At 67.2% G+C, this 55387-nt stretch carries 58 protein-coding genes, 1 tRNA gene and 1 pseudogene; 23 read left to right on the top strand and 37 right to left on the bottom strand.

Annotated elements, in window-relative coordinates; translation table 11 throughout:
- The first annotated feature begins 164 nt into the window (after positions 1 to 164).
- The 14 genes from BU124_RS10475 (at position 165) to BU124_RS10415 (ending at position 12717) form a co-directional block, all read left to right on the top strand.
- On the top strand, positions 165 to 1646 hold the full coding sequence (locus tag BU124_RS10475) for a replicative DNA helicase (protein WP_084863505.1): 1482 nt from the start codon (positions 165 to 167) through the stop codon (positions 1644 to 1646).
- The gene (locus tag BU124_RS10470) at positions 1646 to 2056 is read left to right on the top strand and encodes a VOC family protein (protein WP_084863501.1); all 411 of its coding nucleotides are present in this window, start codon (positions 1646 to 1648) and stop codon (positions 2054 to 2056) included. The genes BU124_RS10475 and BU124_RS10470 overlap by 1 nt, the downstream gene beginning before the upstream one ends.
- A 54-nt stretch (positions 2057 to 2110) precedes the next feature.
- Positions 2111 to 3148 carry an alanine racemase gene (alr, locus tag BU124_RS10465; RefSeq protein WP_084863499.1) on the top strand — a complete coding sequence of 346 codons (1038 nt, stop codon included), beginning with the start codon at positions 2111 to 2113 and terminating at the stop codon, positions 3146 to 3148.
- Entirely contained in the window at positions 3145 to 3921 is a 777-nt protein-coding gene (locus BU124_RS10460) for an MlaE family ABC transporter permease (protein ID WP_084863497.1), read from the top strand. Before alr ends, BU124_RS10460 begins: the two co-directional genes overlap by 4 nt.
- On the top strand, positions 3918 to 4664 hold the full coding sequence (locus BU124_RS10455; protein ID WP_084863495.1) for an ABC transporter ATP-binding protein: 747 nt from the start codon (positions 3918 to 3920) through the stop codon (positions 4662 to 4664). Before BU124_RS10460 ends, BU124_RS10455 begins: the two co-directional genes overlap by 4 nt.
- Positions 4664 to 5206, top strand: coding sequence for a hypothetical protein (locus BU124_RS14585; RefSeq protein ID WP_143529953.1), 543 nt, complete (start codon positions 4664 to 4666; stop codon positions 5204 to 5206). Before BU124_RS10455 ends, BU124_RS14585 begins: the two co-directional genes overlap by 1 nt.
- Positions 5196 to 5654, top strand: a complete 459-nt coding sequence (locus BU124_RS10450; RefSeq protein ID WP_084863493.1) for a paraquat-inducible protein A — start codon at positions 5196 to 5198, stop codon at positions 5652 to 5654. Before BU124_RS14585 ends, BU124_RS10450 begins: the two co-directional genes overlap by 11 nt.
- 46 nt (positions 5655 to 5700) lie before the next feature.
- Positions 5701 to 7065, top strand: coding sequence for a DNA repair protein RadA (radA, locus tag BU124_RS10445; protein WP_084863492.1), 1365 nt, complete (start codon positions 5701 to 5703; stop codon positions 7063 to 7065).
- A 38-nt stretch (positions 7066 to 7103) separates the two neighbouring features.
- On the top strand, positions 7104 to 7661 hold the full coding sequence (locus tag BU124_RS10440; RefSeq protein WP_084863490.1) for a CvpA family protein: 558 nt from the start codon (positions 7104 to 7106) through the stop codon (positions 7659 to 7661).
- Between the two features lie 107 nt (positions 7662 to 7768).
- Entirely contained in the window at positions 7769 to 9259 is a 1491-nt protein-coding gene (purF, locus tag BU124_RS10435; protein WP_245831668.1) for an amidophosphoribosyltransferase, read from the top strand.
- A gap of 66 nt (positions 9260 to 9325) precedes the next feature.
- Positions 9326 to 9967, top strand: a complete 642-nt coding sequence (locus tag BU124_RS10430; RefSeq protein WP_084863489.1) for an SDR family NAD(P)-dependent oxidoreductase — start codon at positions 9326 to 9328, stop codon at positions 9965 to 9967.
- 55 nt (positions 9968 to 10022) lie between these two features.
- A complete protein-coding gene (gene surE, locus BU124_RS10425) occupies positions 10023 to 10811 on the top strand; it encodes a 5'/3'-nucleotidase SurE (RefSeq protein ID WP_084863487.1) in 789 nt (262 codons plus the stop codon).
- A gap of 14 nt (positions 10812 to 10825) precedes the next feature.
- A complete protein-coding gene (locus BU124_RS10420; protein WP_084863485.1) occupies positions 10826 to 11443 on the top strand; it encodes a protein-L-isoaspartate(D-aspartate) O-methyltransferase in 618 nt (205 codons plus the stop codon).
- Positions 11444 to 11520: 77 nt separating this feature from the next.
- The gene (locus BU124_RS10415; protein ID WP_084863536.1) at positions 11521 to 12717 is read left to right on the top strand and encodes a LysM peptidoglycan-binding domain-containing protein; all 1197 of its coding nucleotides are present in this window, start codon (positions 11521 to 11523) and stop codon (positions 12715 to 12717) included.
- 47 nt (positions 12718 to 12764) lie between these two features.
- Here BU124_RS10415 and BU124_RS10410 read toward each other — a convergent pair whose 3' ends face one another.
- The 6 genes from BU124_RS10410 to BU124_RS10385 form a co-directional block, all read right to left on the bottom strand.
- Entirely contained in the window at positions 12765 to 13559 is a 795-nt protein-coding gene (locus BU124_RS10410) for an ATP-binding protein (protein WP_084863534.1), read from the bottom strand.
- A 47-nt stretch (positions 13560 to 13606) separates the two neighbouring features.
- Positions 13607 to 14488, bottom strand: a complete 882-nt coding sequence (gene tatC, locus BU124_RS10405; RefSeq protein ID WP_084863483.1) for a twin-arginine translocase subunit TatC — start codon at positions 14486 to 14488, stop codon at positions 13607 to 13609.
- Complete coding sequence (tatB, locus tag BU124_RS10400) at positions 14485 to 14949, bottom strand: Sec-independent protein translocase protein TatB (protein ID WP_084863481.1); 465 nt, start codon at positions 14947 to 14949, stop codon at positions 14485 to 14487. Before tatB ends, tatC begins: the two co-directional genes overlap by 4 nt.
- Positions 14950 to 14963: 14 nt before the next feature.
- Positions 14964 to 15179: a twin-arginine translocase TatA/TatE family subunit gene (locus tag BU124_RS10395; RefSeq protein ID WP_084863479.1), complete on the bottom strand. Its 216-nt coding sequence runs from the start codon at positions 15177 to 15179 to the stop codon at positions 14964 to 14966.
- Between the two features lie 236 nt (positions 15180 to 15415).
- Positions 15416 to 16495, bottom strand: coding sequence for an ABC transporter ATP-binding protein (locus tag BU124_RS10390; protein WP_084863532.1), 1080 nt, complete (start codon positions 16493 to 16495; stop codon positions 15416 to 15418).
- Positions 16496 to 16573: 78 nt separating this feature from the next.
- Positions 16574 to 17353 (bottom strand): SDR family oxidoreductase, encoded by a 780-nt coding sequence (locus tag BU124_RS10385; RefSeq protein WP_084863477.1) that lies wholly within the window; start codon positions 17351 to 17353, stop codon positions 16574 to 16576.
- Positions 17354 to 17480: 127 nt separating this feature from the next.
- Here BU124_RS10385 and BU124_RS10380 point away from each other — a divergent pair, with 127 nt between their 5' ends.
- From BU124_RS10380 to BU124_RS10370, 3 genes are all read left to right on the top strand, one after another.
- On the top strand, positions 17481 to 18488 hold the full coding sequence (locus BU124_RS10380) for a Hint domain-containing protein (RefSeq protein ID WP_084863475.1): 1008 nt from the start codon (positions 17481 to 17483) through the stop codon (positions 18486 to 18488).
- A gap of 91 nt (positions 18489 to 18579) precedes the next feature.
- On the top strand, positions 18580 to 20187 hold the full coding sequence (locus tag BU124_RS10375; protein WP_084863473.1) for a peptide chain release factor 3: 1608 nt from the start codon (positions 18580 to 18582) through the stop codon (positions 20185 to 20187).
- Between the two features lie 180 nt (positions 20188 to 20367).
- Positions 20368 to 21819: a DEAD/DEAH box helicase gene (locus tag BU124_RS10370; RefSeq protein ID WP_084863471.1), complete on the top strand. Its 1452-nt coding sequence runs from the start codon at positions 20368 to 20370 to the stop codon at positions 21817 to 21819.
- Positions 21820 to 21875: 56 nt separating this feature from the next.
- On the opposite strand, the gene BU124_RS10365 is transcribed toward BU124_RS10370, so the two are convergent.
- The 30 genes from BU124_RS10365 to BU124_RS10220 form a co-directional block, all read right to left on the bottom strand.
- Positions 21876 to 23540 carry a ribonuclease J gene (locus BU124_RS10365; RefSeq protein ID WP_084863469.1) on the bottom strand — a complete coding sequence of 555 codons (1665 nt, stop codon included), beginning with the start codon at positions 23538 to 23540 and terminating at the stop codon, positions 21876 to 21878.
- Between the two features lie 2 nt (positions 23541 to 23542).
- Complete coding sequence (locus tag BU124_RS10360) at positions 23543 to 24316, bottom strand: type III pantothenate kinase (RefSeq protein WP_084863466.1); 774 nt, start codon at positions 24314 to 24316, stop codon at positions 23543 to 23545.
- Between the two features lie 14 nt (positions 24317 to 24330).
- Positions 24331 to 25083, bottom strand: a complete 753-nt coding sequence (locus tag BU124_RS10355) for a biotin--[acetyl-CoA-carboxylase] ligase (protein WP_245831667.1) — start codon at positions 25081 to 25083, stop codon at positions 24331 to 24333.
- The gene (nuoN, locus tag BU124_RS10350; protein WP_084863463.1) at positions 25073 to 26512 is read right to left on the bottom strand and encodes an NADH-quinone oxidoreductase subunit NuoN; all 1440 of its coding nucleotides are present in this window, start codon (positions 26510 to 26512) and stop codon (positions 25073 to 25075) included. Before nuoN ends, BU124_RS10355 begins: the two co-directional genes overlap by 11 nt.
- A 12-nt stretch (positions 26513 to 26524) precedes the next feature.
- Positions 26525 to 28066 carry an NADH-quinone oxidoreductase subunit M gene (locus tag BU124_RS10345; protein WP_084863460.1) on the bottom strand — a complete coding sequence of 514 codons (1542 nt, stop codon included), beginning with the start codon at positions 28064 to 28066 and terminating at the stop codon, positions 26525 to 26527.
- A complete protein-coding gene (gene nuoL, locus BU124_RS10340; RefSeq protein WP_084863458.1) occupies positions 28066 to 30138 on the bottom strand; it encodes an NADH-quinone oxidoreductase subunit L in 2073 nt (690 codons plus the stop codon). Before nuoL ends, BU124_RS10345 begins: the two co-directional genes overlap by 1 nt.
- Positions 30139 to 30144: 6 nt before the next feature.
- Positions 30145 to 30450: an NADH-quinone oxidoreductase subunit NuoK gene (nuoK, locus tag BU124_RS10335; RefSeq protein WP_084863455.1), complete on the bottom strand. Its 306-nt coding sequence runs from the start codon at positions 30448 to 30450 to the stop codon at positions 30145 to 30147.
- Between the two features lie 82 nt (positions 30451 to 30532).
- Positions 30533 to 31141 (bottom strand): NADH-quinone oxidoreductase subunit J, encoded by a 609-nt coding sequence (locus BU124_RS10330; RefSeq protein WP_084863453.1) that lies wholly within the window; start codon positions 31139 to 31141, stop codon positions 30533 to 30535.
- Complete coding sequence (locus BU124_RS10325; RefSeq protein WP_084863451.1) at positions 31138 to 31536, bottom strand: carboxymuconolactone decarboxylase family protein; 399 nt, start codon at positions 31534 to 31536, stop codon at positions 31138 to 31140. The genes BU124_RS10330 and BU124_RS10325 overlap by 4 nt, the downstream gene beginning before the upstream one ends.
- A gap of 82 nt (positions 31537 to 31618) precedes the next feature.
- Positions 31619 to 32113, bottom strand: a complete 495-nt coding sequence (gene nuoI, locus BU124_RS10320) for an NADH-quinone oxidoreductase subunit NuoI (RefSeq protein ID WP_084863448.1) — start codon at positions 32111 to 32113, stop codon at positions 31619 to 31621.
- A 1-nt stretch (position 32114) separates the two neighbouring features.
- Positions 32115 to 33155 (bottom strand): NADH-quinone oxidoreductase subunit NuoH, encoded by a 1041-nt coding sequence (gene nuoH / locus BU124_RS10315; RefSeq protein WP_084863446.1) that lies wholly within the window; start codon positions 33153 to 33155, stop codon positions 32115 to 32117.
- Positions 33156 to 33165: 10 nt separating this feature from the next.
- The gene (locus BU124_RS10310; protein WP_084863444.1) at positions 33166 to 33540 is read right to left on the bottom strand and encodes a hypothetical protein; all 375 of its coding nucleotides are present in this window, start codon (positions 33538 to 33540) and stop codon (positions 33166 to 33168) included.
- Between the two features lie 4 nt (positions 33541 to 33544).
- Positions 33545 to 35563, bottom strand: a complete 2019-nt coding sequence (nuoG, locus tag BU124_RS10305) for an NADH-quinone oxidoreductase subunit NuoG (RefSeq protein ID WP_084863527.1) — start codon at positions 35561 to 35563, stop codon at positions 33545 to 33547.
- A gap of 170 nt (positions 35564 to 35733) precedes the next feature.
- Positions 35734 to 36147 (bottom strand): DUF5333 domain-containing protein, encoded by a 414-nt coding sequence (locus tag BU124_RS10300; RefSeq protein WP_084863442.1) that lies wholly within the window; start codon positions 36145 to 36147, stop codon positions 35734 to 35736.
- Positions 36148 to 36240: 93 nt separating this feature from the next.
- Positions 36241 to 36711, bottom strand: a complete 471-nt coding sequence (locus tag BU124_RS10295) for a DUF3291 domain-containing protein (RefSeq protein WP_084863440.1) — start codon at positions 36709 to 36711, stop codon at positions 36241 to 36243.
- Positions 36712 to 36802: 91 nt separating this feature from the next.
- A complete protein-coding gene (gene nuoF / locus BU124_RS10290) occupies positions 36803 to 38080 on the bottom strand; it encodes an NADH-quinone oxidoreductase subunit NuoF (protein WP_084863438.1) in 1278 nt (425 codons plus the stop codon).
- A 37-nt stretch (positions 38081 to 38117) separates the two neighbouring features.
- Complete coding sequence (locus BU124_RS10285; protein WP_084863436.1) at positions 38118 to 38348, bottom strand: DUF5337 family protein; 231 nt, start codon at positions 38346 to 38348, stop codon at positions 38118 to 38120.
- Positions 38349 to 38355: 7 nt separating this feature from the next.
- Positions 38356 to 39000, bottom strand: coding sequence for a hypothetical protein (locus BU124_RS10280; protein WP_084863434.1), 645 nt, complete (start codon positions 38998 to 39000; stop codon positions 38356 to 38358).
- Between the two features lie 131 nt (positions 39001 to 39131).
- The gene (locus tag BU124_RS15030; protein WP_245831666.1) at positions 39132 to 39833 is read right to left on the bottom strand and encodes an NADH-quinone oxidoreductase subunit E; all 702 of its coding nucleotides are present in this window, start codon (positions 39831 to 39833) and stop codon (positions 39132 to 39134) included.
- A 174-nt stretch (positions 39834 to 40007) separates the two neighbouring features.
- Entirely contained in the window at positions 40008 to 41039 is a 1032-nt protein-coding gene (nuoE, locus tag BU124_RS10270) for an NADH-quinone oxidoreductase subunit NuoE (RefSeq protein WP_084863431.1), read from the bottom strand.
- A 33-nt stretch (positions 41040 to 41072) separates the two neighbouring features.
- Positions 41073 to 41342 carry a hypothetical protein gene (locus BU124_RS10265; protein ID WP_245831665.1) on the bottom strand — a complete coding sequence of 90 codons (270 nt, stop codon included), beginning with the start codon at positions 41340 to 41342 and terminating at the stop codon, positions 41073 to 41075.
- Positions 41339 to 42556, bottom strand: coding sequence for an NADH-quinone oxidoreductase subunit D (locus tag BU124_RS10260; RefSeq protein WP_179141902.1), 1218 nt, complete (start codon positions 42554 to 42556; stop codon positions 41339 to 41341). Before BU124_RS10260 ends, BU124_RS10265 begins: the two co-directional genes overlap by 4 nt.
- Positions 42556 to 43167 carry an NADH-quinone oxidoreductase subunit C gene (locus BU124_RS10255; protein ID WP_084863427.1) on the bottom strand — a complete coding sequence of 204 codons (612 nt, stop codon included), beginning with the start codon at positions 43165 to 43167 and terminating at the stop codon, positions 42556 to 42558. The genes BU124_RS10260 and BU124_RS10255 overlap by 1 nt, the downstream gene beginning before the upstream one ends.
- A gap of 11 nt (positions 43168 to 43178) precedes the next feature.
- Positions 43179 to 43796: a NuoB/complex I 20 kDa subunit family protein gene (locus BU124_RS10250; protein ID WP_084863424.1), complete on the bottom strand. Its 618-nt coding sequence runs from the start codon at positions 43794 to 43796 to the stop codon at positions 43179 to 43181.
- The gene (locus BU124_RS10245) at positions 43787 to 44152 is read right to left on the bottom strand and encodes an NADH-quinone oxidoreductase subunit A (protein ID WP_084863422.1); all 366 of its coding nucleotides are present in this window, start codon (positions 44150 to 44152) and stop codon (positions 43787 to 43789) included. The genes BU124_RS10250 and BU124_RS10245 overlap by 10 nt, the downstream gene beginning before the upstream one ends.
- 293 nt (positions 44153 to 44445) lie before the next feature.
- On the bottom strand, positions 44446 to 44949 hold the full coding sequence (locus tag BU124_RS10240; RefSeq protein WP_084863419.1) for a DUF6653 family protein: 504 nt from the start codon (positions 44947 to 44949) through the stop codon (positions 44446 to 44448).
- 75 nt (positions 44950 to 45024) lie between these two features.
- Complete coding sequence (locus BU124_RS10235; protein ID WP_084863417.1) at positions 45025 to 45705, bottom strand: glutathione S-transferase family protein; 681 nt, start codon at positions 45703 to 45705, stop codon at positions 45025 to 45027.
- A 783-nt stretch (positions 45706 to 46488) separates the two neighbouring features.
- The gene (locus BU124_RS10230) at positions 46489 to 46893 is read right to left on the bottom strand and encodes a hypothetical protein (protein ID WP_084863415.1); all 405 of its coding nucleotides are present in this window, start codon (positions 46891 to 46893) and stop codon (positions 46489 to 46491) included.
- Complete coding sequence (locus BU124_RS10225) at positions 46890 to 48095, bottom strand: DegT/DnrJ/EryC1/StrS family aminotransferase (protein ID WP_084863413.1); 1206 nt, start codon at positions 48093 to 48095, stop codon at positions 46890 to 46892. The genes BU124_RS10230 and BU124_RS10225 overlap by 4 nt, the downstream gene beginning before the upstream one ends.
- A gap of 80 nt (positions 48096 to 48175) precedes the next feature.
- Complete coding sequence (locus BU124_RS10220; RefSeq protein WP_084863411.1) at positions 48176 to 48838, bottom strand: HAD-IA family hydrolase; 663 nt, start codon at positions 48836 to 48838, stop codon at positions 48176 to 48178.
- A gap of 119 nt (positions 48839 to 48957) precedes the next feature.
- Between BU124_RS10220 and glmU the strand changes: the two genes are divergently transcribed.
- The 6 genes and pseudogenes from glmU to BU124_RS15025 all read left to right on the top strand — a co-directional run.
- On the top strand, positions 48958 to 50313 hold the full coding sequence (gene glmU, locus BU124_RS10215) for a bifunctional UDP-N-acetylglucosamine diphosphorylase/glucosamine-1-phosphate N-acetyltransferase GlmU (RefSeq protein ID WP_084863409.1): 1356 nt from the start codon (positions 48958 to 48960) through the stop codon (positions 50311 to 50313).
- Entirely contained in the window at positions 50313 to 52130 is a 1818-nt protein-coding gene (gene glmS / locus BU124_RS10210) for a glutamine--fructose-6-phosphate transaminase (isomerizing) (protein ID WP_084863407.1), read from the top strand. Before glmU ends, glmS begins: the two co-directional genes overlap by 1 nt.
- A gap of 13 nt (positions 52131 to 52143) precedes the next feature.
- Entirely contained in the window at positions 52144 to 52788 is a 645-nt protein-coding gene (locus tag BU124_RS10205; protein WP_425442463.1) for a nucleoside/nucleotide kinase family protein, read from the top strand.
- Between the two features lie 34 nt (positions 52789 to 52822).
- The gene (gene recJ, locus BU124_RS10200; RefSeq protein ID WP_084863403.1) at positions 52823 to 54601 is read left to right on the top strand and encodes a single-stranded-DNA-specific exonuclease RecJ; all 1779 of its coding nucleotides are present in this window, start codon (positions 52823 to 52825) and stop codon (positions 54599 to 54601) included.
- Between the two features lie 65 nt (positions 54602 to 54666).
- Positions 54667 to 54741: transfer RNA gene (locus tag BU124_RS10195), tRNA-Glu, on the top strand.
- An 82-nt stretch (positions 54742 to 54823) separates the two neighbouring features.
- A pseudogene (locus BU124_RS15025) lies at positions 54824 to 55207 on the top strand (phage integrase central domain-containing protein); the annotation flags it as partial.
- Between the two features lie 40 nt (positions 55208 to 55247).
- Here BU124_RS15025 and BU124_RS15190 read toward each other — a convergent pair.
- Positions 55248 to 55387: integrase core domain-containing protein (locus BU124_RS15190; protein WP_143529952.1), on the bottom strand; the 140-nt coding region annotated here is incomplete at its 5' end.

Below are 55387 nucleotides of genomic sequence, written 5' to 3'. Positions count from 1 at the left end.
CACTTGAACAAGCGCCCACCATATGTGCTAATAGCGTCGTCAGCGATGGGGTGAGACGCGTCCTGTCCACAGGCCATCCCCAGCGTTTTGCAGATGGCGCGCGGCCCTTGCGGCCGCTACACCCCGGGGTCTGGGACAGCACAGCGGGAATCGGGGGCGCGCGCATGAACGAGATCAGCACTTTCAACGCCAGCGGCGGCAGCGACGGGGCCAGCCTGCCCCATTCCATCGAGGCCGAGCAGCAACTGCTGGGCGCGATCCTGACCAACAACGACGTCTTCGACCGCGTCGCCGCGATCGTTCGGCCCGAACACTTCTACGACCCGGTCCATGCCCGCATCTTCGAGACCGCCGCCGCGCGCATCCAGAAGAACGCCCTGGCCTCGCCGGTGACGCTCAAGGCCTTCCTCGAGGACGACGAAGGGCTCAGGGAACTGGGCGGGCCGGCCTATCTCGCGCGGCTGGCCGGGGCGGCGATCTCGGCCTTTGCCGCGCGCGACTACGCGCAGATGATCCACGACCTGGCCGTGCGGCGCGAACTGATCCAGGTCGGTCAGGACATCTCGGCCAAGGCGGCGCGGGTGGACGTGGACAGCGAACCGGGCGAACAGATCGTCGAGGCCGAACAAAAGCTATACCAACTGGCCGAACAGGGCCAATCCGAAAGCGGGTTTCAAAGCTTTCTCAAGGCTGTAACCGATGCTGTTAACGTCGCCAACGCGGCTTACCAGCGCGAGGGCGGCCTGGCCGGCGTCGCCACCGGGCTGGCCGACATGGACCACAAGCTGGGCGGGCTGCACGCCTCGGACCTGCTGATCCTCGCCGGGCGGCCCTCGATGGGCAAGACCTCGCTGGCCACCAACATCGCCTTCAACGTCGCCAAGGCCTACAAGCGCGGCAAGCTGTCCGACGGCACCGAGGGCGCGGTCGACGGCGGCGTGGTGGGCTTCTTCAGCCTCGAGATGAGCGCCGAGCAGCTCGCAGGCCGCATCCTGGCCGAGGCCTCGGAAATCTCGTCCCACAAGATCCGCCAGGGCGACATGAACGAGACCGAGTTCCGCCGCTTCGTCGAGGCCGCCAAGGAGCTGGAGGCCTGCCCGCTGTTCATCGACGACACGCCGGCCCTGCCGATTTCCCAGGTCGCTGCCCGCGCGCGGCGGCTGAAACGGACCCACGGGCTGGACTTGCTGATCGTCGACTACCTGCAACTCATGCGCGGCACCGCCGACAACCGGGTCCAGGAGATCGCCGAGATTTCCATGGGCCTCAAGGCCATCGCCAAGGAACTGGACATCCCCGTCATGGCGCTGTCGCAGCTGTCGCGCCAGGTCGAAAGCCGCGACGACAAGCGCCCGCAACTGTCGGACCTGCGCGAATCCGGCTCGATCGAGCAGGACGCCGACGTGGTGATGTTCGTCTTCCGCGAGGAATACTACGTCGAACGCGAGAAACCTTCGGAGGACAAGCTCGAGGACATGGCCGCCTGGCAGGAACGCATGGCGCGGCTGCACGGCAAGGCCGAGGTCATCATCGGCAAGCAACGCCACGGCCCCATCGGCACGGTTGAGCTCGCCTTCGAAAGCCAGTTCACCCGTTTCGGCAACCTGGTCAAGCCGTGGCAACAGGGCGCGGGCGATTTCGGCTGATGGCGATCACCGGGGTCAACCACGTCACCCTGTCCTGCACGGCGCTTGACCGTTCCATTGCCTTCTACCGTGATCGGCTGGGCGCGGTTTTGCGGGCACGGTGGCCGGACGGGGCCTATCTCGAACTTGGGGCCTTGTGGCTCTGCTTGGCCCGGTCACGGGCCGCTGCCCCGGCGGCGGATTACAGCCATATCGCGCTCGATGTCGCTCCGGGCAGCTTCGCCGCGTTGCAAAACCGGCTTGCCGACCTGCCGAAGTGGCAGAAGAACCACAGCGAGGGCGACAGCGTCTATGTCCTCGATCCCGACGGGCACAAGCTGGAGGTGCACGCGGGCGACCTGGCCTCTCGCCTGGCGCATTACCGTGCCCACCCCGAAAAGGGCGTAGAGATCTTCGATCCGCCGGTGTGAAGGGCTTCAAAACCGCGCTTGCCCCCCTGACTGCCACCTGTCAAAACCCGGCCCATGTCGACCGGATTCCTCAATATCGACCTGACCGCGCTGACCCGCAACTGGCAGGCGCTGGACGCGATGACCGGGGCCGAGACGGCCGCGGTGGTCAAGGCCGACGGCTACGGGCTGGGGGTGGAAAAGGTGGCGCGGGCGCTGGCCCGCGCGGGCGCGAAGACCTTTTTCGTCGCCGTCGCCGAAGAGGGCGCGGCCCTGCGCGCGGCGCTGGGGCCGAACCCGACTATCTGCGTGTTTTCGGGCCACATGCGCGGCGACACCGACATGATCGGCGACATGGGCCTGACACCGATGATCAACACCGTGGGCCAGCTGACCCGCCACCTGGAAAGCCTGCCCGACCACCCCTTCGGCATTCAGCTGGACACCGGCATGAACCGGCTGGGCATGGAGATCGAGGACTGGGCCAGCGTGGCCGAGATCGCCCTGGGCCAGAACTGCCAACTGGTGATGAGCCACCTGGCCTGCCAGGACGACCCCGACCACCCGATGAACCGCCAGCAACTGGAGGAATTCCACCTGATGACCGACGGCATCAAGGTGCCGCGCTCGCTGGCGGCGACGGGGGCCATCCAGATGGGGCCGGAGTATCACTTCGACCTGACCCGGCCCGGCGTGGGCCTTTACGGCGGGCTGCCCTTTGCCGATGCCCAGCCGGTGGTGCAGCTTGACCTGCCGGTGATCCAGCTGCGCGACGTGGCCGAGGGCGAGACGGTGGGCTACGGCAACACCTGGACGGCGCAGCGGCCCACAAAGCTGGTCACGGTCAGCGCGGGCTATGCCGACGGCATTCACCGCGTGCTGTCCAACAAGGCGCAGCTGTGGCACGGGTCGCAGCCGGTGCCGGTGGTGGGCCGGGTGTCGATGGACCTGATCACCGCGGATGTGACCGACCTTGACGAGGTGCCTGCCAGCCTGTCGCTTCTGTCGGCCCACCAGACCGTGGATGATATCGCCGACCAGTCGGGCACCATCGGCTACGAGGTGCTGACCGCGCTGGGCGGCCGCTACCAGCGCCGGTATTCGGGCGCATGACGCGGGCGCTGGCCGCAACGGGGGCGGCGACACTTGGCCTGCTGGCCGCCATAGGGCGGCTGGCCATTTTCGTGGGCCAGACGCTGTCGCACCTGGTGCGCCCGCCCTTCTACATGCGCGAGTTCGGCCATGCGCTGGTGCAGATCGGCTATTTCTCGCTGCCGGTGGTGGGGCTGACGGCGCTGTTCACCGGCGGCGCGCTGGCGCTGCAGATCTACGCCGGCGGCTCGCGTTTCGACGCGCAGGCGGTGGTGCCGCAGATCGTGGCCATCGGCATGGTGCGCGAGCTTGGCCCGGTGCTGGTGGGGCTTATGATCGCGGCGCGGGTCACTTCCAGCATCGCCGCCGAGATCGCCACCATGAAGGTGACCGAACAGATCGACGCGCTGGTCACGCTGTCCACCAACCCGATGAAATACCTGACCCTGCCGCGGGTGCTGGCGGCGACGCTGGTCATGCCCGTGCTGGTGGGCATCGGCGACGTCATCGGCATCATGGGCGGCTTTCTGGTGGGCACCGAGCGGCTGGGCTTCAACGCCGCCGCCTACCTGCAGAACACCGCCGATTTCCTGACCCGGCTCGACATCGTCTCGTCGCTGGCCAAGGGCGCGGTCTTCGGCTTCATCGCCGCGCTCATGGGCTGCTATTACGGGATGCAGTCGGACCGCGGCGCCATGGGCGTCGGCCGGGCGACCAAGACCTCCGTCGTGGCCGCCGCGGTGTTGATCCTGGCGGCGAACTTCCTGCTGACAGAGGCGTTCTTTTCCGCATGATCCGGCTGAGTGACCTGCACAAATCCTTCGGCGCCAACGCGGTGCTGCGCGGCGTTGATCTGCACGTGCCCCGCGGCGAAAGCATGGTGGTCATCGGCGGGTCGGGCACCGGCAAGTCGGTGCTGATCAAGTCCATCCTCGGGCTGGTCACGCCCGACAGCGGCACCATCGAGGTCGACGGCCAAAACGTGACCCGCGCCGACCGCGATGCCTTTCTCGCCCGCTTCGGGATGCTGTTCCAGGGCGGGGCGCTGTTCGACAGCCTGCCGGTCTGGCAGAACGTCGCCTTTCGCCTGCTGCGCGGCCGCCTCAAGCGGCCCAAGGCCGAGGCGCGAGAGATCGCCGTGGAAAAACTGCGCCGCGTCGGGCTGTCGGCCGACGTGGCCGACCGCCTGCCGGCCGAACTGTCCGGCGGGATGCAGAAGCGTGTCGGCCTGGCCCGCGCCATCGCCGCCGAGCCCGAGATCATCTTCTTCGACGAACCCACGACGGGGCTGGACCCGATCATGTCGGGCGTCATCAACGACCTGATCCGCGAGATCGTCACCGAGATGGGCGCGACGGCCATCACCATCACCCACGACATGACCAGCGTCCGTGCCATCGCCGACGACGTGGCCATGCTGCACGCGGGCAAGGTGCGCTGGTCGGGGCCGGTGGCCCAGATGGACGACAGCGGCGATCCCTACCTGCACCAGTTCATCACCGGCAGCGCCGAGGGGCCGATCGAGGCGGTGCGCTGATGGACGCTGCGAACTATGACGATTGGGCATCTTTCGCTGACGCATACCTGAGTGCAGCGAAGATTTTGGGAACCGGAGGAAGAAATGCAGATTTTTACTTCGGACTGGGCCCGTTTAGCCAGACATTAGGACTTGCGTCCGAGCTCACCATAAAGGCCATGCTCCTTAAACTTGGCTATGATCCAACAAAAATAAGAGAATTTGGTCACGACTTAGAAAAGTTACACTCTGAAATTAATAAAGACTGTTCGGATAAAATTGAAAGAATTTGCACGGAAGTAGCCGTCTACATTCGCTTCAATGGCGTAAGTGTACCACAAGAATTTTCTGATTTTGCAAAGTCCAACGACCGAAATCCTCTGGAATACTATCTTCTGAGCACGCAGTTAAAAGCACTGAATTATAATTACCATAATGATCGGGACGATGGTGCAAAGTTTCGTACACGATACCCCGATCCAGAAAAACGGTTTCGCTCGTTCAATGCCGACGTGATTTTCTTCAACATGATAGAAATCCGAGCCTTGTCTGATGCGTTATAAAAATGGGTTAGTGTTATTAAAAATTGCGAACCTGGCCTTGCTGGTGCTCTTCCCGGTGGCCTGGTTCGCGCCCTTGCTGCGCGCCGGGCTGTTGCCGCTGTTCGGGCTGAGCGAGATTTCCATCGTCTCGGGGCTGCAGAGCCTGTGGGGCAGCGACGTGTTCCTTGCCGTCGTCGTTACCGCGCTGGCGCTCTTCGCGCCCTACCTCAAGTGCATAGGGCTGGCGCTGGTCCAGCTCCGCCTGCTGGATACCCGCGCGCTGCCCGCACTGGGCTGGTTGGGCAAGCTGGCCATGGCGGATGTGTTCCTGATCGCGCTCTACGTCGTGGTGGTCAAGGACGTCAGCCGAACGCAGGTCGAGGGCGCCTGGGGGCTATACCTCTTTACCGGCTGCGTGCTGGCCTCGATCCTCCTCTCGGGTCTGACGGAGCGGCGGATGCGCGGCTGACGCGCGGGCCATGGACAGGCCACGCGACTTGGGCCAAAAGGGGAACATGGCCAAGGACCTGTCGTTTATCTGTACCGCCTGCAACGCCACCCATTCCAAGTGGTCGGGCCAGTGCGACGCCTGCGGCGCCTGGAACACGATTGAAGAGGCCAAGCCGCTGTCCAGCGGCCCCCGGGCCAAGGGGCTGGGCGTCAAGCGCGGGCGCGCGCTGGCGCTGACCGACCTTGCGACCCAGCAGCCCGAACCGCCGCGCACCCACTCCGGCGTGGCCGAGCTTGACCGCGTGCTGGGCGGCGGGCTGGTCACCGCCAGCGCCCTGCTGGTGGGTGGCGACCCGGGCATCGGCAAGTCCACGCTGTTGCTTCAGGCCGCGGCGCGGTTCGCGCGCACCGGGCTGAAGGTGCTCTACGTCTCGGGCGAGGAGTCGGCCGCCCAGGTGCAGATGCGCGCCCGGCGGCTGGAGCTGACCGAAAGCCCGGTGAAGCTGGCCAGCGAGACCGGCCTGCGCGACATCCTGACCACGATGGAGGCCGAGTCGCCCGACCTTGTCATCATCGATTCCATCCAGACCATGTGGCTGGATACGGTCGAGGCGGCGCCGGGCTCGGTCAGCCAGGTGCGCGCCGCCGCGCACGAGCTGACGAATTTCGCCAAGCGGCGCGGCATCGCGGTGGTCATGGTCGGCCATGTCACCAAGGAAGGCCAGATCGCCGGACCGCGCGTGGTCGAGCACATGGTCGATACCGTCCTCTATTTCGAGGGCGAGCGCGGCCACCAGTTCCGCATCCTGCGCAGCCACAAGAACCGCTTCGGCCCCGCCGACGAGATCGGGGTCTTCGAGATGTCGGGCAAGGGCCTGATCGAGGTGCGCAACCCCTCGGCGCTGTTTCTGTCCGAGCGCGGCGACCCGGCGCCGGGGTCGGTCGTCTTTGCCGGGATCGAAGGATCGCGGCCCATGCTGTGCGAGTTTCAGGCGCTCGTCGCCCCCTCGCCGCATTCCCAGCCGCGCCGGACGGTCGTGGGCTGGGACGGCGGCCGGCTGGCGATGATCCTGGCAGTGCTGGAATCGCGGGCGGGCCTGCCCTTTACCGGGCTCGACGTCTATCTGAACGTGGCCGGCGGGCTGCGCGTGTCGGAACCGGCCGCGGACCTGGCCGTGGCCGCCGCGCTGATCTCGGCCAAGGAGGACGCGGCGCTGGCGGCCGACTGCGTGCTCTTCGGGGAAATCTCGCTGTCGGGCGCGCTGCGCCCCGTGGGCCAGACCGAAAACCGGTTGAAAGAAGCCGCGAAACTTGGTTTTAAAACGGCGATAACCCCGGTGCGGGCAAAACGCGTGGGGTCCGGCGGCGTGGACTTGCGCGAAATGCGCGACCTGCCGGAATTCGTCGAGGGGGTCTTCGGGGCCAGGTAGCCCGGGGCACCGCCAAGAAAGCAAGGGGCCGGGACAGCATGGGCGATTTCACCCTCATCGACGGGATCGTGGCCGTCGTCATCGTGCTCTCGGCGCTGCTGGCCTACAGCCGTGGCCTTGTGCGCGAGGTCATGGCCATCGCCGGCTGGGTCGCCGCCGCCATACTCGCCTTCATCTTTGCCGACCGGGTCACGCCGCTGGTGCGCCAGATTCCCGTGCTGGGCGATTTCATCGGCGACAGCTGCGAATTGTCCGTCATCGCCGCCTTTGCCGCGGTCTTCGCGGTGGTGCTGGTGATCATGTCGCTTTTCACGCCGCTGTTTTCCTCGCTGGTGCAACGCTCGGCGCTGGGTGGCCTCGATCAGGGGCTGGGGTTCCTCTTCGGGGCGCTGCGGGGCATCCTGCTGGTGGCCGTAGCCTTCTTCGTCTACGAAACCATCCTGCAAACGCAGGAGGTTGCCATGGTCGACGACAGCCGCGCGAGCGCCGTCTTCGGCAATTTCACCGAGCGGATGCAGTCGGAGAACCCCGAACAGGCGCTGGGCTGGATCACCACGCAGTACGAACAGCTGGTCGCGGGCTGCACCCCGGCCTGATCCCCGCCGCACGATCGGCGCGGCTTTGTAATCGTTTCGTGACAGTCGCGCCGCACCGCAGTATGTCGGGGCCAAGGTTCAGTCCGTGAGATTCGGAGGGTCCGTTCGTGACCAAGGTGCTGCCGCCCGCCCATCCTTTCGACTATGCCGGCGACGGGTCAGACGACGACAAGCTCAAAGAGGAATGCGGGGTGTTCGGCACCGTCGGGGTCGCCGACGCCGCCTCGATCGTTGCGCTGGGGCTGCACGCGCTGCAGCACCGCGGGCAGGAGGCGGGCGGCATCGTCACCCATGACGCCGAGCAGGGGTTCAACTCGGCCCGCCGCTTCGGGCTGGTGCGCGACAACTTCACCTCGGAAAAATTGCTGGCGACCCTGCCCGGCCCCATCGGCATCGGCCACGTGCGCTATTCCACCACGGGGTCCAAGGGCGGCACCCAGATCCGCGACGTGCAGCCCTTCTTCGGCGAGTTTTCCATGGGCGGCGCGGCGCTGGCCCACAACGGCAACATCACCAACGCGCTGCAACTGCGCCGCGAACTGATCGAGCGCGGCTCGATCTTCCAGTCCTCCAGCGACAGCGAATGCATCATCCACCTGATGGCGCGCTCCATGGGCCGCACCATTCCCGACCGCATGGAAGAAGCCCTGCGCAAGGTCGAGGGCGCCTTTTCCGTGGTGGCCATGACCCGGACCAAGCTGATGGGCTGCCGCGACCCGCTGGGCGTGCGCCCTCTGGTGCTGGGCAGGCTGGGCGACGGCTGGGTGCTTGCCAGCGAGACCTGCGCGCTCGACATCATCGGCGCCGACTTCCTGCGCGAGGTCGAGCCGGGCGAGATGGTCGTCATCTCGGCCGAGCACGGCGTCCAGAGCCACCACCCCTTCCGCCCGGCGCGGTCGCGCTTCTGCATCTTCGAGCATGTCTATTTTTCCCGTCCCGACAGCATCCTCGGCGGCCAGTCGGTCTATTCCACGCGCGAGAACATCGGCCGCGAACTGGCCAAGGAGAGCCCGGTCGCCGCCGACCTCGTCTGCCCGGTGCCCGACAGCGGCACCCCGGCGGCCATCGGTTATGCCCTGCAAAGCGGCATTCCCTACGCCATGGGGATCATCCGCAACCAGTACATGGGCCGGACCTTCATCGAGCCGACCGAGCAGATCCGCAACATGGGCGTGCGGCTGAAACTCAACGTCAACCGCGCGCTGATCCGCGGCAAGCGGGTGATCCTGGTGGATGACAGCGTGGTGCGTGGCACCACCAGCCGCAAGATCAAGGACATGATCCTGGATGCCGGCGCGGCCGAGGTGCATTTCCGCATCGCCAGCCCGCCCACGGCCTGGCCCTGCTTCTACGGTGTCGACACGCCCCAGCGCGAGAAGCTGCTGGCCGCCACCATGTCCGAGGACGAGATGCGCGACCACCTCGGTGTCGACAGCATCAATTTCATCTCGCTCGACGGGCTCTACCGCGCCGTGGGCGAGTCGCAGGGCCGCGACACCGGCTGCCCGCAGTATTGCGACGCCTGCTTTTCAGGCGACTACCCGGTGGAACCCACCGACATGCTGGAACAGGGCTTCCAGATGAAGGCCGCCGAGTAGACAAGCGACCCGCAAGCCCCGCCGACCGGGATTGCCAAGCCCCGCGCGCTGGCATAACAGCAGGCCATGACGTCGATCGCCCTCATCACCGGCGCCGGCCGCGGCCTTGGCGCCGCCCTGGCCCAGGCCCTCGCCCCGACCCATCACATCGTCGCCGTGGCCCGCACCACAGGCGCGCTGGAAGAGCTTGACGACCGCATCCGCGCCGGCGGCGGCGAGGCGACGCTGGCGCCCATGGACATCACCACCGACGCGGCCATGCAGCAGCTGTGCCGCTCGATCCACGACCGCTGGGGCAAGGTCGATCTCTGGGTTCACACGGCGGTTCACGCCGCCCCATTGTCCCCCGCGGCCGCCATGGTGACCAAGGATTTCGACAGTTCCATGAACGTCAACGTCGCCGCCACGCAGCGGCTGATCGGCTATGTTGCCCCCTTGCTGGGCACCGGGGGGCGGGCCGTGTTCTTCGATGATCCACAGGCTGGCCAGCCCTATTACGGGGCCTACGGAGCCTCGAAGGCGGCGCAGATCGCGCTGGCGCGCAGTTGGCAGGCCGAGACCGTCCGGACCGGCCCGGCGGTGCAGGTGCTGACACCGCGGCCGATGCCCACCGGCACCCGCGCCCGCTTTCACCCCGGCGAGGACCGCAGCCCCCTCGCCAAGCCCGAGGACGAGGCCGCGCGGCTTCTGCCCCAGATCGCGCGATAGCACGCCTTGCCGCCCGCCTGCGCCGTGGATAGACAGGCGCGAAAAGGGGGCCGACATGCGCATTCTCATCACCAATGACGACGGGATCAACGCGCCGGGCCTCGCGGTCCTGCACGCCATCGCGACCGAGATCGCCGGCCCCGAGGGCGAGGTCTGGACCGTCGCCCCCGCCTTCGAGCAATCCGGCGTCGGCCACTGCATTTCCTACAGCCATCCGACCATGATCGCGCAGCTTGGTGAGCGCCGCTTCGCCGCCGAGGGCTCGCCTGCCGACTGCGTGCTGGCCGGGCTGCACGACGTCATGGCCGGGGCCCGGCCCGACCTCGTGCTCTCGGGGGTGAACCGGGGCAACAACGCCGCCGAGAACGCGATGTATTCGGGCACCATCGGCGGGGCGATGGAGGCGGCGCTGCAGGGCCTGCCCGCCGTCGCGCTGTCGCAATACTACGGCCCCGATAACGCCGGGGCCGACGACCCCTTCGAGGCGGCCGCCGTGCACGGCGTGGCCACCGTGCACACCCTGCTCGACAGCGCGCCCTGGGACAGCGGAGCCGATTACCGGCTGTTCTACAACGTGAATTTTCCGCCCGTGCCGGCCGCGCAGGTCAAGGGCACGCGGGCCGCGCCGCAGGGCTTTCGCCCCGACACCGGCTTTTCGGTGGAGCCGACGCATTCGCCGGCCGGGCGGCGGTTCCTGTGGATCAAGGGCGGCGCGCAGCACGCACCGACCGCGCCGGGCACCGATGCCGCCGTCAACCTGGAGGGGCACATCTCGGTCACGCCCATGCGCGCCGACCTGACCGCCCACGACCGGTTGACCGCCCTGCAGGAGGCCCTGTCGTGACACCGGAACAGCAGATGCGCTTTGTCTACGCGCTGCGTTCCAAGGGGGTGACGGATGCGCGCACGCTGGTCGCGATGGAACGCACCGACCGGTCGCGCTTCGTCAAGGGCCATTTCGCCGACCGCGCCTACGAGGACATGCCACTGCCCATCGCCTGCGGCCAGACGATCTCGCAGCCCTCGGTGGTGGGGCTGATGACCCAGGCCCTGAAGGTGCAGCCGCGCGACAAGGTGCTGGAGGTGGGCACCGGGTCGGGCTATCAGGCGGTGATCCTCAGCCGCCTGGCGCGGCGGGTCTACACGGTGGACCGCCACAAGCGGCTGGTGCAGGCGGCCCGCACCCTGTTCGAGGACATGGACCTGACCAATATCACCGCCATGACCGCGGACGGCAGCCACGGCTTGCCCGAACAGGCCCCCTTCGACCGCATCGTCGTGACCGCCGCCGCCGAGGACCCGCCGGGCCCGCTGCTGGGCCAGCTCAAGCCCGGTGGGGTCATGGTGCTGCCGGTGGGCCAGTCCGACACCGTGCAATCGCTGATCCGCGTGACCCGCGGCGACGACGGCTTCGACTACGAGGAACTGCGCCCGGTGCGCTTCGTTCCGCTGGTCGGGGGCTTGGGCGCCGACTGATTTTCCCCTATACTTTTCAAAAAAGGCGGCGCAGAGCCCGGAATGATCGCCCAGCCCCGAGGACCGAGTAGATGTTCATGCCCCAGTTGACCCGTTTTTCCGTCCGGCCCGGCCGTCTGGTGCTGGCCGGAACCGCGCTGATCGCGCTGGCCGCCTGCGACGCCGACGGCAACCTCGCCGATCTTGACCTGCGCGACCTGGGCGGCGGGTTCGACACCTCGCAATCGGTCGCGGACCTGCCCGATCGCCCGCGGCCCGACGACCGCGGCGTGATCTCCTACCCCGGCTACCAGGTCGTGGTCGCCCGCCAGGGCGAGACCGTGCGCCAGATCGCCGGCCGACTGGAGCTGAACGCGCAGGAACTGGCCCGCTACAATGCCATCGAGCCCGATACGCCGCTGCGCCGGGACGAGATCGTCGCCCTTCCCGGCCGCGTCGCCGAACCTTCGCCCGCCACCGGCGCCGAGCGCACCGGCCCGATCCGCCCTCCGTCGGAGGTGGACGTGACCACGCTCGCCGCGGACGCGATCGACCGCGCCGAGCCGCAACAACAGACGCCCGCCGCTGCCGAAGAGCCCCAGACAAGCGCGCCCGCAGGCGCGGAACCCCTGCGCCACCGGGTCGAGCGTGGCGAGACAGCCTATTCCATCGCCCGGCTGTACGGCGTGCCGGTGCGTGGGCTGGCCGAGTGGAACGGTCTGGGCGCGGACATGACGATCCGCGAGGGCCAGCAACTGCTGATCCCCGCCACGGGAACCGCGCCGACCCCACCCGACGAAGAGGTGACCGAACCGGGCCGCGGGACGCAGGCCCCCACCCCGCCCAGCGCCGCCGAGCCTTTGCCGGCCGACAGCCCCGAGACCGGGGCCGCGGAAACGCCGCCGCCCAGCCCCGATATCGGCGACCAAAGCGCCGCGGCCACCGACGCGCCACTGGTCTACCCGGTCTCGGGCAGCATCATCCGCGAGTACGATCCGCCGCAGAGCAGGGGCATCGTCTTCTCGACCGACCCGGGCGAGGCGGTACGCGCCGCGGCCGATGGAACAGTCAGGCTGATCAGCGAAGAGGTCAACGGCACCAAGTTCATCCTGGTCAACCACGGCAACAATATCTCGACCGTCTATATCGGCGTGGCCGACATATCGGTCAGCAAGGGCGACTCCGTCTCGCAGGGAGAGACCCTCGGGCTTACGGCGACGGGCGACAGCAGCACCTTCCAGTTGCAGGTGGCCGACGGCACCGACCGGGTCAATCCGGCCGACTACCTGCCGTGATCAAAATTCCAGAATTTTGATCGGCGACCGAATTTCTGGAAATGCGGTCATATCCGCACGCCCTGACGCCCGGCCAGGTCGGTAAAGAACTGCCAGGCCACACGGCCCGAGCGCGCGCCGCGGGTGGCCTGCCATTCGAGCGCCTCGGCACGCAGGCTTTCGGGATCGACGGCAACGCCGTAGGCCGCGCAATAGCCTTCGATCATGGCAAGAAACTCCTCCTGATCGCAGGGGTGGAAGCCCAGCCAGAGCCCGAAGCGATCCGACAGCGAGACCTTTTCCTCGACCGAGTCCGCCGGATTGATGGCGGTGGAGCGTTCGTTCTCGATCATGTCGCGCGGCATCAGGTGGCGCCGGTTCGACGTCGCGTAGAGCACCACGTTCTCGGGGCGCCCCTCGACACCGCCGTCCAGCACGGCCTTGAGCGCCTTGTAGTGCTGATCGTCGTTGGCAAAGGACAGGTCGTCGCAGAACAGGATGAAACGCTCCGCGCGCCCGCGCAGCATCGCCAGGCAGCGGCCGATGCTTGGCAGGTCCTCGCGCTGGATCTCGACAATCTTGAGCTGCGGATGCGCGGCGGCCACCGCCCCGTGCACCGCCTTGACGAGCGAGGATTTCCCCATCCCCCGCGCGCCCCAGAGCAGCGCATTGTTGGCCGGCATGCCGCGGGCGAACTGTTCGGTGTTGCGGCGCAGGGTGTCGCGGGACCGGTCGATGCCCAGAAGCAGGTCGATCTCGACGCGGTTGATCCGGTCAACGGCCACCAGCCGGTCGGGATCGGGGTGCCAGACGAAGGCCTGCGCCGCACGAAAATCGGGGGCCGGAACGGGCGCCGGAGCCATGCGCTCCAGCGCCCCAGCGATGCGGAGCAGAGCCTCCTCCTCCCGGCTCACCTGTCCGCGTCCTCCCCGGCGTCGTCGTCCGCGTCGTCCTCGAACCACAGGCCCTCGGCCCGCAGGCGTTCCTCGCGCTTGCGTTCGACCCGCGCGACCAGCTGGATCGAGACTTCGTAGAGACCATAAACCACTACGAAGAGGATCACCTGCGTGATGACATCCGGCGGCGTCACCAGCGCCGCCAGCGCCAGGATACCGACCACCGCGTATTTGCGCACCTGCCGCAGCCCCGGCGCGCTGACCAGCCCGGCCTTGCCCATCAGCGTCAGCAGCACGGGCAGTTGAAAGCACAGCCCGAAGGCGAGGATGAATTTGATCGTGAGGTTCAGGTATTCCTGCGCCGAGCCCTGGAAGACCACCGAAAGCCCCTGCGAGACCTGTTCGTCGACGACCGCCTCGCCCGCCTGTCCGAATTGCTGGAAGCCGAGGAAGAAATCATAGGCCAGCGGCGTGACCACGTAGAAGGCGAAGGCCGCGCCGAGAAAGAACATGAAGGGCGAGGCCACGAGGAACGGCAGGAACGCCCCCTGTTCCGAGCGGTAAAGCCCCGGGGCCACGAAGCGCCACATCTGGTGGGCGATCGCCGGAAAGGCCAGGGCGAATCCGCCCAGCAGCGAGACCTTGACCGCCACGAAGAAGCCCTCCTGCGGCGAGATGAAGATCAGGTCGCAATCCTGCCCGCGCTCGGCCAGGACCTGGCACAGCGGGTCGGTCAGGAAGTTGAAGATCGGCGTGGCGACGGTAAAGCAGATCACCATGCCCACCAGAAAGGCGATGACCGACCGGATCAGCCGCGTTCGCAGCTCGGTCAGGTGCTCGATCAGCGGTGCGGCGCTGTCCTCGATCTCGTCGCCGGTGCTGTCGCCAGTGCTCATGCGCTGTCCTTCGTGGGGCCGGGCGCGGTCTCGCCGGTATCCTCATCAGGCGCGTCCGCGCCGCTCTCGCCGGCGGTGTCGGCCGCGGCGGCCTCGCGGGCCATGCGGTCCTCGGCGACGCGGGCGGCGTTCTGGCGGATCTTCTCGGCGGCCTCCTTGCGCTCCTGCGAGAGGCGCTCGGTCTCGCCGCCGGGTTTCATCGCGGATTTCGCGGAACTCCGGACGGCGTCCGCCGCGCTCTTGGCCGGGTTGGACGCGGCGCGGATGGTCTTGTCGATGTCCTTCACGCCCGAGTCGTCGGCCGCGGCGTTCATGGCCGAGGAAAACTCGCGCGCCATGCGGCGCATCTTGCCGGTGAAGCGTCCGAAGGCGCGGAACAGGCCGGGCAGGTCTTTGGGGCCGACCACGATCAGCGCCACGATTCCGATTACCAGCAGCTCGGTCCAGCCAAGATCAGGCATGTTGCGTCAGCCGATCAGGTTTTGGTGTCTTCGTCTTCCGGGGTGACGTTCTTGGCCACCTCGTCGGACTCGGCGTCAAGCTCCTTGGTGCCGTCATCCACGCCCTTCTTGAAGGCGGTGATGCCCTTGCCGACCTCGCCCATCAGGGACGAGATCTTGCCGCGCCCGAAAAGCACCAGCACGACGATGGCGATCAGAAGAAGCCCCGGAAGGCCTATGTTGTTGAGCATGTCATTTCTCCGCTCTGTGGGCCATGCGGCCCGCATGTGGTCGTCAGCCCCGAGGATTAGGGGCATATGGCCGCCGATGAAAGGCACAATTGCCCCGCCCAATTGATTAAAGCGGGCCGGGGGCGGTTTTCAAGCGGGCCGTTCCCCGGCCGCCCAACGGATATTACTGCATCATTACCGCGATTCGCGCCCGCCGTGGCGGATGTGACGCAACCGCGCAGGCGCGATTGTGCCGCTCAGGGCGCATGGGCAAAGACAAAGCACCGGTCGCGCCGGATCATCAGCCAGAGCGCCGTGCCCGGCTTGGGCAGAAAGACCGAGGGCACCGCGGCCCGCAGCAGCGAGCCGTCGTAGTCCATGCGAAACTCCACCAGGCTTTCGGACCCCATGAACCGCGCGCGCTCCACCACGCCGCGGGCCGGGGTGCCGTCCTCAGGGGTGGGGTTGGGGCCGCGCCCGTCGCGGTCGAAATCGATCTTCAGGTGCTGGGGCCGGATCACGATGTCCAGTTCGGTGCCGTCGGGCGTGCCGGGGGCCAGGAACTGGCCGAAGGCGGTCTCGACCAGGGCGTTGCGCGCGGTGCCGCGGATCACGTTGATATCGCTGAAAAACGCCGCCGCTTCCTTGTCGACGGGGGTGTTGTAGATGTTGTAGGGGGCGCCACGCTGGACGATGTGCCCGTCGCGCATCAGGGCGATCTCGTCGGCCATGCGCATGGCCTCGGCCGGCTCGTGCGTGACCAGCAGAACCGCCGCGCCCGCCTCTTTCAGCAGGTCCAGAGTCTCATCCCGGATACCGTCGCGCAGGCGGTTGTCAAGCCCGCTGAAGGGTTCGTCCATCAGCATGATCGCGGGTTTCGGCGCCAGCGCCCGCGCCAGCGCGACGCGTTGCTGTTCGCCGCCCGACAATTCGTGCGGGTATGTGTCGGCATAGGCGAGCATCCCGACCTTGTCGAGCTGCGCCTCGGCCTGCCGGCGCAGGATGCCGCGGGGGCCGCGCAACCCGAAGGCGACGTTCTGCGCGACGCTCAGGTGCGGAAACAGGGCAAAGTCTTGGAACATCAGCCCGATGCCGCGCCCTTCGGGGGGGATGCGATGCACCGTGTCGCACAGCAGCGCGCCGTCGGCCCAGATCTCGCCGCTGTCCTGCATCTCGATCCCGGCGATCATCTGCAGCGTGGTGGACTTGCCGCAGCCCGAGGGCCCCAGCAGGCAGGTCACCTGCCCCGGCTGCACCGACAGCGACACGTCGTCGACGACGCGCCGGCCCTGGTAGGACTTGACCAGCGACCTGACCTCGAGCCTTGGGGTTTGCACTGCCACCTGCGCCTCGTTATCCGACCGAAAAAATCGGGTATCAGGGGCAGATAGCAACCCCGCGCCCGGGGGGCAAGGTCAAAGCGTGGCGTTCACCGCGCCGCCGTCCAGCAGGATGTTCTGGCCGACGATGAAGCCCGCTTTGTCGGAACACAGGAAGGCGCACATGGCCCCGAATTCCTGCGCCGTGCCATAGCGGCGGGCGGGGATCGTGGCCTGCCGCTGGGCGCGGGCCTCGTCCATCGTGATCCCCTGGCTTTCGCTCACGCCCTTGTCGAGGCTGTCGGCGCGGTCGGTGGCATGGATGCCCGGCAGCATGTTGTTGATCGTCACGCCGTGGGGGGCCACCTGCCGCGCAGTGCCCGCGACATAGCCCGTCAGCCCGGCGCGCGCCGAATTGGACAGGCCCAGCACGGGGATCGGCGATTTCACCGACTGCGAGGTGATGTTGACGACGCGGCCCCAGCCGCGCTCCATCATGCCGGGCAACAGCGCCTTCATCAGCGCGATGGGCGCCAGCATGTTGGCATCCAGCGCGGCGATGAAATCGTCGCGATCCCAGTCCGTCCACAGGCCCGGCGGCGGCCCGCCGGCATTCGTCACCAGGATATCGACCCCCGCGGCGGCGGCGATCACGCTGTCCTGGCCCTCGGGCGTTGTCACGTCGGCGGCCACGGTGGCGACCTCGACCCCGTGTGCCGCGCGTATCTCCGCGGCCGTGGCCTCCAGCGCCTCGGCGCCGCGGGCGTTGAGGATCAGGTTCACCCCGGCCTCGGCCAGCGCCTCGGCACAGCCGCGCCCCAGCCCCTTGGAGGACGCACAGACCAGTGCCCGTTTTCCCCGAATCCCGTAGTCCATCGCGTTACTCCCTGTCGTTCCACACTGTGATACAATCGCCATCGAACTGGCTGATCGTTGACCTGTTTTCGCCCCAATCCTTATGTAGCTTTGTCACAATTCACCAGAGACAACTTTCAGAGGACAGATGACCGCCGCTGCCAGCCACACCATCCCGGTCTTCCCCAGCGAGGCCTTCCGCGTGCGCGACGGCGTGGCCGAGGGCGAGCCGATCTCGTTTCTCGACGAGCTGGTGATGGACGACGTCTATCAGCTGGCGCCGGGCGCCCGGCGCCTGGCGCTGGCCTATTGCCCGGACACGGGCGCGCAGTGCCTGCGCGTCGCGGCGGGCTCGGAGATCGGCACGCCGGGCAATGCGCTCTACCTCGATTGCTGCCTGACCCTCATGGGCACCGACGGCACCACGCTCGAGGCGCTGGTCATGGTCGAGGTCGAGGGCGACGAGGCGGCCAACGTCCTGCTGCTGCCGCTGGCGCAGCTGCGCCCGGAAAGCGACTACCGGCTCGTCGGCGCCGACCGCGAAAGCGCCCCGGCCCGTTTCGGCGAGGTCGCCTTCGTCAGCTTCGCCCGTGGCACCCATATCACGCTGGCCTCGGGCGAACAGGTGCCCATCGAGGACCTGAAGACCGGCGACCGGGTCCTGACGCGCGACAGCGGCCCGCAGCAAATCCGCTGGATCGGCGAGATGACGCTGCGCGCCGTGGGCGATTTCGCCCCGGTACTGATCCGCGCGGGCGCGCTGTTCAACACGCGCGACCTGCTCTTGTCGCCCGAGCACCGGCTGTTCATCTACCAGCGGCGCGACGAGATCGGCGCCGGCCGGGCCGAGGTGCTGGTCAAGGTGCGCCACCTGATCGACGGTGAAACGGTCTACCAGCAGGACGGCGGCTTCGTGGACTACTTCCAGCTCCTCTTCGACGATCACCAGATCATCTATGCCGAGGGCATCGCCGCCGAGACCCTGCTGGTAGACAGCCGGACCCGCCCCGCCCTGCCCCGCGAGCTTGCCGCCCGGCTGGGCGAGACGCTGCCGGGCCACGAGGCGCGCCATCACCTCGACTACGAGGTGCAGGAGGAAATGGTCCGCCGCCCCGACGCCGTTCGCCGGTTGCGCCGCGCCTCCTCGGCGACCTGAGCCCACGCCGGATCGGGTCGGGATCGGCACCGGATCGGCACCGGGTCAGCGGCGCGTTGCCCTTCGCTTCGGCAGGGGCTAAGGGGGCGGCATGACACAACCCGCCACGAACCGCCCCGGCCTGCCCGCGGAAATCGCCCGCCGCCGGACCTTCGCGATCATCAGCCACCCGGACGCGGGCAAGACCACCCTTACCGAGAAGTTCCTTCTCTACGGCGGGGCCATCCAGATGGCCGGACAGGTGCGCGCCAAGGGCGAGGCGCGGCGCACCCGCTCGGACTACATGCAGATGGAAAAGGACCGGGGCATTTCCGTCTCGGCCTCGGCCATGTCCTTCGATTTCAAGGACTTCCGTTACAACCTCGTGGACACCCCCGGCCACTCGGACTTTTCCGAGGACACCTACCGCACGCTGACGGCCGTCGACGCGGCGGTGATGGTGATCGACGGGGCCAAGGGCGTGGAAAGCCAGACCCGCAAGCTCTTCGAGGTGTGCCGCCTGCGCGACCTGCCGATCCTGACCTTCTGCAACAAGATGGACCGCGAGAGCCGCGACACCTTCGAGATCATCGATGAAATTCAGGAAAACCTCGCCATCGACGTGACCCCGGCCAGCTGGCCCATCGGCATGGGGCGCGATTTCATCGGCTGTTACGACCTGCTGCGCGACCGGCTGGACCTGATGGACCGCGCCGACCGCAACAGGGTTGCCGAAAGCATCCAGATCAACGGGCTGGACGATCCGAAATTGGCCGAACATGTCCCCGCGCATCTGCTTGACCCCTTCCTGGAAGAGGTCGAGATGGCGCGCGAGCTCTTGCCGACGCTTGACGCGCAGGCGGTGCTCGAAGGGACCATGACGCCGATCTGGTTCGGCTCGGCGATCAATTCCTTCGGCGTCAAGGAGCTGATGGAGGGCATCGGCGACTTCGGCCCCGAACCCCAGCCCACCAGCGCCACGCCGCGCCAGATCGCGCCTGAAGAGGGCAAGGTCACCGGTTTCGTCTTCAAGGTGCAGGCCAACATGGACGCCAGGCACCGCGACCGGGTCGCCTTCGTCCGGCTGTCCTCGGGGCATTTCACCCGCGGCATGAAGCTGACCCATGTGCGCAGCAAGAAACCCATGGCGATCTCCAGCCCAGTGCTGTTCCTGGCCAGCGACCGCGAACTGGCCGAAGAGGCCTGGGCGGGCGACATCATGGGCATTCCCAACCACGGCCAGCTGCGCATCGGCGACACCCTGACCGAGGGCGAGACACTCAAGGTGACCGGAATCCCCTCCTTCGCGCCGGAGTTGCTTCAGGGGGTGCGCGCGGGCGACCCGATGAAGGCCAAGCACCTGGAAAAGGCCCTGTTCCAGTTCGCCGAGGAGGGCGCGGCCAAGGTTTTCAAGCCGATGATCGGCGCGGGCTATATCGTCGGCGTCGTCGGTGCCCTGCAGTTCGAGGTGCTGGGCAGCCGGATCGAGATGGAATACGGCCTGCCCGTCCGCTTCGAGCCGTCGCAGTTCACATCCGCGCGCTGGGTCCACGGCCCGCGCGAGGCCGTGGATCACTTCGCCCAGGCCAACAAGCAGCACATCAGCTACGACAACGACGGCGACGTTGTCTACATGACCCGCCTGCAATGGGACATCGACCGGGTCGAACGCGACTACCCCGAGGTCACCCTGTCGGCGACCAAGGAAATGATGGTCTGAACCGGTGCCGCACGGCCACGCCGGGCACGTGACCGCCAGGCGCGCGGTTCTCGATGGTCTTGACCTTGCACATCGCGCCGCGTAGTCGAGCGGTACAAAGACGCCACGGCAATACGGCCGGGCGGGCCGCGCGCGTATCTGCGGCCGTCTCCAACGCCGCGACCATGCGAAAGGCCTGATTTGACGAAATTCTCCGACCTGAAACTCGATGCCAAGGTTCTCAAGGCCATCGAGGAAACCGGCTACGAAACCCCAACGCCCATCCAGGCGGGGGCGATTCCCCCCGCGCTCGAGGGGCGCGACGTGCTGGGCATTGCCCAGACCGGCACCGGCAAGACCGCCGGCTTCACCCTGCCTATGATCACCATGCTCAAGCGCGGCCGCGCGCGGGCGCGGATGCCGCGCAGCCTGGTGCTGTGCCCGACCCGCGAACTGGCCACCCAGGTGGCCGAGAACTTCGACACCTACGCCAAGTACACCAAGCTGACCAAGGCACTGCTGATCGGCGGTGTCAGTTTCAAGGAACAGGACCAGCGCATCGACAAGGGCGTCGACGTCCTGATCGCCACGCCGGGCCGCCTGCTCGACCATTTCGAGCGCGGCAAGCTGATCCTGTCGGACGTCAAGGTCATGGTCGTGGACGAGGCCGACCGGATGCTCGACATGGGCTTCATCCCCGATATCGAGAAGATCTTCGGCCTGACCCCCTTCACCCGGCAGACACTGTTCTTCTCGGCCACCATGGCCAACGAGATCGAGCGGATCACCAACACCTTCCTGTCCAACCCCGCCCGCATCGAGGTGGCCCGCCAGGCCACCGCCTCGGAAACGATCGAACAGGGCGTGGTCATGTTCAAGGGGTCGCGCAAGGACCGGGCCGACAGCGAAAAGCGCAAGCTGCTGCGCGCCCTGATCGACGCCGAGGGCGCGGCCTGCAGCAACGCCATCATCTTTTGCAACCGCAAGACGGACGTGGACGCGGTGGCCAAGTCGCTCAAGAAATACGGCTATGACGCGGCCCCGATTCACGGCGATCTGGAACAATCCCAGCGCACCCGCACGCTCGACGGCTTCCGCGAGGGGTCGATCCGCCTTCTGGTGGCCTCGGACGTGGCCGCCCGGGGGCTGGACATTCCCGCAGTCAGCCACGTGTTCAACTTCGACGTGCCCAGCCATGCCGAGGATTACGTCCACCGCATCGGCCGGACGGGGCGCGCCGGGCGCTCGGGCAAGGCGGTCATGATCTGCGGCCCGCGCGACGACAAGTACTTCGAGGCGGTCGAGAAATTGCTGGAAAAGGAAATTCCGCGGCTGGAAAACCCGATGGCCGGGGGCGAAAAAGGAACCGTTCAGGCAGACGCGCCGGACGAGGACAAGCCCAAGCGCAGCCGCACGCGGTCGCGCAAGAAGGCGGACACCCCCAAGGCCAACGCGGCCCCCGCGCCCGAGGCGGAGCCGGACGAGGCCGCGGCGGCCAAGCCCGCGCCCAAGACCGAGAAGAAGCCCGACAGCCGCGCCAAGGGCAGCCGCGGCGGACGCGGCCGGGCGTCGCGGGACGAGGCCGTGGTCGGCATGGGCGACGATGCGCCCGACTTCATCGTCAAGAGCTTCGACGAACGCCGCGCCGGCTAGGATGGAAATTCCAGAATTTCCATCCCGCCGCACCGCGTGACAATGGTCCTTCCGCCCTAGCTCAGGCGGCTGATAACGACCGTCACTTCCGGTTTCTTGCCGATCTCGTTTTCGGCCGTGCGCCGTGTCAGCGTGCGCAGGTCCTTTTCCAGCGTTGTATCGTCGCGCAGCACCTTGGCGTCGGCCTTTTGCAGCCAGCTGCCGAGGGCGCTTTCCAGCGCCTCGGCCAGGTCGGCGTTGTTGCGCCCCGTCTCGGACAGCCCCATCAGGTCGCACCAGGGATCGCCGAGGGGCTCGTTGTCCTCGTCGATGACAAGCGTCACCGTAACGTGCCCGTTCAGCGCCATGCGGATCCGGTCGCGCACGATTCCGTCGTACTGGCCCACGTGGGCGTGCCCGTCCAGATAGACGCGGCCGGTCTCGATGAACTCGACCGGCTTGGCGACTTCCAGGTCGACCATGGTGCCGTTGACCGCCAGCACGCCGGGATAGCCCCCCTCACCCGCCAGCTTGACCATCTCGCGCAGGTGGCGGTGTTCGCCGTGCATGGGCACCACCAGCGCGGGCTGGCAGATCGCGTGCATCTCCTTGAGGTCGGGCCGGTTGGCGTGCCCCGAGACGTGGTAGCGGTCGGCGCTGTCGTCGATCACGTCCACGCCCATCTCCGAGAACTGGTTCATGATGCGGATGACGCCGCGTTCGTTGCCCGGAATGGTCTTGGAGGAAAACAGGAAGGTGTCGCCCTCGGCCATCTTCAGCCCCATGTACTTGCCATTGGCCAGCTGGGCACTGGCCGCGCGGCGTTCGCCCTGGCTGCCGGTGACGACCAGCAGCAGGTTCTCGCGCGGGATATCCTTGGCCTCTTCCGGGCTGACCACCGATGGAAAATCCTCAAGAATGCCGGTCTCCTGTGCCGCCTCGATCATGCGCCGCATGGCCCGACCCAGCAGGCAGACCGACCGGCCCGCGGCCACACCGGCCTGGGCAATGGTCCGCACCCGGCTGACGTTCGAGGCGAAGGTCGTCGCCACCACCATGCCCGGCGCGGTCTTCATCAGGCCCTCGATCTCGGGGCCGACGCTGGCCTCGGACCGGCCGGGATGGGCCGAGAAGACATTGGTGCTGTCACAGATCAGCGCCTTGACCCCCGGTTCGGCCACCTGCGCCCAGAGCGCCCGGTCGAAGGGTTCGCCGACGCCCGGCGTCTCGTCGATCTTGAAATCGCCGGTATGGACCAGCCGGCCCTCGGGCGTGTCGATCACCAGTGACGAGCTTTCGGGGATCGAGTGGCTGATCGGCACGAAGCCCACGGTGAAGGGGCCCGCCGTCACGCTGTCCTCGGGCCAGGCGCCCAAGGTGCGCACGGTGGCCTCGGAATAGCCGTGCTCGGACATCTTGCGCCGGGCGATATTGGCGGTGAAGGCGCGGCAATGGATCGTCGCGCCCAGCTTTTCCCAGTAGTGGCCCACGGCGCCGACGTGGTCCTCGTGAGCATGGGTGATGAAGATGGCCTCGATCCGGTCCTTGCGGGCCTCGAGCCAGGACACGTCGGGAAAGATCAGGTCGACCCCCGGCGTGGTGTCCATGTCCGGAAAGGTCATGCCCAGATCGACCACGATCAGGCGTTCGGCCCCGGCGGGCCCATAGCCGTAAACGTAGCAATTCATCCCGATCTCCCCCGCGCCGCCGAGGGGGAGATAAATCAGTCTGTCGCTGCTCATTGTCAGGTGTGTTCCTTGTTGTGGCGATGGATGACCGTCAGACCGTGCATGGTCAGGTCACCCTCAACGGTGTCAAATAGCGCCTCGCCGGTACTGAACAACGGGGCGAGGCCACCCGTTCCGATGACTTTCATGGGGCGGTCATACGCGCCCTTGATCCGGTCGCAGATGCCGCTGACCAGCCCGATATAGCCCCAGAAAACCCCCGATTGCATGCAATCGACGGTGTTGGTGCCGATGACCCGGTCCGGCTTGGTCACGTCGACATGCGGCAGGGCCGCGGCGGCGCTGTGCAGCGCCTCGAGGCTGAGGTTCACGCCGGGCGCGATCACGCCGCCGACATAGGCGCCGTCCTGCGCCACGACATCGAAGGTCGTCGCGGTGCCGAAATCCACCACGATCAGGTCGCCGCCGTGCCGGTCATGCGCCCCGGCGGCATTGACCAGCCTGTCGGGGCCCACGGAGGTGCCCGCATCCACGCGCGGCGGGATCGGCGCCGGGCAGTCGGGCTTGCCCACCACCAGCGGGCGGCAGCCGAAGAACCGGTCGGCAAAGACGCGCAGGTTGAATACGACGCGCGGCACTGTCGAGGATATGATGACATCCGTGATCTCGGGCTCGATCCGATAGTGGTCCAGCAGGGTCGAGAACCAGGTGAAATAGGCATCCGCCGTGCGCGCGTGATGCGTGCTCGTGCGCAGGGTGCACAGGAACTTCTGCCCGTCCCACAGGGCGAAGACCGTGTTCGTGTTGCCGCAGTCGATACACAGGAGCATCGGGGGATCGCCTTTCAAAAGACCACGTCGGCGGCCGCGATCCGCCGCGGGCCCCGGGCCGTCGTCAGGACCAGATACCCGTTTTCGTCAACGGTTTCAAAGGTGCCGGTGACCGCTTCGCCGGGCAGGCGGGCGGTAATCGCCTGTCCGCGGCGGGCGGCGAGGCGCAACCAGGCCTCGCGGATGGGGGCAAAGCCGTAGGTAATGAAGTCATGGTCGCGCACGGCATAGGCGCGGGCCAGCAGGCCGAGGAAATCGAGGTCGCTGATGCTGATGCCGGTTTCCGCGCGCAGCGACACCGGCGTTACCGCGCCGGGCTCCAGGCTCTCGGGGTCGGGCGCTGCGAACAGGTTGACGCCCACGCCGACGGAAAGCCCCGCCACACGCCCCTGGAGGGTGACGCTTTCCAGGAGGATGCCCGCCACCTTGCCCCCCGCGAGCAGCACGTCGTTGGGCCATTTCAGGGCCAGCAGGTCCGCGCGACCGGTCGCCGCCGCCAGGGCATCGTGCAGCGCCAATGCCATGACGAAGGACCGCAGGGCGGCCTCGCCCGCCGGGCGGTCCAGCCCCGTCACATGGGTCGAGGCGAAATTCCCCGGTGGATTGGCCCAGGCACGGCCCCGCCGGCCGCGCGCCGCGGTCTGGTCGTGGGCCAGAATCCACGTCGGCCCGGACAGGTCGGAAAAGCGCCGTGCGGCCTCGGACAGGGTGCTGTCAGTGCGGGGCAGGATTATGCGCCCAACCCCGGCGGGCCATTTATCCTGCAAGGGCGCGCGCGGCCGCTTGTGCGATCGGTTCCACCCCGAAGAGGTTCACGATCCCGACCACCATCACGACCGCCGACCCCATGAGCAGCGACCAGAGAACCGGCGAGGCGTTGCGATCGAGCGCGTCCTCGGTCGGCGTGCCGAAATACATGTAGTAGACGATGCGTAGGTAGTAGAAGGCCCCGATGACCGAGGCCAGAACCCCGAGAACCGCCAGCCAGGCCAGCCCGCCATCGACGGCGGCGCGCAGCACGTAGAGCTTGCCGAAAAAGCCCAGCATCGGCGGCACACCCGCCAGGCTGAACAGCAGCACCAGCATGGCCAGCGCCTTGCCCGGCTCGACCCGGGAATACATGTTGAGCGCGGCAATGTCGGTGACCGGGCGGCCGTCTTTTTCCATGGTCAGGATGAAGGCGAAGGTGCCGATATTCATGGCGATGTAGATCGTCATGTAGATCAACATGGCCTGCACGCCGAAGGCCGTGCCCGCGGCCAGCCCCATCAGGGCAAAGCCCATGTGCGCGATCGAGGAATAGGCCATCAGGCGCTTGATGTCGGTTTGGCCGATGGCCGCGATCCCGCCCAGGAACATGGAAATCACGGCGAGGAAGGCGACGATCTGCTGCCAGTCGCCCACGGTGCCGCCGAAGGCGTCATGCACCACGCGCGCGAAAAGGCCCATGGCCGCCATCTTGGGTGCCGTTGCGAAAAAGGCGGTCACCGGCGTCGGGGCGCCCTCGTAGACATCCGGCGTCCACATGTGGAAGGGCGCGGCCGAGACCTTGAAGGCGAAGCCAGCGATCAGGAACACCAACCCGAAGAGCAGCCCCAGCGAGACGCCGTCCGACGTCGCCTCGATGATGCCCGAGAACAGCGTGGTGCCGGCGTAGCCGTAGGTCAGCGAGGCACCGTAAAGCAGCAGTCCCGAGGACAGCGCGCCGAGGACGAAATATTTCAGGCCGGCCTCGGTCGATTTCGCGCTGTCGCGCCGGAGCGCGGCCACGACGTAAAGCGCCAGCGACTGCAGCTCCAGCCCCATGTAGAGCGCCATGAGATCGCCCGCCGACACCATGATCATCATGCCCACCACGGCCAGCGCGATCAGGATCGGGTATTCGAACCGCAGCAGGTCGCGCCGGGCCATGTAACTCTCGCCCATGACGAGGACCGCCGCCGCCGAGGCCAGGATCACCACCTTGGCGAACCGCGCATAGGCGTCATCGACGATCATGCCGCCGAAGGCCGTAGTGGTACCCTGACCGGCAAAGCCGATCCAGAGCGCCAGCACGAGGAACAGCCCCCCGGTCGTCCACGTCAGCGTCCCGGCCATCCTGTCCTTGCTGGTATAGACGGCCAGCAACAACGCGCCCATGGCATAGACCGACAGGATGATTTCGGGAAGGATGGTGTCGAGATCGGCAGAGATCATCAGGCGAAATCCTTACTGCTGGGCCATCATGGTGGCGGGCTCGAACGCCGCCTGCGCGGTCGTGACCTGCCCCACCAGCGCTTCGACCGAGGGGCCGATAATGTCGGTGACAAGGCTGGGGTAGACCCCCAGCAGAAGTGTCATGACCACGAGCGGTGCGAAGATGCCGCGCTCGCGCGGGGTCATGTCGGTGATCGACTTGAGGCTTTCCTTGATCAGGTCGCCCATGACAACACGGCGATAGAGCCATAGCGCGTAGGCCGCCGAGAGGATCACCCCCGTGGTGGCCACCGCGGCGACCCAGGTGTTGGCCTGGAACACGCCCATCAGCGTCAGGAATTCGCCTATGAAGCCGCTGGTTCCCGGCAGGCCCACGTTTGCCATGGTGAACAGCATGAAGATCAGCGCATAGGCCGGCATCCGGTTCACCAGCCCGCCGTAGGCGTCGATGTCGCGGGTGTGCATCCGGTCGTAGATCACCCCGACGCAAAGGAACAGCGCCCCCGAGATGAACCCGTGGCTGAGCATCTGGAAGATCGCGCCGTCGATGCCCTGCTGGTTCACCGCGAAAATACCCATGGTGACATAGCCCATGTGCGCCACCGAGCTGTAGGCGATGAGCTTTTTCATGTCCTCCTGCACCAGCGCCACCAGCGATGTGTAGACGATGGCGATGGCCGAGAGCCAGAGCACCAGATCGCCCAGCACCTCGGTGCCAGCGGGGAACATCGGCAGCGAAAACCGCAGGAAGCCGTAACCGCCCATCTTCAGCAGGATCGCGGCCAGCACGACCGACCCGGCGGTGGGCGCCTGCACGTGGGCATCCGGCAGCCAAGTATGGACCGGCCACATCGGCATCTTGACCGCGAAGCTGGCAAAGAAGGCCAGCCAGAGCAGCGTCTGCAACCCGCCAATGACATGCACGCCCATGACCGTGATGGTCTCGGTCGCGAAGGGATAGGTCAGCAGCGTCTCGATATCGGTGGTGCCGGCCTCGTAGAACATGGTGACCATGGCCACCAGCATCAGCACCGATCCTAGGAAGGTGTAGAGGAAGAACTTGAAGGCGGCGTAGATGCGTTCCTTGCCCCCCCAGATCCCGATGATCAGGAACATCGGGATCAGGCCCGCCTCGAAGAACAGGTAGAACAGCACCAGGTCCAGCGCCATGAACACGCCCAGCATGAGCGTTTCCAGAAGCAGGAAGGCGATCATGTATTCCTTGACCCGGCTCGTCACGTTCCAGCAGGCCGCGATGGTGATCGGCATCAGGAAGGTGGTCAGCATCACGAAGAGCACGCTGATCCCGTCGACGCCCATCTTGTATTGCAGCCCCAGCAGCCAGTCGCGTTCCTCGACAAACTGAAAGCCGGTGTCGGCGGGATCGAACCCGAACAGGATGAACAGCGAGACCACGAAGGTCATCACCGTGGCGGCCATGGCCACCCACTTGGCGTTGCGCTGCGCCGCCTCGTCCTCGCCGCGCAGGAAGACCGCCAGGATCACCGCCGCGATGGTCGGGATGAAGGTGGTGATGGTCAGAAGATTGCCCATTACTCGACCCCCCCGGTGATCGTAACATAGGTGAGGATCAGCACGATCCCGAGCACCATGGCGAAGGCATAGGTAAAGACATAGCCGGACTGCCACCGCCCCGCGAGCCGGGTGAAGAAGGGCACCACGCCCAGCGCCAGCCCGTTGATGCCGCCGTCGATGACGTTGCCGTCACCGCGCTTCCACAGGATCGCTCCCACCGACTTGGCGGGCCGGACGAAGACGATGTCGTAAAGCTCGTCGAAATACCACTTGTTGAGCAGGAACTCGTACAGCGGGCGCTGGTTCTCGGCCAGTTTGCCGGGCAGCTCGGGGCGGCGGATATACATCTGATAGGCCGTGCCCAGCCCGATCAGCATGGCGATGAAGGGTGCCAGCTTGACCCAGGTCGGCACGTAGTGCGCCTCGTGCAGGACGGTGTTCTCGGGGCGGATGTAGATACCCGCCTCGCCGGGCGCGCTGTCCATGACGTAGCTCAGTTCCGAGGCCTTGGGGCTGCGGTCGGCCACCGCCTCGACCAATTCCTGGCGCGGCTCGCCGTACTGGCCGCCAAAGAAATCCACCACCTCGTTGGTCTTGCCAAAGAAGCTCGAATACCAGATCGCCCCGGAAAAGATCGCGCCGATGGCCAGAACGCCCAGCGGCACAAGCATGACATTCGGGCTTTCGTGGGCGTGCTCGTGCGTGTGCTTTTTGCCGCGCGGCGTGCCCCAGAAGGTCAGGAACATCAGCCGCCAGCTATAGAAACTGGTGAAGAGCGCCGCCACCACCAGCATCCAGAAGGCATAGCCGCCCCCGCTGCCGACGTAAGCGCTCTCGATCACGGCATCCTTGGAGGCGAAGCCGGCAAAGCCGATCCAGCCGGTCAACGGAATGCCGACACCGGTGATGGCCAGCGTGCCGATCAGCATCGCCCAGAAGGTCTTGGGCATCTTGTGGCGCAGCCCGCCGTAGTGGCGCATGTCCTGTTCGTGGTGCATCCCGTGGATGACCGAGCCGGCCCCGAGGAACAGCATCGCCTTGAAGAAGGCATGGGTCAGAAGGTGGAACATGGCCACCGAGTAGACGCCCACGCCCGCGGCCACGAACATGTACCCCAGCTGCGAACAGGTCGAATAGGCGATCACGCGCTTGATGTCGTTCTGGACAAGGCCAACCGTTGCCGCGAAGAACGCCGTGCTGGCGCCAAGAAAGACGATGAAGGCCTGCGCGTCGGGCGCGAATTCGTAGATCGGCGACATGCGGCAGACAAGGAAGACCCCCGCCGTCACCATGGTCGCGGCGTGGATCAGCGCCGACACCGGGGTCGGGCCTTCCATGGCGTCGGGCAGCCAGGTGTGCAGGATCAGCTGCGCCGACTTGCCCATGGCCCCGATGAACAATAGCACGCCGACGAGGTTGGCCGCGTTCCACTCGGCCCAGAGGAAGGAGATTTGCGTCCCGGCCAGCTCCGGCGCGGCGGCGAAGACGTCGTCCAGCCTGACCGAGTCGACCAGGAAAAAGATGGCGAAGATGCCGAGGGCAAAGCCGAAGTCGCCCACGCGATTGACCACGAAAGCCTTGATGGCGGCGGCATTGGCGCTCGGCTTGCGGTAGTAGAACCCGATCAGCAGGTAGGAGGCAACGCCCACCCCCTCCCAGCCGAAGAACATCTGCACCAGGTTATCGGCCGTCACCAGCATCAGCATCGCGAAGGTGAAGAACGACAGGTAGGCGAAGAACCGCGCCTTGTAGTGCTCGCCCTCGCGGAAGTTCTCATCATGGGCCATGTAGCCGAAGGAATACAGATGCACGAGCGCCGAGACGGTCGTGATGACGATCAGCATCACCGCCGTCAGCCGGTCCATGCGGATGCCCCAGGCGGTGTCCAGCGTGCCCGACTGGATCCAGCGCAGGATCTCGATGTGCTGGGTCGTGCCGTCGAAGGTCAGGAAAACGATCCAGGACAGCAGCGCCGACAGGAACAGCAGGCCGGTGGCGGTCCACTGCGCGGCCTGTTCGCCGATCAGCTTCCAGCCGAAGCCCGCGACGATGGCCCCGACAAGCGGCGCGAAAAGGAGGATGGTTTCCATGTCGCCCTAGCCTTTCATCACGTTGACGTCTTCGACGTCGATGGTGCCCCGGTTGCGGAAGAAACAGACCAGGATGGCCAGCCCGATCGCGGCCTCGGCGGCGGCGACGGTCAGCACGAACAGGGTGAAGACCTGCCCGACCATATCCTGCAGGAAGCTGGAGAAGGCCACGAAGTTGATGTTCACCGCCAGCAGCATCAACTCGATGCTCATCAGCAGGATGATGACGTTCTTGCGGTTCAGAAACAGCCCGAAGATGCCGATCACGAAAAGCGCCGCGGCGACGGAAAGGTAGTGTTCTAGCCCGATCATCAGCCTTCGCCTCCGAAATATCCGTTTGCCACCAGGACGGCCACGACGATTGCCGCGACGGCCGCGATGAGTGTGCCTCGGTTCATAGCCCCTGCCCCGGTTTGACGTCCTTGAGGTCCATGGCCTCTTGCGGGTCGCGATACATCTGATCGAGGATGTTCTGGCGGCGAATGTCCTGGCGGTGGCGCAGCGTCAGGACGATCGCCCCGATCATGGCGACCAGCAGGATCAGCCCGGCCAGCTGGAACAGGATGAAATAGGTGTCGTAAATCAGCAGCCCCAGCCCGGTGGTGTTCTGGACACCGCCCTCGACAGGCGCGGCCAAACGGCCCTGCGCGCCCGCATCGAACCCCCAGGCGCCAAAGGCGATGGCAAGCTGCATCAGCAGGATCACCCCGATGACCAGCGCCAGCGGCATGTATTTCGCCATCTGCGCCTTGAGCTCGGAAAAGTCGATGTCCAGCATCATGACCACGAAAAGAAAGAGCACCGCGACCGCGCCGACGTAGACGATCATCAGCAGCATCGCGATGAATTCCGCCCCCAGCAACACGAAGAGCCCCGCCGAGGACAGGAACGCCAGGATCAGCCAGAGGACCGAGTGCACGGGGTTACGGCCGATGACCGTCATCAGCCCCCCAACCAGCGTCGAGGTGGCAAAGGCGTAGAATGCCAGAACCATGGGTGTCATGTGTCACCGTCCTTTTCCATGACGTCGCTGGCGATTTCCATCGCCGTGGTCATTGCCGGAACGCCGCCGAACATGCCCGCCAGGGCGATGGTCTCGGCCACTTCCTGCTGCGTCGCGCCCGCCTCGACGGCGTGGCGCACCGTCAGCCTGATCTGCGCCTCGGCCTGTGCGCCCATGATGGTCAACCCCTGCAACGTCAGCAACAGGCGCGTTTTCGCCTCAAGCCCGTCCGGGTTCAACCCCTTGCCCATGGTCGCGTCCATGACCGCGCGCGGCATGGTGGGGACCATCCCCTCGACCCCCTTGGGCGTGAAGGACTCAAGCGCGGGATTGACCGCGCGCGCGAGGTCCTGACCGGCCTTCATCATGGCCTCGAAGGGGGTGTCCCCGCTCATGCCGTCCCCCCGCCCTGCTGCACCGCAGCAGGGCCGCGCTCCGTCGACGGAGCGCCCGCGGCTGAGAGGCAAGCGCGAGCTATCATCGGTACGGCGCGTCCAGTTCGAGGTTGCGGGCGATCTCGGCTTCCCAGCGGTCGCCGTTGGCCAGCAGCTTTTCCTTGTCGTAGTAAAGCTCTTCGCGGGTCTCGGTCGAGAACTCGAAATTCGGCCCCTCGACGATGGCATCGACCGGGCAGGCTTCCTCGCAGAAGCCGCAGTAGATGCATTTCGTCATGTCGATGTCGTAGCGGGTGGTGCGGCGGCTGCCGTCCTCGCGCGGCTCGGCGTCGATGGTGATCGCCTGCGCGGGGCAGATCGCCTCGCACAGCTTGCAGGCGATGCAGCGTTCCTCGCCGTTGGGATAGCGGCGCAGCGCGTGTTCCCCGCGGAACCGCGGCGACAGCGGCCCCTTTTCGTGCGGGTAGTTGATCGTCGCCTTGGGCGCGAGGAAGTAGCGCAGCCCCAGCTTGAAGCCCTTGAAGAAATCCTGCAGCAGGAAGTACTTCGCGGCGCGCGTGTAGTCCATCGTGGTCATCTCAGCCCCCCATCGCGTAACGGGCCCAGAACGAGCCCAGGATTTCGAACTTGGCCAGGAAGGCCACCAGCACGACCCAACCCAGGCTGAACGGCAGGAAGACCTTCCAGCCCAGCCGCATCAGCTGGTCGTAGCGGTAGCGCGGTGTGATCGCCTTCACCATCGCGAAGATGAAGAAGAAGAAGGCCATCTTCAGCACCAGCCAGAAGACACCGTCGGGCAGACCGGGGATGGGCGACAGCCAGCCGCCGAAGAACAGCAGCGATACCAGCGCGCACATCAACACCACCGACATCAGCTCGCCGATCATGAACAGCAGGAACGGTGTCGAGGAATATTCCGTCTGGTAGCCCGCCACCAGTTCCGACTCTGCCTCCGGCAGGTCGAAGGGCGGGCGGTTCGTCTCGGCCAGCGCCGAGATGAAGAACAGAAACACCATCGGGAAATGCGGCAGCCAGTACCAGCTGAAGATGCCCCAGCCGCCGTCTTGCGCGGCGACGATCTCGCCGAAGTTGAGCGAGCCGGTCGACAGGATCACGCCAACGATGATCAGGCCGATCGAGACCTCGTAAGAGATCATCTGCGCCGCCGAGCGCAGCGAGCCGAGGAAGGGATACTTCGAGTTCGAGGCCCAGCCGCCCATGATCACGCCGTAGACCTCGAGCGTGGAGACGGCGAAGACATAGAGGATGGCCACGTTGATGTCGGCCAGCACCCAGCGATCGTTGAAGGGGATCACCGCCCAGGCGATCACGGCCAGCACGAAGGTCATCATCGGCGCCATGAGGAAGACGACCTTGTCCGCCCCGGCCGGGATCACGACCTCCTTGAAGATGTACTTGATGAAATCGGCAAAGCTCTGCAGCAGGCCGAAGGCGCCGACAACGTTGGGGCCGCGCCGCATCATCACCGCGGCCCAGACCTTGCGGTCGGCCAGCAGCAGAAAGGCCAGCGCCGTCAGCAGCGGCACCAGCACCAGCAGGCACTGGCCCAGCACCAGCAGCACGATGCCGAGGTTTGTGGTAGTGAAGAACTCAACCATGAATGTCCCCTCAGACCGTCGGTATTCCGTTTCGCGCGCAATCGGCCACGGCGACCTCGGCGTCAATCGTCCTCAGCCCGTCGGGCAGCGCCGGGGAAATGGTATAAACCGCGTCCCCCGTCCAGACCCTGCCGTCCTGCTCGATCTGCGTGCGGACGTGGCGGGCAAAGCCGTATCCGCGGATCAAGGCGTATTGTGCCGCCGCACAGCGGGCGTAGTCGGCGACCTGTTCGCGGCTTTCGGGGGTTTCCATGCGAACGTGGAAGTTCACGAGGTCCCCGTCGAGCAGGCGTGTCTCGACGCCGCCATAGCCGGCGGCGCCGGTCTGGGCCGTCCCCTCGCACCCGGCAAGGGCCAGTGCCGCCATGAGCCCCGCGCGCCGCATGCCGCTACTCCGCCGCCATGGGGGCCTCGGCCCGGGCCTTGGCCTCGTGCGACAACTGCGCCATCAGCTCGCTGGCCCGCGCGATCGGGTTCGTCAGGTAGAAGTCCTTGATCGCATTCTGGAAATCTCCCGACCCCAGCGCGCCGGGCGCGAGCGGCGTCCAGGCGTTTTGCGGCACCTCGTCCACCTGCTGCAGGTGCGGCACCTCGGCTACGAGAGCCTGGCGCAGTTGGGCCAGCGAATCCCAGGGCTGGGTCGCGCCCACCTCGGCCGAGAGCGCGCGCAGGATCGCCCAGTTCTCCTTGGCCTCGCCCGGCGCGAAACCGGCGCGCAGGGCCAGCTGCGGGCGTCCTTCGGTGTTGACGAACAGGCCCTGTTCCTCGGTGTAGGCGGCCGCGGGCAGGATGACATCGGCGCGATGCGCGCCGCGGTCGCCATGGCTGCCCTGGTAGATCACGAACGACCCCTTACCGATCTCTACCTCGTCCGCCCCAAGGTTGTAGACCACGTCGGCCCCCTCGACATCGGCCATGCCGTTCGGGGCAACCGCGCCCACATCCATCGCGCCGACGCGGCCTGCGGCCGTATGCAGCACCAACAGGCCCGACCCGGTGTCCTCGGCCAGCTTCATGGCAGCCGCCAGAACGGCGGCGCCATCGGCCTCGCGCAGGGCGCCCTGGCCGACGATGACAAGGCTCGGCGCCTCTTTCACGGCCCCGTGATCCCTGTCCAGCAGGCTTTCCAGAGCGGCGCGGTCGGTGCCCACGTGGGTGTAGTCGTAAGTCAGGTCCACCGGCGCGCCCACGACGCCGACCTCGGCCCCGTTCAGCCAGGCCTTGCGGATGCGGGCGTTGAGCACCGGCATCTCGTCGCGCGGGTTGGTGCCGATCAGCTGGATGAACTTCGCGTCGTCAATGTCCTCGATCGCCGCGGTGCCGACATAGCCCGAACGATTGCCGGCGGACAGCTTCGCACCATCGGTGCGGCATTCGACGACACCGCCCTGCCCCTCGATCAATTGCTTGAGGCCATAGGCGGCCTCGACCGGGGCCAGGTCACCGACCAGCCCGGCCAGCTTGCGCGCGCCCTTGATCTTCGCGGCGGCGACGGACAGCGCCTCTGGCCAGGTCGCGGCACGCAGCTTGCCGTTCTCGCGCACGTAGGGCCGGTCCAGCCGCTGGCGCCGCAGCCCGTCCCAGACGAAGCGGGTCTTGTCGGAAATCCACTCCTCGTTCACGCCGTCGTGGTTGCGCGGCAGAAAGCGCATGACCTCGCGGCCCTTGGTGTCGACACGGATGCTGGCCCCCATGGCGTCCATTACGTCGATCGACTCGGTCTTGGTCAGCTCCCACGGCCGCGCGGTGAAGGCATAGGGCTTGGAAACCAGCGCGCCCACCGGGCACAGGTCGATGATGTTGCCCTGCAGGTTGCTGTCGAGCGTCTTGTCCAGGTAATTGGTTATCTCGGCATCCTCGCCGCGGCCGATCTGGCCCAGCTCTGGGATGCCGGCAACCTCGGTGATGAAACGCACGCAGCGGGTGCAGGAAATGCAGCGCGTCATGTGCGTCTCGACCAGCGGGCCGAGGTCCAAATCGTCCACGGCGCGCTTGGGTTCGCGGTACCGGCTGAAATCCACGCCGTAGGCCATGGCCTGGTCCTGCAGGTCGCACTCGCCGCCCTGGTCGCAGATCGGGCAATCCAGCGGATGGTTGATGAGCAGGAACTCCATCACCCCCTCGCGGGCCTTCTTGACCATGGGCGAGTTGGTTTTCACCACCGGGGGCTGGCCCTCGGGGCCGGGGCGCAGGTCCTTGACCTGCATCGCGCAGGAGGCGGCGGGCTTGGGCGGGCCGCCCACGACCTCGACGAGGCACATGCGGCAGTTTCCGGCGATGGACAGGCGTTCGTGATAGCAGAAGCGCGGGATCTCGATGCCGGCCTCTTCGCAGGCTTGGATGAGGGTCATGGCCCCCTCAACCTCGATTTCGTGATCGTCGATGATGACCTTGCGCAGATCGGACATGGGCATTTCCCTATCGCCTTTGCGTCCCGGCCGGCCGTCACCGGGCCGGGGCGGTTACGGTGCGTTCTAACGTGACACAATATAGTATGCCAGCGGGAACCGGCCAAAAAGGCCGGGAAAAATCCCCGCTGACCGCGCCCTTACCTGATCTTTTCAATCAGAAATTTACCCTAGCGCAGTAGTCGCCCGATGCGGCTGTCGGCGGCCATTTCACGCCGGCCGACCCGGCAATAGCTCGCCGGATCGCCCTCGACCGCGCCCTTCTCGGCCAGTCGGGTGCGGGCGATGCTCTCCAGCCGGTCGGCCTCGGCATCGTTGTCGATATAGGCGTCGACCTCGGCGCGGCTGTAGCCCAGATCAAGCGCGTGCCGGCGCAACGACATCAGAAACCCGAACCCCCGCAGCCGGCGCGGCGACAGGTCCGCGCAGACCTCACTGATCTCGTAGGCGATGCCGGTGGCGATCAGCCCCTCGGTGATCTTGTCGACCTCGCTCAGCGGCGGCTTGGCCGCCACCGGCGCGGCAGCGAGCGTCAGGATCAGCGCCAGTGCGGCGCCGGGGCGGCGGGGCGGGTCAGCAGGCATAACAGGGCACCTTCGCGACGTTGCACCGCACCCCTCGCCCCTGGGCCGGTGATATTCAATAGCCCGGTCCCGATCCGGCCCGAACCGGCGGATTCAGGCGCACTTCCGGCGCTTCCACATCTCGGCCCGCGGCAGGTCGGCCCAACCAAAGGCCCGGTCGCTGGGGCCGTTCCGTTTCAGATCGTCCAGCCGGTCCAGCCCCTGGTCCAGTGTCGGGCGATGGCCCTCGTCCACCCACCACATGACGAAATGCTGATCGCCCATCACCTCGAACCACTCGGCACGGCGGTCGTAGAACTGCTTGTGAAGGGTGCCGAAAACGAACCGCTCAAGGCTGGCGGCGTCTTCCCAGACGGTCAGGTTGGCGACGAATTGCGGATCATCGCCGATGGCGTTTTCGGTGTTTCCCGTGCCCGGCGCGCCCGATCCTTCCATCATCCAGACGAAGCCCGGCATCCGTTTGCCCAGGCCGTTCACCCGGTCGAGGTTGTCCATGAACTCCTTGACCAGCGGATCGTCGGTGGGGGCCAGCAGGCGGCCGACATTAAGCTCGGCAAGGTGCATGGGGCCATCTCCTCCGCCTCAAAAGTGCCCGATATCCGGCAAATTGAAAAGAGCGGCGCGATGCCGCCCCATCCAATCGATCTACTGGCCCTCACTGCGCGGCGATGGCGCGGCCCTTGACGCGATCCTCGATCTCGTCGCGGAAGTTGCGGATCAGGCCCTGGATCGGCCAGGCGGCGGCATCGCCCAGAGCGCAGATGGTGTGGCCCTCGACCTGCTTGGTCACGTCCCAGAGCATGTCGATCTCCTCGACGCTGGCCTCGCCCTGGACCAGGCGCTCGACCACGCGCATCATCCAGCCGGTGCCCTCGCGGCAAGGGGTGCACTGCCCGCAGCTTTCGTGCTTGTAGAAGGCGGCAAGACGCCAGATCGCCTTGATGATGTCGGTGGACTTGTCCATCACGATCACCGCCGCCGTGCCCATGCTGGAGCCCTTGTCCTTGAGCGCGTCGAAATCCATGATCGCGTCTTTCATGTTCTCGCCGCGCACGCAGGGCACCGAGGAGCCGCCGGGGATCACCGCCTTGAGGTTGTCCCAGCCGCCGCGCACGCCGCCGCAGTGCCGGTCGATCAGCTCCTCGAAGGAAATGCTCATTTCCTCCTCGACAACGCAGGGATTGTTCACATGTCCCGAGATGGCAAAGATCTTGGTGCCCGCGTTGTTCTGCCGGCCCATGCCCGCGAACCATTCCGGTCCGCGGCGCAGGATCGTCGGCACAACGGCGATGGACTCGACGTTGTTCACGGTGGTCGGGCAGCCGTAGACCCCGGCCATGGCCGGGAACGGCGGCTTCATCCGCGGCATGCCCTTCTTGCCCTCGAGCGATTCCAACAGCGCGGTCTCCTCGCCGCAGATGTAGGCCCCGGCGCCGTGGTGCAGGTAGAGGTCGAAATCCCAGCCCGACTGGGCCGCGTTGCGGCCAAGCAGACCGGCCTCGTAGGCCTCGTCGATGGCGGCCTGCAGCGCCTCGCGCTCGCGGATGTATTCGCCGCGAATGTAGATGTAGCAGGCATGCGCGTTCATCGCGAAGCTGGCGATCAGGCAGCCCTCGATCAGCGTATGCGGATCGTGGCGCATGATCTCGCGGTCCTTGCAGGTGCCCGGCTCGGACTCGTCGGCATTGACCACGAGGTAGGCCGGGCGCCCGTCGCTTTCCTTGGGCATGAAGGACCACTTGAGCCCCGTGGGAAAGCCCGCGCCGCCGCGCCCGCGCAACCCGCTGGCCTTCATCTGGTCGATGATCCAGTCGCGCCCCTTCTGCAGGATCGCGGCGGTGCCGTCCCAGTGGCCGCGCGCCTGCGCGCCCTTCAGCGTGCGGTCGTGCATCCCGTAGAGGTTGGTGAAAATGCGGTCTTTGTCTGCAAGCATCGGCGCGTTCCCTATCCGGCCCCGGCGCGGGGCACCGTCATTTCTGCCTGGTTTTCTGCCAGAGTTTGTAAGTGACAGCCAGACACCAAATGAACCCCGCCAGTGCGAAGAGCGTCAGAAGAACGGCAAATCGCGGGGCGAGGCCCACTGCACTCGTTATCGCCGGGGCAAAGACCGACAGCAGCGCCGAGGCGATCATGACCAGCGCGATACGCCGCCCCGTGGCGGCGATTTCCGCGCGGTCCGTCTCGTGCTCGGGGTCTGCCAAGGTGGCCCTACTGGTTGTCTGTCGTCTTGTCCGGCTCGGGCATGGCCGAAAGCGTCACCGACCCGCCCTTGGTTTTGGACTTAGGCGTGTAAGCGGTCTTTTCCACTGTCTGGCTCGAGGCGGCGTCCTTTTTCGCGGACGCCTTCGGCTCTTTCGGTGCCGCCGGCGTTTCGCCGGTCTGCTTGGGCGCCGACACCTTGGCCCCCGACGGCTTGGCGGCGGTCTTCTTGGCCCCCGACGGCTTCGCCCCGGTCGTCTTGGCAGACGACGTCTTCGCATCGGCCTTTGCCGCCGGTTTCGCGGGGGTCTTGCGGGCCGCCGGCTTGGCAGCCGGTTTCGCCGGTTGCGTCGCGGCCGCGGCCTGCGGCGCGTCGGCCCTGGCCGCGGGTGCCGACGCCTCGGCCGCCGGGGCCTCGGGCTGATCGTCCGGCGACTGACGGGCGGTCTTGGCCGCCGGCGTCTTGGCAGCGGGGGCGGATGTTACAGGGCCAACCTGCCCGCGCGCCGGGCGCAGCGCGACCATGGCGGGCGCGACCGCCCATTTCACCATGCTGGTCTGGCTGGCCAGAAGGGCCGCCGCCGGGGCGGTAGACTGGACGCCGAGGCGCACCATGGCGCCCGGCAGCGTTGAAAGACTTTCGGAGGAGAACATCGCAGACATCCTTTCCGGACCCGCACGGCGGGCCCTGTTGCATGTAACGCGCCGATCCTCCCCGATCGGTGCTCAATAAGAGGCCCACGTCACGCCGGGCATCTCAATTGTTGCACCGCAGCATCCATCTTTCAATAGACGTCGCCCTTTTTCACCTTGTCCGAGAAATCTGTCGCACCCCCCTCGGCGAGGACCCGGGCCTGGGCGACCCAGTCATCGCGCGAGACACGGCCCTTGAAGCCCTGAAGGTTCTCGTCGACCCAGGCGATCTCTTCTGTCGTCCACCCGGCGATCTGGTCGAAGTGATAGACCCCCATGGAATTGAGTAGCTGTTCCAGCTTGGGCCCGACGCCCTTGATCTGCTTGAGGTCGTCGGCGCCGCCCGCTTTCGGCGCGCTCAGCATCTCGGGCTTGGCCGCCGCGCCGGTGTCTGAAGCGCTGTCGGTGTCCGCCGACGCTCCGGCCGCCAAGACGGCCTCCGCGTCGGGCTTGGGCATCGGCGTCGGATCGGGCACCGGGTCCGGCGCGGGCGCGGGGTCTGGCTCGGGCTGGGCCGGGGCAACCGCAGCCGCCGAAGGCGAAGCCGCCGCGGCATCGGGTTCCGGATCGGAGGAGGCCGGGCCGGTCTGCGCCGACGGCGGCGTCATGCCCTGCGCCATCGGCGCGTCATCGCGGGCCAGCAGCCACCAGACGATACCGGCAACGACGGCCCCCGTCACCAGCGACAGGAAGCCCCCGAAGGAAATCGCCCAAAAGGCGATCGCGGCGGCCGCGGCCCCGCAGGGCAGCGCGATGGCGATCGCGAAGATCGATCCGTTTGAGTTCTGCGTCATTTATGAATTCCTTTCCCTGTCGTGACAGCCCGTCGGCCGGGCCGTGGGCGTGGCCGGCGGATTGCCCACCGTCCCTAACGACAGACTAGGCTCTGTGGCCCGGCTTGATAAGGGTATTGGCCACCCCGCCGGCACGATGCTGGCATTCCGGCCACGCCGGGCCGGCCGTCTTCCCTAGGTTTCTGCCAGGCTGCGGGCCTGCGCGACCCAATCATCACGCTCGATCCGGCCCTTGAACTTCAGGCGGGCATCGACCCAGGCGATCTCGGCCGGACCCCAGGCGGCGATCTGGTCGTAATGCCAGAAGCCGAGGTCGTTGAGCGTGGCCTCCAGCTTGGGGCCGACCCCGCCGATCTTCTTGAGATCGTCGGCCGCACCCCCGCGCGGAGCGCTCAAGGTTTCAGGTTCGGCCTCGGCGACTGCCTCGCCGCCGGTCGCCGCCCCGGCCTCGTGCGGCTTGGTATCGGCACGCGCGGTCGCGGGACTGTCGGCATCGCCGTCATCCAGCCAGGGCGTGGTCAGCGCCACCTCGGTGCCATCGATCCGCTTGACGGTGTCTTCCTGCGCCACGGCCAGATCGACGCTGGCGTTGTGCGCGTAGTGCCCGGAGTCGAAATCCGTCAGCGATGTCAGCCCCTTGAGCGGCTCGGACGCGAAGCGGCCGGTCTGAGGTCCCGGCGTCGGTACCCGGCCCGCGGCCAGGTCGTCGATGATCTCGGCAATGCGTTCGGCTGTCAGGTCCTCGTAGTAGTCCTTGCCGATCTGGGCCATGGGTGCATTGGCGCAGGCGCCCAGGCACTCGACCTCTTCCCAGGAAAAGCGGCCGTCTTCGGACAGCGTGTGCGGCTTGTCGGCGATCTTTTCGCGGCAGACGCCGACCAGATCCTCGGCGCCGCAGATCATGCAGGAGGTGGTCCCGCAGATCTGTATGTTGGCAATGCTGCCCACGGGCTTGAGCTGGAACATGAAATAGAACGAGGCCACTTCCAGCGCGCGGATGTGGGCCATGTCCAGCATGTCGGCCACGTATTCGATGGCCGGGCGCGACAGCCAGCCCTCCTGCTCCTGCGCGCGCCACAGCAACGGGATGATCGCGCTGGCCTGGCGGCCCTCGGGATACTTGGTGATCTGCGCTTTTGCCCACGCCAGATTGGCCGGCGTGAATTCGAAGCTTTCGGGCTGGTCGTGGTGCGGACGGCGGAGCATTGTCTTGGCGTCTTTCCGTGTCTTGGCCGCCCGTTACGGGCAGGTCTCGTTCGTCAGTTCGGCAGAGCCGTCTTCGCGCAGGGCCAGCGCGCCCGAAGCATGAAGCCGGGCGATGACCGCGGTCACCTCGTCGGGTGACAGGCCCGAGGCCGCCATGATCGCGTCGCCATTTTCAACGGTGACGACACAGCCGGCGTCCTCTATGGCCCGCGTCATGGCCGCCACGTCCTCGGCGTCGGCCTGCTGCCGGGCCAGCGCAGGGGCGGCCGTCACGAGTGCCAGCACGGCCGCGGCGCGGATCATCTGTCGACCTCGCCGAAGACGATGTCGAGCGAGCCGAGAATGGCCGACACGTCGGCCAGCTGGTAGCCCGACCCGAGGTGATCCATTGATTGCAGGTGCAGGTAGCCCGGGGCGCGGATCTTGGCGCGGTAAGGCTTGTTGGTGCCATCCGACACAAGGTAGACGCCGAACTCGCCCTTGGGGGCCTCGACGCAGGCGTAGACCTCGCCCTCGGGCACGCGGAACCCCTCGGTGTAAAGCTTGAAGTGATGGATCAGCGCCTCCATCGAGGTCTTCATGTCCGACCGGGTCGGCGGGGTCAGCTTGCCGCGGGTCAGAACGTCGCCCTGGTTTTCCGGCTCGCGCAGCTTGGCGCAGGCCTGGCGCATGATGTGGGCCGACTGGCGCATTTCCTCCATGCGGCAGAGGTAGCGATCGTAGCAGTCGCCGTTATTGCCCACCGGAATCCGGAAGTCGAATTCGTCATAGCATTCATAGGGTTGCGCGCGGCGCAGGTCCCAGGCCAGGCCCGAGCCACGCACCATGACGCCCGAATAGGCCCAGTCTTGGATATCCTGCTCGGTCACGACGCCGATATCGACGTTGCGCTGCTTGAAGATGCGGTTCTCGGTCAGCAACTCGCTGATGTCGTCGACGACCTTGGGGAACCTCTCGGCCCAAGCCTCGATATCGTCGATCAGCTTGGGCGGCAGGTCCTGATGCACGCCGCCGGGGCGGAAATAGGCCGCGTGCAGCCGCGCGCCGCAGGCCCGTTCGTAGAAGATCATCAGGTCCTCGCGCGCCTCGAACCCCCAGAGTGGCGGGGTCAGCGCGCCGACGTCCATCGCCTGCGTGGTCACGTTCAGCAGGTGGTTCAGGATGCGGCCGATCTCGCAGTAAAGCACCCGGATCAGCGAGGCGCGGCGCGGGATCTCGACGCCCGACAGCTTCTCGATCGCCAGGCACCAGGCGTGTTCCTGGTTCATCGTGCCGACGTAGTCCAGCCGGTCGAAATAGGGCAGGTTCTGCAGGTAGGTCCGGCTTTCCATCAGCTTCTCGGTGCCGCGGTGCAGCAGGCCGATATGCGGGTCCACCCGCTCGACGATCTCGCCGTCAAGCTCCAGCACCATGCGCAGCACGCCGTGCGCCGCCGGGTGCTGCGGCCCGAAGTTGATGTTAAAGTTGCGGATCTTTTGTTCGCCCGTCTGGGCGTCGTCAAACTTGGAGCCGTCCATCATTTCGCCGATCCTTCGGTCTTTTCATCGCCGGGCAGCACGTAATCCGCGCCTTCCCAGGGCGACATGAAATCGAACTGGCGGTATTCCTGCACCAGGTTGACGGGTTCGTAGACGACGCGCTTTTCGACCTCGTCGTAGCGCACTTCCGTGTAGCCGGTGGTCGGGAAATCCTTTCGCAGGGGATGCCCGCGAAAGCCGTAGTCGGTCAAGATGCGGCGCAGGTCCGGATGGCCGGAAAACAGGATGCCGAACATGTCGAAGACCTCGCGCTCGAACCAGTTAGCCGAGGGGTGCACATCTGTGATCGATGCCAGCACGTCATCCTCGTGGAGGCCGACGCGCAGGCGGATACGCTGGTTCTGGTACATCGACAGGAAGTGATAGACCACGTCGAACCGCTTGGCCCGGCCGGGATGGTCCACCGCGGTGATATCCACCAGCGTCGAGAACTTGCAGGTCGCGTCGGTCTTGAGGAACTCGACAAAGCCGGCGATGTTCGCCGGCGCCACGTCCACGGTCAGCTCGCCGCGGGTGATCTGCCAGCCCAGCACGCAATCGCTGCGCTTGAGCTCGATATGGGTGCCAAGATCCTTGAGGGCTTCGGTCATGCGGGGCGCCTTTAGCGGGTGATGGTGCCGGTGCGGCGGATTTTGCGGGCCAGTTGCAGGATGCCGTAAAGCAGCGCCTCGGCCGTGGGCGGGCAGCCCGGCACGTAGATATCGACGGGCACCACGCGGTCGCAACCGCGCACGACGGAATAGCTGTAGTGGTAATAGCCGCCGCCGTTGGCGCAGGACCCCATCGAGATGACATAGCGCGGCTCGGGCATCTGGTCGTAGACCTTGCGCAGGGCCGGCGCCATCTTGTTGGTCAGGGTGCCGGCCACGATCATGACGTCGGACTGGCGCGGCGAGGCGCGCGGCGCGATCCCGAATCGTTCGGCGTCATAGCGCGGCATCGAGGAATGCATCATCTCGACCGCGCAGCAGGCCAGCCCGAAGGTCATCCAGTGCAGGCTGCCGGTACGCGCCCAGTTGATCAGGTCCTCGGACGAGGCCACGAGGAACCCCTTGTCCTGCAACTGCTTGTTCAGGTCCTGCGTGGCGACATCGGTATCGGCCCCGGGCGCCTCGGCGTCGAAGGGCGCCTTGACCGAGGGCGCGGATTTGACCCGCGCCTCCTGCTGGCCGTCACCCTGCACCTCGGTCACCAGCGATTTGTCGTCGGTCACTCCCATTCCAGAGCCCCTTTCTTCCATTCGTAGGCAAAGCCCACCGTCAGCACGACCAGGAACACCATCATCGACCAGAAGGCCGCCATGGAAATGTCGGCGAAGGCCACCGCCCAGGGAAACAGGAACGCCACCTCCAGATCGAAGATGATGAACAGGATCGACACCAGGTAGAAGCGGATGTCGAACTTCATGCGCGCGTCGTCGAAGGCGTTGAAGCCGCATTCGTAGGCACTGACCTTCTCCGGGTCGGGGTTGCGCACCGCCAGCACCACGGCGGCGAGGATCAGGACCAGTCCCAGACCGATGGCCAGGCCCAGGAAGACGATGATGGGCAGGTATTCCCTGAGAAACTCTTCCACGCGGCAGCTCCCTTCGGCGTTACATGGCGGTGCGGGTCGCGCGTAGGTTGGTGGCGGCCCGTGCTCCACTCTAGTAGTGATGTATCCCCGTGACCGGGGGTGGTCAACGCCATGACCAGCCGAACCGGCGAAACTTTACCGCGATTCGCCCCCGTCGCCCGACCGGACTTGGCGACAGGTGACCGGCCATCGCCCTTGCGGCCAAGGACCCTAAGGCCGAGGGTCGCCAGCGTCATGACACACGACCGCGTTACGATCGGAGTGCTGCGGTTCGCGCCGCCGTCACGAGGGCGTCACACCTCGCCCAACGCCTTGCCATGCGTCTGCAGCCATTGATCATACAGCCAGACCATGCGGTCGAAGACCCAGGCCTTGGCGCCCATCGCGACGATCAGGCCGCCGATCACCCAGTCCAGCGCCAGCCACCACAGCCCCGCGCCAAGAATAACACCCCCCGCGAGTGAGGCCAGCGACAGCCCCAGCGCCCAGCCGCGAAAATGGCCGGGCACCTCGGCGCGGCGCGTCAGGAAGACGCGTTCGCCCAGCACCCCGCGCCCCGCCCAGCCGTCGAGACGGTCAGGGGCCGGAAAAGCCCGCGGGTTGATCCATATCCAGGCCAGCGCCAGCGCAACCGCGCCCCAAACCCAGCCGCCGATCCAGGCGCGCGACCAGATCGCCAGCGCCAAAAGCGGCAGCGTCGTGAAACGGGTATAGACCGACCAGGGGTTCGCATGCCGCGTCCAGTCGCCGCCCGACATGCCCATGAGACGTTCCGCCGTGCGGTAGAGATCGCTCATGACGGACCTTTCCTGCCGTTTGCGAAACCGGCCCCCGATCACGCCCCGTCTCCGTAACCCGGCGCCGCCGGTCACTCAACCACGCGGACTGTCCCAGGGCGGGTAGAAATCCTGCGCGTAGAGCCGGTTGCCCTCGTCCTCGGGCGGCAGCGCCTTGCGAAATTCATCGCGGTCGGTGATGCGCGCGTACCACTTGGCCAGCTCGGGGTGAGTGTCCAGCGTCACGAAATGCCGGGCCATGTAGACGGCCTGCCCCACCCCGATATCGGCTGCCGAAAAGCCCGAGGTCAGCAGGTAGTCGCGGTTCTCCACCGGGGTCGAGAGCCGGGCCTCGATCACGTCATAGCACTTGGCCAGCCGCCGCGCCTCGAGCTTCATCACCGTGGGCGAGCGCATGGAGTCGTCGAAGAGCGCGACATGCTGCTGGGTCAGCGCGGCGGTGTGCTGGCTGATGGTCTCGGCGAAATGCACCCAGACCAGCCAGTCCATCCGGTCCAGGTCGCCGGGCGGGCGGCCCAGCCCGGCCTCGGGAAAGGTCTCGCAGAGGTATTCGGCGATGGCGCCGGTCTCGGTCATGACCTCGCCCTCGATCTCCAGCGCCGGCACGCGGCCCAGCGGGTTGAGCATCCGATAGGCGTCGCCGCGCAGGGTCTCGTCGAAGGGATAGAGCACCAGTTCGAAGTCGACTTCCAGTTCGTGCAGCAGCCAGAGCGTGCGCATCGACCGGGTCTGGTGACAATGGTGCAGGCGGATCATGGCGCATCCCTTTCCGGTTCGATCACCGCGGTGCCCGCGATGAACCGTGCCTCAGCCTGCACCATGACGGCGCCGATGCAACCCGCGCCGGCGGCCCGGTCCAGCGGATCGCCCCGCGTGCTCTCCTGCCTGTTCCGCTGTGCGGACCGAGACACTGTCGCCATGGCGGATCGCGGGCCGTCGTGACCGGCCCGATGCGCCCGCCGTGTTTCCAACGCGCGGCGCGAACAGTATCGCGCCACCGCGTCAGGTCGCCTGACGGCCGAACGCGCGTGTCCCGCGGCAGGCCTGCGCAGGCGCGCCAGGACCCCTGTTTTAATGCAGTCGCGGCAGCTTCGGCGGCCGGGAAACTATTCCTGGCGTCCGCATCCCCATGCGCCGCTTGCAAAAGCACGCCGCGTTGCCCCGCGCTGTGGCGGCGCCGTTCACCCCGCCCATGCCCATCGGGCAATCCAGCGCATCGTCCCGGTTAATCCATGCGCCGCCGGCCCGCCGCGGACATGCGCGTGTGCGATCCGCACAGGTCCGCGGCCCGATCGCCACCGCTGTGCTGCGCATCGCCCGCCCGACACCGTGGCACCCTCAACCCACTGCAGGACCCGCCCACCCGCAACGCGCCCAATGTCTGCGCGCAACCCGGCAGTGGTGGCCAGTCACCGGGATGGCGGGCGGGGCGATGCGCCCGGCGCCGCCGGGCGCGAGCGGCGGCCGACGGGCCCGCCCGGGTCGATGCCACGGGCGCCCGGTCCAGGGCCGATCGTTGACCCGGCGCCCCGGCCCGCGTCACTCACCCTCCGTCAGGCCGAACCCGGACAAATCGAGGCGCCGGGCATTGGCGCGTTCCCGCGGTGTCAGCGGGTAGCGCGCCAGCATCTCGCGGTAGCGGTGATGCAGCCGCGCGCCCCAATCCCGGCGCAGGTGGCCCATCAGCCGCTCATGCGCCTCGATCCAGGTCCGGCGGCTGTAGTCGTCGTCGATCGTCGGGCGAGGCGATCCCAACCGGCGGGGCCGCGTCGTCCGGGTCGCGGCCTCGGCCTCCTGCGCCATGGTCCGGGTGATCGCGCAGACCGTCTCGAACAGCCAGTCCTCGGGGCCCTCGGCCGGATCGGGCGGGCTTGTTCCGGGGTCGGGCTGTCCCAGCCGCGCCAGCGCCGCGCGCAGCGCCGCCTCCGCTTCGGGCCCCGTCACTGGGCTGCGACCCCCGCCTGCCAGACGGCGCCGACCTCGGCGCGGATGATCCGGGCGATCTGGGCGCAATCCTCGGGGGTGAAAGTCAGCGGCAGGCGCATGTCGATCAGGCCGCGCAGCACCCGGTCAGTCTCGGGCATCGGCGTGGCGGGGGCGTAGTGCCAGCTGTCGTAGCGGCTGGTGAAGCCCTGCGGCTCCGCGGCGCCGAACCACTTGAGCTCGACCCCGCGGCGCGCGCAGCGGGCCAGCACGGCGTCGATGGCGTCACCCGGCCAGTCCAGCAACAGGAACTGGTAGGACGAGGCGACGAAGCCCTCCGCCTCGACCCGGTCGATCCGGGTCAGCCCCGGTGCCTCGGCCAAGCCCGCGTCGACAGCGGCGTTAAGCGCGTTCCAGCGGGCGCATTGCCGGTCGAGATCGGCCAGTTGCGGGCGCAGGATCGCCGCGCGCAGGTTGTCCATCCGGCCCGAGACGTTGGGCGTGTCGTATTTCAGCTGCGCAAAGGCCTCGGGCGGGGGCGCCGCGCGGTGCCGGTCGAACAGCATGTAGGACCCCGACAGCAGGATCGCCCGGGCCATAGCTTCGGCATCGTCCGAGATGAGCAAGCCCCCCTCGCCCGAGTTCATGTGCTTGTAGGTCTGGGTCGAGAAACAGCCCATGCGGCCCCAGCACCCGGTGGGCCGACCGCGCCAGTGCGCCCCCATGGTATGGGCGCAATCCTCGATCAGGGTCAGGCCATGGGCCTCGCAGAGCGCCACCAGCCGGTCCATGTCGCAGATGTGCCCACGCATATGCGACAGCAGCAGCACATCGGCCTGCCCGGCCTTGGCGGCCAGATCGTCGAGGTCGATCACCAGGCCCTCGGTCACCCCCACGAAGACGGGCTGCGCGCCGAGGCTGGCGATGGCCCCGGGCACCGGCGCCAGCGTGAAGGCATTGGTCAGGACACGATCCCCGGGCCCGACCCCGCAGGCCCGCAGGGCCGTGGCCAGCGCGTAGCCGCCCGAGGCCACGGCCAGGCAATAGGCCGCCCCCACCGAGGCGGCAAATTCCTCCTCCAGGGCGGCGACCTCGGGCACCTCGCCCGGCGTCGTGTTGTAGCGGTGCAGCCGTCCGTGGCGCATGACCGCGACGGCGGCGGCGATCCCCGCTTCGGGGATCGGCTCTTGCTGGGTAAACGTGCCCGTGAAAACCTCTTCCATTCGCCTTTTGTGCGGGGTGGTGCGCGGGCCGTCAATGGGCGCGTCATTCGGGGCCGTCAAGGGCGCCGTCGCGCCCCTCCTCAACCGATCAACCGGCGGACCTCGGCGCCCAGCGCGTCGTAGCCGTCGATCAGCCCCTGCGCGCCCATCTCGCGCACCGCCTGCCCGTGCGGGCCGAAGGTGACGAGGATCACCGGCACCCCGGCGGCGCGGGCGGTGTCGCGGTCGGTCACGGTGTCGCCGACCAGAAGCGACCGTTCGGGCCGCCCGCCGGCGCGGTCAACAGCCGCAAGGTAGGGGGCCGCATCGGGCTTGCGCGTGGACAGCGTGTCGGCCCCGACAAGCGAGGCGAACAGGCCCCGCACGCCGAGGCTGGTCAGCAGCCGATCGGCCAGCGCCTCGGGCTTGTTGGTGCAGACCCCGACGCCGTAGCCCGCCGCGCGCAGCGCCTCGATCGCCGCGGCCACGCCGGGGAAGAGCCGCGTCTGCAGGTCGAGCGCGGCGGCGTAATGCGACAGGAACCGCGGATAGAGGCGGTCCACCTCGGCCGGGTCGCGCCACCCGACACGCGACAGGCCGAGCGTCAGCATGGCCCGCCCGCCGCGCATGGCCGTGGCCGCATCGGCCACCGGGTCCAGACAGGCGCCCGGCCCGAAGGCGCGCAAACAGACATTGGCCGCCGCCACCATGTCGCCGCTGGTATCAGCCAGGGTGCCGTCAAGGTCGAAGATCACGGTTCGCATGGCAGTCTCCGGCAAGGTTTCGCCTTCTGTAACCCGACGACACGCGATGTGAAGCCCCCCGCCTTGCGAAGCAGACTGTGGGCGGTACAAGGGCTGCGAACACGAAAACAAGGGGCGGCATGGCCACAGCACTGGTTGTTCTGGCCGCGGGCAAGGGCACGCGGATGAAATCGGACCGGCCCAAGGTTCTGCACGAGGTTGCCGGGGCCCCGATGCTGGTGCACGCGCTGCGGGCGGGCGCGGCCATCAGCCCCGCGCGCACCATTGTCGTCACCGGCCACGGAGCCGAGGCGGTCGCGACCGCGGCCAGCGCCTGGGACCCGCAGGTGGAACTGGCCCACCAGGCCGAGCAACTGGGCACCGGTCACGCGGTCGACCAGTGTCGCGCGGCCCTGGCGGAGTTCGACGGCGACGTGATCGTGCTCTACGGCGACACGCCCTTCATCCGCCCCGAGACGCTGGCCGCCATGCAGGCCGCCCGCGCCACGCATGATATCGTCGTCCTGGGCTTCGAGGCCGCCGATCCCGGCCGCTACGGCCGTCTGAGGATGGACGGCCAATCCCTTGAGGCCATTGTGGAATTCAAGGATGCCTCCGACCGGGAAAAGGCCATCACCTTGTGCAATTCCGGCGTTATCGCCGCGGATGCGGCCACCCTGTTTTCGCTGCTGGAGGCGGTGGGCAACGACAACGCCAGCGGCGAATACTACCTCACCGACGTCGTCGGTCTGGCCCGGGCGCGCGGGCTTTCGGCCACTGTCGTGACCTGCGACGAGGCCGAGACCCTCGGCGTCGATTCCCCGGCCGCGCTGGTCAGGGCCAATGCCGTCTACCAGGACCGGGCCCGCGCCGAGCTGATCGCCGCGGGCGTGACGCTGCTGGCCCCCGAGACGGTACACCTGAGCTTCGACACCGCGATCGGGCCGGACAGCTTGCTCGAGCCGAACCTCGTCTTCGGCCCCGGTGTGACGATCGAGAACGGCGCCACGATCCGCGCCTTCAGCCACCTCGAGGGCTGCCACGTCGCTCGCGGCGCGGTAATCGGCCCCTATGCGCGGCTGCGCCCGGGCGCGGAACTGTCCGAGGACACGCGCATCGGCAATTTCGTCGAGATCAAGAACGCGCAGATCCACGCCGGCGCCAAGGTCAACCACCTGACCTACATCGGCGACGCCGAGCTGGGCGAGGGGACGAATGTCGGCGCGGGTACCGTGACCTGCAATTACGACGGCGTCTTCAAGCACCGCACGACCATCGGGCGCAACGTCTTCGTCGGGTCCGACACGATGCTGGTTGCGCCGGTGACACTGGGCGACGACTCGATGACCGCCAGCGGCACTGTCGTCACCGAGGACGTGCCCGACGGCGCGTTGGCGCTGGGCCGGTCCCGGCAGGTCAACAAGGCGGGCCTCGCGCGCCGGATGTTCGAAAAGTTAAAGGCCATGAAGGCAAGACGCGACAAGGACAGTCAGTAATGTGCGGAATTGTGGGTGTCCTCGGCAAACACGAAGCGGCGCCGATCCTCGTGGACGCGCTGCAAAGGCTGGAGTATCGTGGCTATGACAGCGCCGGGATCGCGACCGTGAACAACGGCGTGCTGGACCGGCGCCGGGCCGTGGGCAAGCTGGTCAACCTGCAGGACCTGCTGGTGCACGACCCCCTGACCGGCAAGGCCGGCATCGGCCATACCCGCTGGGCCACCCATGGCGCGCCGACGCTGACCAACACGCATCCCCACGGTGCCGGGCGTGTCGCGGTTGTCCACAACGGCATCATCGAGAATTTCCGCACCCTGCGCAATGAACTGGGCGGGCTGGGCATCGACCACCAGACCGAAACCGACACCGAGACAGTGGCGCTGCTGACCCAGCATCACCTCGACCGGGGGCTGGACCCGCGCGCCGCGGCCGAGGCCACCCTCGCGCGGCTGGAAGGCGCCTATGCGCTGTGCTTTCTCTTCGAGGGCGCCGACGACCTACTGGTGGCCGCGCGCCGGGGCAGCCCGCTGGCCATCGGCCACGGCGCGGGTGAGATGTTCGTCGGCTCAGACGCCATCGCCCTGGCGCCCATGACCGACCGGATCACCTACCTCGAGGAAGGCGATATCGCCGTCGTCACGCGCACCAGCCTTGAGGTGCGCGACGGCGCCGGGCAACTGGCCGACCGCCCCGTCAAGACGATCCAGCGCGACGCGGCGCTGGTCGACAAGGCCGGGCACCGGCATTTCATGGCCAAGGAGATTGCCGAACAGCCCACGGTGCTGACCTCGGCGCTTAATTACTACTTCAACGATGCCGCCATCACCCTTCCCGAGCCGGGGATGGACTTTTCCGGTGTCCAGCGGCTGGTCATGGTCGCCTGCGGCACCGCCTACCTGGCCTGCCTGACCGCCAAGTACTGGGTCGAGCAACTGGCGGGCATCCCGGTCGAGGTCGACGTGGCCTCGGAGTTCCGCTATCGCGAGCCGCCCGTCGGCGCCGGGACCGTGGCGCTTTTCGTCAGCCAGTCGGGCGAGACGGCCGATACCCTCGCCGCGTTGCGCTATTGCACGGGCAAGGCCGACCGCATCGTTTCGATCGTGAATGTCGCCGAAAGCTCGATCGCGCGGGAAAGCGACCTGACGCTGCCGATCCTTGCCGGCGCCGAGATCGGCGTCGCCTCGACCAAGGCCTTCACCTGCCAGCTGACGGTGCTGGCGGCCCTCGCGCTCAAGGCCGCGCAGGACAGGGGCCGGATCAGCGCCGAGGGTCTCTCGGGTCATATCGCGAACCTGCGCGGGCTGCCGGGGCTGATGAACGTCGCGCTGGGCCAGGAGGAAAAGACGCAGCGGCTGGCCCGCCAGTTGGCCGAGGCGCGCGACATCCTGTTCCTGGGGCGTGGCCCAATGTATGCGCTAGCCCATGAAGGCGCGCTAAAATTAAAGGAAATCAGTTATATACACGCCGAAGCTTATGCATCAGGTGAACTCAAGCACGGCCCGATCGCACTGGTGGACGACAAGGTGCCGGTCATCGTCATGGCCCCGCGCGACGCGCTTTTCGACAAGACCGTCTCGAACACGCAGGAGGTCATGGCCCGCGGCGGCAAGGTGCTGCTGATCACCGACCGCGAAGGCGCCGAGATCGCCGGCGACGGCGTCTGGGAGACGCTGATCCTGCCCGCCGTCGATCCGCTGCTCGCGCCCATCCTCTATGCGGTTCCGGCCCAGCAACTGGCCTACTTCACCGCCCTGGCGCGCGGCACCGATGTCGATCAGCCGCGCAACCTGGCCAAATCCGTGACCGTGGAGTGATCCCGTGCCCGACCTGACGCCGCAGATCAATATCCTGGCCGAGCGTGTCCACGCCATGCGCGGCGAGGGCCGCCGACTGCTGGTCGCCGTTGCCGGGGCGCCGGGCAGTGGCAAGTCGACCCTGGCCGAGGAACTGTCCCGGCGGCTGAACGCCCAGAAATGCGTCACCCGCGTGGTGCCGATGGACGGCTTCCACCTGGACAATGACGTTCTGGGCGCGCGTGGCCTGCTGGCGCGCAAGGGCGCGCCCGAGACCTTTGACAGCGCCGGGTTCCTGCACCTTGTCCAGCGTCTGCGCGAACGCACCGAGGTCATCGCCCCGGTCTTCGACCGCGCCCGCGACCTGGCCGTGGCCGGGGCGCAAGTCATTCCCGCCGAGGCCGAGGTCGTGCTGATCGAGGGTAATTACCTGCTGTTCGATGCGCCGCCTTGGTTCAATCTGGCGCCGATCTGGTCGCTGTCGGTGCGGCTGGAGGTGCCGCTGCAGGACCTGCGCGCGCGGCTGATCCAGCGCTGGCTCAAGCTGGGGCATACCAGTGCCACCGCCACCCGCCGCGCCGAGGCCAACGACATTCCCAATGCCGAGGCCGTCGTCGCTCGCGCGCTTCCCGCTGATATCGTGCTGACGCCCGATGGCCAGACGGTAGATGAGCCATAGCGACTCGCGGCCAGTCCGCATATAGTGGCTATCAATGAACATTTCACGAGATATTGCCGACGGGTCGGCAGCGGCGTTTCTCGGGGTCGGGGCCTCCCTGACCGGGCGGCGCTGGGTCGGACCGGGACTCGAGGCCGACCGCCTCGCACAGGGACTGGCCCAGGATACCGCCCTGCCCCTGCCGCTGTGCCGCATCCTCGTGGCGCGGGGCGTCACGGCCGGCGAGGCGCAGGCCTTCCTCTCGCCCACGCTGCGCGACTTGCTGCCCGACCCGCGCGTGCTGCGCGACATGGAGGAAGCGGCGGCACGGCTGGTGCGGGCCGTGGACGCGGGCGAACGCATCGCGATCTTCGCCGATTACGACGTCGACGGCGGCGCCTCGGCGGCGCTGCTGCTGTGCTGGCTACGCGATTTGCAGCGGTCCGCCACGCTCTACGTGCCCGACCGAATCGACGAGGGGTTTGGCCCCAATGCACCGGCAATGCGGACACTGGCCCGCGATCACGACCTGATCGTCTGCGTCGATTGCGGCACCCTGTCGCACGACGCCATCGCCGCGGCCGCGGACACGGACGTGCTGGTGCTCGACCACCACCAGGGCGGCGAGACGCTGCCCCCCGCACTGGCCGTCGTGAACCCCAACCGGCAGGACGAGGACGGTGGTCTGGGCCATCTCTGCGCGGCCGGGGTCGTCTTCCTGTTGCTCGTCGAGGTGACGCGCCAGCGCCGCGCCGCCGGGCAATCCGGCCCCGACCTCATGGCGTTGCTGGACCTGGTGGCGCTGGCCACCGTGGCCGACGTGGCCCCCTTGCAGGGGGTCAACCGCGCCTTCGTGCGCCAGGGGCTGACGGTCATGGCGCGGCGCCAGCGCCCGGGGCTGGTGGCGCTGGCCGATGTCGCGCGGCTCGACAGCGCCCCGGGCAGCCATCACCTGGGCTTCGTGCTGGGGCCGCGGGTGAACGCGGGCGGGCGGATCGGCCAGGCCGACCTCGGCGCGCGGCTGCTGGCCACGGCCGACCCGCGGGAGGCCGAGGCCATGGCGGCGAAACTCGACGAGCTGAACACCGACCGCCGCGAGCTGGAGGAACAAGTCCGCGCCGCCGCGCTGGCGCAGGCCGAGGCGCGCGGGCTGGACGCCCCGCTGGTCTGGGCCGCGGGCGAAGGCTGGCACCCGGGCGTGGTGGGTATCGTCGCCGCGCGGCTCAAGGAACGCACCAACCGCCCCGCCATCGTCATCGGGCTGGAGGGCGAGGAGGGCAAGGGATCGGGCCGCTCGGTCTCGGGCATCGACCTGGGCGCGGCGATCCAGCGGCTCGCGGCCGAGGGGCTGCTGCTCAAGGGCGGCGGGCACCGGATGGCCGCGGGCCTGACCGTGGCGCGCGATGGGCTGGAGGACGCCATGGCGCGGCTGTCCGAACTGCTCGCCCGGCAGGGGGCGGATGCGCTCGGGCCCGCCGACCTCGCGCTCGACGGGGTGCTTATGCCGGGGGCCGCCACGGTCGAGCTGGTCGAACAGATCGAGCAGGCCGGCCCCTTCGGCGCGGGCGCCCCGGCCCCGCGCTTCGCCTTCGCGGACTGCCAGATCCAGTATGCCAGGCCGGTGGGCACCGGCCACCTGAAGGTGACCTTCGGCGACGGTCTGGGCACCCGGGTCGACGCCATCGCCTTCGGTGCGATGGACGGGCCGCTGGGGGCGGCGCTGACGGCCCGCGACGGGGCCCGCTTCCACCTCGCGGGACGGCTCGAAATCAACACCTGGAAAGGCCGCCGCAGCCCCCAGCTGCGCCTCGAGGACGCCGCGCCAGCGCGGTAAAAAAGCGCACGAATCCTCTTGCGTCCCCCCCGGGGTTTTTCTACACACCGCCTCACTGACCCAGTGGCCCGTTCGTCTATCGGTTAGGACGCCAGGTTTTCAACCTGGAAAGAGGGGTTCGATTCCCCTACGGGCTGCCATGTAATCCAATAATTTTGGTATTCGTGGGCACCGGCGGGTGACAGGTGGATCGGTGGTCCAACGCTTTTTTCGCTGGCGGTGCTCACGGAGGATGCGTTCAAGGCCCGCAAAGCTGAACTGAAGAACGAAGGCTCGGCCGGGCGGTGGCTTTCGCCTCTGACCCTGCACGTCCTGCCCAAGCTGGGCAAAGTTCCGGTGACGGATCTCGACCAGCGCGACATTCGCGACACCCTGGCGCCAATCTGGAACACCAAGTCTGATACGGCCCGAAAGGCGCTGAACCGGGTCTCGATCGTGATGCGCCACGCTGCGGCTCTAGGCTTGGACGTGGATCGGCAAGCGACCGAGAAAGCCAAGGCGTTGCTGGGAAAGTCTCGACACAAGCCCAAGAATATCCCCGCCATGGCCTGGGCTGACGTGCCGGCCTTTTATGCCAGTCTCCAAGAACCCAATCCGACGCACCTTGAAACGCCCCGGGTTTCCGAGAGGCATTTTTGTTCAGAACTTAGGCGGCGTGTTCAAGAGCATTCATCTCTGCCTGGAACTCATCCTGCACGTCCTGCGGCGGCCGGTGGCCGATGGCGCTGTGTAGCCGCTCCGTATTGTACCAGCTGACCCAGTGCAGGGTCTCCCACTCGACCTGTG

This window comes from Salibaculum halophilum, from assembly GCF_002094885.1.
Classification (GTDB): Bacteria; Pseudomonadota; Alphaproteobacteria; order Rhodobacterales; family Rhodobacteraceae; genus Salibaculum; species Salibaculum halophilum.
This window is presented reverse-complemented; position numbering and strand designations above follow the sequence as displayed.

What these genes read in the sequence shown, in the direction of transcription:
- BU124_RS10475 (WP_084863505.1), top strand. Translation starts at nt 165, where the DNA reads ATGAACGAGATCAGCACTTTCAACGCCAGCGGCGGCAGCGACGGGGCC.
- BU124_RS10470 (WP_084863501.1), top strand. Translation starts at nt 1,646, where the DNA reads ATGGCGATCACCGGGGTCAACCACGTCACCCTGTCCTGCACGGCGCTT.
- alr (WP_084863499.1), top strand. Translation starts at nt 2,111, where the DNA reads ATGTCGACCGGATTCCTCAATATCGACCTGACCGCGCTGACCCGCAAC.
- BU124_RS10460 (WP_084863497.1), top strand. Translation starts at nt 3,145, where the DNA reads ATGACGCGGGCGCTGGCCGCAACGGGGGCGGCGACACTTGGCCTGCTG.
- BU124_RS10455 (WP_084863495.1), top strand. Translation starts at nt 3,918, where the DNA reads ATGATCCGGCTGAGTGACCTGCACAAATCCTTCGGCGCCAACGCGGTG.
- BU124_RS14585 (WP_143529953.1), top strand. Translation starts at nt 4,664, where the DNA reads ATGGACGCTGCGAACTATGACGATTGGGCATCTTTCGCTGACGCATAC.
- BU124_RS10450 (WP_084863493.1), top strand. Translation starts at nt 5,196, where the DNA reads ATGCGTTATAAAAATGGGTTAGTGTTATTAAAAATTGCGAACCTGGCC.
- radA (WP_084863492.1), top strand. Translation starts at nt 5,701, where the DNA reads ATGGCCAAGGACCTGTCGTTTATCTGTACCGCCTGCAACGCCACCCAT.
- BU124_RS10440 (WP_084863490.1), top strand. Translation starts at nt 7,104, where the DNA reads ATGGGCGATTTCACCCTCATCGACGGGATCGTGGCCGTCGTCATCGTG.
- BU124_RS10430 (WP_084863489.1), top strand. Translation starts at nt 9,326, where the DNA reads ATGACGTCGATCGCCCTCATCACCGGCGCCGGCCGCGGCCTTGGCGCC.
- surE (WP_084863487.1), top strand. Translation starts at nt 10,023, where the DNA reads ATGCGCATTCTCATCACCAATGACGACGGGATCAACGCGCCGGGCCTC.
- BU124_RS10420 (WP_084863485.1), top strand. Translation starts at nt 10,826, where the DNA reads ATGCGCTTTGTCTACGCGCTGCGTTCCAAGGGGGTGACGGATGCGCGC.
- BU124_RS10415 (WP_084863536.1), top strand. Translation starts at nt 11,521, where the DNA reads ATGCCCCAGTTGACCCGTTTTTCCGTCCGGCCCGGCCGTCTGGTGCTG.
- BU124_RS10410 (WP_084863534.1), bottom strand. Translation starts at nt 13,559, where the DNA reads ATGGCTCCGGCGCCCGTTCCGGCCCCCGATTTTCGTGCGGCGCAGGCC.
- tatC (WP_084863483.1), bottom strand. Translation starts at nt 14,488, where the DNA reads ATGAGCACTGGCGACAGCACCGGCGACGAGATCGAGGACAGCGCCGCA.
- tatB (WP_084863481.1), bottom strand. Translation starts at nt 14,949, where the DNA reads ATGCCTGATCTTGGCTGGACCGAGCTGCTGGTAATCGGAATCGTGGCG.
- BU124_RS10395 (WP_084863479.1), bottom strand. Translation starts at nt 15,179, where the DNA reads ATGCTCAACAACATAGGCCTTCCGGGGCTTCTTCTGATCGCCATCGTC.
- BU124_RS10385 (WP_084863477.1), bottom strand. Translation starts at nt 17,353, where the DNA reads ATGGACTACGGGATTCGGGGAAAACGGGCACTGGTCTGTGCGTCCTCC.
- BU124_RS10380 (WP_084863475.1), top strand. Translation starts at nt 17,481, where the DNA reads ATGACCGCCGCTGCCAGCCACACCATCCCGGTCTTCCCCAGCGAGGCC.
- BU124_RS10375 (WP_084863473.1), top strand. Translation starts at nt 18,580, where the DNA reads ATGACACAACCCGCCACGAACCGCCCCGGCCTGCCCGCGGAAATCGCC.
- BU124_RS10365 (WP_084863469.1), bottom strand. Translation starts at nt 23,540, where the DNA reads ATGAGCAGCGACAGACTGATTTATCTCCCCCTCGGCGGCGCGGGGGAG.
- BU124_RS10360 (WP_084863466.1), bottom strand. Translation starts at nt 24,316, where the DNA reads ATGCTCCTGTGTATCGACTGCGGCAACACGAACACGGTCTTCGCCCTG.
- nuoN (WP_084863463.1), bottom strand. Translation starts at nt 26,512, where the DNA reads ATGATCTCTGCCGATCTCGACACCATCCTTCCCGAAATCATCCTGTCG.
- BU124_RS10345 (WP_084863460.1), bottom strand. Translation starts at nt 28,066, where the DNA reads ATGGGCAATCTTCTGACCATCACCACCTTCATCCCGACCATCGCGGCG.
- nuoL (WP_084863458.1), bottom strand. Translation starts at nt 30,138, where the DNA reads ATGGAAACCATCCTCCTTTTCGCGCCGCTTGTCGGGGCCATCGTCGCG.
- nuoK (WP_084863455.1), bottom strand. Translation starts at nt 30,450, where the DNA reads ATGATCGGGCTAGAACACTACCTTTCCGTCGCCGCGGCGCTTTTCGTG.
- BU124_RS10330 (WP_084863453.1), bottom strand. Translation starts at nt 31,141, where the DNA reads ATGACACCCATGGTTCTGGCATTCTACGCCTTTGCCACCTCGACGCTG.
- BU124_RS10325 (WP_084863451.1), bottom strand. Translation starts at nt 31,536, where the DNA reads ATGAGCGGGGACACCCCCTTCGAGGCCATGATGAAGGCCGGTCAGGAC.
- nuoI (WP_084863448.1), bottom strand. Translation starts at nt 32,113, where the DNA reads ATGACCACGATGGACTACACGCGCGCCGCGAAGTACTTCCTGCTGCAG.
- nuoH (WP_084863446.1), bottom strand. Translation starts at nt 33,155, where the DNA reads ATGGTTGAGTTCTTCACTACCACAAACCTCGGCATCGTGCTGCTGGTG.
- BU124_RS10310 (WP_084863444.1), bottom strand. Translation starts at nt 33,540, where the DNA reads ATGCGGCGCGCGGGGCTCATGGCGGCACTGGCCCTTGCCGGGTGCGAG.
- nuoG (WP_084863527.1), bottom strand. Translation starts at nt 35,563, where the DNA reads ATGTCCGATCTGCGCAAGGTCATCATCGACGATCACGAAATCGAGGTT.
- BU124_RS10300 (WP_084863442.1), bottom strand. Translation starts at nt 36,147, where the DNA reads ATGCCTGCTGACCCGCCCCGCCGCCCCGGCGCCGCACTGGCGCTGATC.
- BU124_RS10295 (WP_084863440.1), bottom strand. Translation starts at nt 36,711, where the DNA reads ATGCACCTTGCCGAGCTTAATGTCGGCCGCCTGCTGGCCCCCACCGAC.
- nuoF (WP_084863438.1), bottom strand. Translation starts at nt 38,080, where the DNA reads ATGCTTGCAGACAAAGACCGCATTTTCACCAACCTCTACGGGATGCAC.
- BU124_RS10280 (WP_084863434.1), bottom strand. Translation starts at nt 39,000, where the DNA reads ATGTTCTCCTCCGAAAGTCTTTCAACGCTGCCGGGCGCCATGGTGCGC.
- BU124_RS15030 (WP_245831666.1), bottom strand. Translation starts at nt 39,833, where the DNA reads ATGACGCAGAACTCAAACGGATCGATCTTCGCGATCGCCATCGCGCTG.
- nuoE (WP_084863431.1), bottom strand. Translation starts at nt 41,039, where the DNA reads ATGCTCCGCCGTCCGCACCACGACCAGCCCGAAAGCTTCGAATTCACG.
- BU124_RS10265 (WP_245831665.1), bottom strand. Translation starts at nt 41,342, where the DNA reads ATGATCCGCGCCGCGGCCGTGCTGGCACTCGTGACGGCCGCCCCTGCG.
- BU124_RS10260 (WP_179141902.1), bottom strand. Translation starts at nt 42,556, where the DNA reads ATGGACGGCTCCAAGTTTGACGACGCCCAGACGGGCGAACAAAAGATC.
- BU124_RS10255 (WP_084863427.1), bottom strand. Translation starts at nt 43,167, where the DNA reads ATGACCGAAGCCCTCAAGGATCTTGGCACCCATATCGAGCTCAAGCGC.
- BU124_RS10250 (WP_084863424.1), bottom strand. Translation starts at nt 43,796, where the DNA reads ATGGGAGTGACCGACGACAAATCGCTGGTGACCGAGGTGCAGGGTGAC.
- BU124_RS10240 (WP_084863419.1), bottom strand. Translation starts at nt 44,949, where the DNA reads ATGAGCGATCTCTACCGCACGGCGGAACGTCTCATGGGCATGTCGGGC.
- BU124_RS10235 (WP_084863417.1), bottom strand. Translation starts at nt 45,705, where the DNA reads ATGATCCGCCTGCACCATTGTCACCAGACCCGGTCGATGCGCACGCTC.
- BU124_RS10225 (WP_084863413.1), bottom strand. Translation starts at nt 48,095, where the DNA reads ATGGAAGAGGTTTTCACGGGCACGTTTACCCAGCAAGAGCCGATCCCC.
- BU124_RS10220 (WP_084863411.1), bottom strand. Translation starts at nt 48,838, where the DNA reads ATGCGAACCGTGATCTTCGACCTTGACGGCACCCTGGCTGATACCAGC.
- glmU (WP_084863409.1), top strand. Translation starts at nt 48,958, where the DNA reads ATGGCCACAGCACTGGTTGTTCTGGCCGCGGGCAAGGGCACGCGGATG.
- glmS (WP_084863407.1), top strand. Translation starts at nt 50,313, where the DNA reads ATGTGCGGAATTGTGGGTGTCCTCGGCAAACACGAAGCGGCGCCGATC.
- recJ (WP_084863403.1), top strand. Translation starts at nt 52,823, where the DNA reads ATGAACATTTCACGAGATATTGCCGACGGGTCGGCAGCGGCGTTTCTC.